The organism is Sphingobacteriales bacterium, from assembly GCA_016700115.1.
Classification (GTDB): Bacteria; Bacteroidota; Bacteroidia; order Chitinophagales; family UBA2359; genus UBA2359.
Genome location: CP064999.1, coordinates 346,029 through 403,699, shown reverse-complemented (window position 1 = coordinate 403,699; position 57,671 = coordinate 346,029). Strand labels below are relative to the sequence as shown.

At 42.6% G+C, this 57,671-nt stretch carries 43 protein-coding genes (1 of these 43 only partly in view); 16 read left to right on the top strand and 27 right to left on the bottom strand.

The window, feature by feature from the left end:
- Both ubiG and IPM47_01500 read right to left on the bottom strand, forming a co-directional pair.
- Nucleotides 1-743, bottom strand: the 5' portion of a protein-coding gene (gene ubiG / locus IPM47_01505; protein QQS29656.1) for a 3-demethylubiquinone-9 3-O-methyltransferase. Its footprint begins 64 nt before the window's first position; only the first 743 of its 807 coding nucleotides appear in the window; its start codon is at nucleotides 741-743; its stop codon lies off the left edge, out of view.
- 62 nt (nucleotides 744-805) lie between these two features.
- Nucleotides 806-1,390, bottom strand: a complete 585-nt coding sequence (locus IPM47_01500; GenBank protein QQS29655.1) for a Crp/Fnr family transcriptional regulator — start codon at nucleotides 1,388-1,390, stop codon at nucleotides 806-808.
- Between the two features lie 518 nt (nucleotides 1,391-1,908).
- Between IPM47_01500 and IPM47_01495 the strand changes: the two genes are divergently transcribed.
- The 8 genes from IPM47_01495 to IPM47_01460 all read left to right on the top strand — a co-directional run bounded on the left by IPM47_01495 (nucleotide 1,909) and on the right by IPM47_01460 (nucleotide 9,835).
- Entirely contained in the window at nucleotides 1,909-2,922 is a 1,014-nt protein-coding gene (locus IPM47_01495; protein ID QQS29654.1) for a hypothetical protein, read from the top strand.
- Between the two features lie 246 nt (nucleotides 2,923-3,168).
- A complete protein-coding gene (locus IPM47_01490; protein QQS29653.1) occupies nucleotides 3,169-4,842 on the top strand; it encodes a sodium-dependent transporter in 1,674 nt (557 codons plus the stop codon).
- Nucleotides 4,839-4,982, top strand: coding sequence for a hypothetical protein (locus IPM47_01485; GenBank protein ID QQS29652.1), 144 nt, complete (start codon nucleotides 4,839-4,841; stop codon nucleotides 4,980-4,982). Before IPM47_01490 ends, IPM47_01485 begins: the two co-directional genes overlap by 4 nt.
- Before the next feature lie 281 nt (nucleotides 4,983-5,263).
- On the top strand, nucleotides 5,264-6,976 hold the full coding sequence (locus IPM47_01480; GenBank protein ID QQS29651.1) for a PAS domain-containing protein: 1,713 nt from the start codon (nucleotides 5,264-5,266) through the stop codon (nucleotides 6,974-6,976).
- Nucleotides 6,977-7,137: 161 nt separating this feature from the next.
- Entirely contained in the window at nucleotides 7,138-7,503 is a 366-nt protein-coding gene (locus IPM47_01475) for a hypothetical protein (protein ID QQS29650.1), read from the top strand.
- A gap of 12 nt (nucleotides 7,504-7,515) precedes the next feature.
- Nucleotides 7,516-7,788: a hypothetical protein gene (locus IPM47_01470; GenBank protein ID QQS29649.1), complete on the top strand. Its 273-nt coding sequence runs from the start codon at nucleotides 7,516-7,518 to the stop codon at nucleotides 7,786-7,788.
- A gap of 59 nt (nucleotides 7,789-7,847) precedes the next feature.
- Entirely contained in the window at nucleotides 7,848-8,720 is an 873-nt protein-coding gene (locus IPM47_01465) for an IS1634 family transposase (GenBank protein QQS31360.1), read from the top strand.
- A 182-nt stretch (nucleotides 8,721-8,902) separates the two neighbouring features.
- A complete protein-coding gene (locus IPM47_01460; GenBank protein ID QQS29648.1) occupies nucleotides 8,903-9,835 on the top strand; it encodes a PAS domain-containing protein in 933 nt (310 codons plus the stop codon).
- A gap of 8 nt (nucleotides 9,836-9,843) precedes the next feature.
- Here IPM47_01460 and IPM47_01455 read toward each other — a convergent pair whose 3' ends face one another.
- The 3 genes from IPM47_01455 to IPM47_01445 all read right to left on the bottom strand — a co-directional run bounded on the left by IPM47_01455 (nucleotide 9,844) and on the right by IPM47_01445 (nucleotide 15,326).
- On the bottom strand, nucleotides 9,844-11,256 hold the full coding sequence (locus IPM47_01455) for a T9SS type A sorting domain-containing protein (protein QQS29647.1): 1,413 nt from the start codon (nucleotides 11,254-11,256) through the stop codon (nucleotides 9,844-9,846).
- Between the two features lie 54 nt (nucleotides 11,257-11,310).
- Nucleotides 11,311-14,055 (bottom strand): PKD domain-containing protein, encoded by a 2,745-nt coding sequence (locus tag IPM47_01450; GenBank protein ID QQS29646.1) that lies wholly within the window; start codon nucleotides 14,053-14,055, stop codon nucleotides 11,311-11,313.
- A gap of 245 nt (nucleotides 14,056-14,300) precedes the next feature.
- Nucleotides 14,301-15,326 (bottom strand): DUF1028 domain-containing protein, encoded by a 1,026-nt coding sequence (locus tag IPM47_01445; protein ID QQS29645.1) that lies wholly within the window; start codon nucleotides 15,324-15,326, stop codon nucleotides 14,301-14,303.
- Between the two features lie 360 nt (nucleotides 15,327-15,686).
- Here IPM47_01445 and IPM47_01440 point away from each other — a divergent pair, with 360 nt between their 5' ends.
- Complete coding sequence (locus IPM47_01440) at nucleotides 15,687-16,508, top strand: hypothetical protein (protein QQS29644.1); 822 nt, start codon at nucleotides 15,687-15,689, stop codon at nucleotides 16,506-16,508.
- Nucleotides 16,509-17,301: 793 nt separating this feature from the next.
- Here the strand turns inward: IPM47_01440 and IPM47_01435 are convergent.
- The 3 genes from IPM47_01435 to IPM47_01425 are packed head-to-tail and all read right to left on the bottom strand — an operon-like array spanning nucleotide 17,302 to nucleotide 18,801.
- On the bottom strand, nucleotides 17,302-17,757 hold the full coding sequence (locus IPM47_01435) for a DinB family protein (protein QQS29643.1): 456 nt from the start codon (nucleotides 17,755-17,757) through the stop codon (nucleotides 17,302-17,304).
- Nucleotides 17,757-18,266, bottom strand: coding sequence for an SRPBCC domain-containing protein (locus IPM47_01430; GenBank protein ID QQS29642.1), 510 nt, complete (start codon nucleotides 18,264-18,266; stop codon nucleotides 17,757-17,759). Before IPM47_01430 ends, IPM47_01435 begins: the two co-directional genes overlap by 1 nt.
- A gap of 10 nt (nucleotides 18,267-18,276) precedes the next feature.
- Nucleotides 18,277-18,801: a DinB family protein gene (locus IPM47_01425; protein ID QQS29641.1), complete on the bottom strand. Its 525-nt coding sequence runs from the start codon at nucleotides 18,799-18,801 to the stop codon at nucleotides 18,277-18,279.
- Between the two features lie 185 nt (nucleotides 18,802-18,986).
- Between IPM47_01425 and IPM47_01420 the strand changes: the two genes are divergently transcribed.
- The 5 genes from IPM47_01420 to IPM47_01400 all read left to right on the top strand — a co-directional run bounded on the left by IPM47_01420 (nucleotide 18,987) and on the right by IPM47_01400 (nucleotide 25,644).
- A complete protein-coding gene (locus IPM47_01420) occupies nucleotides 18,987-19,379 on the top strand; it encodes a hypothetical protein (protein QQS29640.1) in 393 nt (130 codons plus the stop codon).
- Nucleotides 19,380-19,663: 284 nt separating this feature from the next.
- Nucleotides 19,664-20,461: a hypothetical protein gene (locus IPM47_01415; GenBank protein QQS29639.1), complete on the top strand. Its 798-nt coding sequence runs from the start codon at nucleotides 19,664-19,666 to the stop codon at nucleotides 20,459-20,461.
- Between the two features lie 375 nt (nucleotides 20,462-20,836).
- Entirely contained in the window at nucleotides 20,837-21,886 is a 1,050-nt protein-coding gene (locus tag IPM47_01410; GenBank protein ID QQS29638.1) for a cytochrome-c peroxidase, read from the top strand.
- Between the two features lie 305 nt (nucleotides 21,887-22,191).
- Entirely contained in the window at nucleotides 22,192-23,256 is a 1,065-nt protein-coding gene (locus tag IPM47_01405) for a 2-oxoacid:ferredoxin oxidoreductase subunit beta (protein QQS29637.1), read from the top strand.
- 228 nt (nucleotides 23,257-23,484) lie between these two features.
- Nucleotides 23,485-25,644, top strand: coding sequence for an HDIG domain-containing protein (locus IPM47_01400; protein QQS29636.1), 2,160 nt, complete (start codon nucleotides 23,485-23,487; stop codon nucleotides 25,642-25,644).
- A gap of 66 nt (nucleotides 25,645-25,710) precedes the next feature.
- On the opposite strand, the gene IPM47_01395 is transcribed toward IPM47_01400, so the two are convergent.
- The 9 genes from IPM47_01395 to bshB1 all read right to left on the bottom strand — a co-directional run bounded on the left by IPM47_01395 (nucleotide 25,711) and on the right by bshB1 (nucleotide 43,201).
- The gene (locus IPM47_01395; GenBank protein QQS29635.1) at nucleotides 25,711-27,588 is read right to left on the bottom strand and encodes a glycoside hydrolase family 13 protein; all 1,878 of its coding nucleotides are present in this window, start codon (nucleotides 27,586-27,588) and stop codon (nucleotides 25,711-25,713) included.
- A gap of 57 nt (nucleotides 27,589-27,645) precedes the next feature.
- Entirely contained in the window at nucleotides 27,646-28,509 is an 864-nt protein-coding gene (locus tag IPM47_01390) for an alpha/beta fold hydrolase (GenBank protein ID QQS29634.1), read from the bottom strand.
- 108 nt (nucleotides 28,510-28,617) lie between these two features.
- Nucleotides 28,618-29,661: a SusE domain-containing protein gene (locus IPM47_01385; GenBank protein QQS29633.1), complete on the bottom strand. Its 1,044-nt coding sequence runs from the start codon at nucleotides 29,659-29,661 to the stop codon at nucleotides 28,618-28,620.
- 25 nt (nucleotides 29,662-29,686) lie between these two features.
- Nucleotides 29,687-31,288 carry a RagB/SusD family nutrient uptake outer membrane protein gene (locus IPM47_01380; protein QQS29632.1) on the bottom strand — a complete coding sequence of 534 codons (1,602 nt, stop codon included), beginning with the start codon at nucleotides 31,286-31,288 and terminating at the stop codon, nucleotides 29,687-29,689.
- Nucleotides 31,289-31,311: 23 nt separating this feature from the next.
- Nucleotides 31,312-34,275 carry a TonB-dependent receptor gene (locus tag IPM47_01375; protein QQS29631.1) on the bottom strand — a complete coding sequence of 988 codons (2,964 nt, stop codon included), beginning with the start codon at nucleotides 34,273-34,275 and terminating at the stop codon, nucleotides 31,312-31,314.
- A gap of 576 nt (nucleotides 34,276-34,851) precedes the next feature.
- Nucleotides 34,852-37,080 (bottom strand): PQQ-binding-like beta-propeller repeat protein, encoded by a 2,229-nt coding sequence (locus IPM47_01370; protein ID QQS29630.1) that lies wholly within the window; start codon nucleotides 37,078-37,080, stop codon nucleotides 34,852-34,854.
- A gap of 867 nt (nucleotides 37,081-37,947) precedes the next feature.
- Nucleotides 37,948-38,598 (bottom strand): uracil phosphoribosyltransferase, encoded by a 651-nt coding sequence (gene upp, locus IPM47_01365; protein ID QQS29629.1) that lies wholly within the window; start codon nucleotides 38,596-38,598, stop codon nucleotides 37,948-37,950.
- Nucleotides 38,599-38,797: 199 nt separating this feature from the next.
- Nucleotides 38,798-42,298: a T9SS type A sorting domain-containing protein gene (locus tag IPM47_01360; protein ID QQS29628.1), complete on the bottom strand. Its 3,501-nt coding sequence runs from the start codon at nucleotides 42,296-42,298 to the stop codon at nucleotides 38,798-38,800.
- Between the two features lie 168 nt (nucleotides 42,299-42,466).
- The gene (gene bshB1, locus IPM47_01355) at nucleotides 42,467-43,201 is read right to left on the bottom strand and encodes a bacillithiol biosynthesis deacetylase BshB1 (GenBank protein QQS29627.1); all 735 of its coding nucleotides are present in this window, start codon (nucleotides 43,199-43,201) and stop codon (nucleotides 42,467-42,469) included.
- Nucleotides 43,202-43,455: 254 nt separating this feature from the next.
- On the opposite strand from bshB1, the gene gldA reads away from it, so the two are divergent.
- Nucleotides 43,456-44,391: a gliding motility-associated ABC transporter ATP-binding subunit GldA gene (gene gldA / locus IPM47_01350; GenBank protein QQS29626.1), complete on the top strand. Its 936-nt coding sequence runs from the start codon at nucleotides 43,456-43,458 to the stop codon at nucleotides 44,389-44,391.
- 29 nt (nucleotides 44,392-44,420) lie between these two features.
- On the opposite strand, the gene IPM47_01345 is transcribed toward gldA, so the two are convergent.
- The 5 genes from IPM47_01345 to IPM47_01325 form a co-directional block, all read right to left on the bottom strand.
- Nucleotides 44,421-45,086: a hypothetical protein gene (locus IPM47_01345; protein QQS29625.1), complete on the bottom strand. Its 666-nt coding sequence runs from the start codon at nucleotides 45,084-45,086 to the stop codon at nucleotides 44,421-44,423.
- Between the two features lie 107 nt (nucleotides 45,087-45,193).
- Nucleotides 45,194-45,985 carry an undecaprenyl-diphosphate phosphatase gene (locus tag IPM47_01340; GenBank protein QQS31359.1) on the bottom strand — a complete coding sequence of 264 codons (792 nt, stop codon included), beginning with the start codon at nucleotides 45,983-45,985 and terminating at the stop codon, nucleotides 45,194-45,196.
- 23 nt (nucleotides 45,986-46,008) lie between these two features.
- A complete protein-coding gene (locus IPM47_01335) occupies nucleotides 46,009-46,299 on the bottom strand; it encodes a DUF3098 domain-containing protein (GenBank protein ID QQS29624.1) in 291 nt (96 codons plus the stop codon).
- 76 nt (nucleotides 46,300-46,375) lie between these two features.
- Entirely contained in the window at nucleotides 46,376-47,257 is an 882-nt protein-coding gene (locus tag IPM47_01330) for a cell division protein FtsX (protein ID QQS29623.1), read from the bottom strand.
- 177 nt (nucleotides 47,258-47,434) lie between these two features.
- Nucleotides 47,435-49,285: a LysM peptidoglycan-binding domain-containing protein gene (locus tag IPM47_01325; protein ID QQS29622.1), complete on the bottom strand. Its 1,851-nt coding sequence runs from the start codon at nucleotides 49,283-49,285 to the stop codon at nucleotides 47,435-47,437.
- Between the two features lie 234 nt (nucleotides 49,286-49,519).
- Here IPM47_01325 and IPM47_01320 point away from each other — a divergent pair, with 234 nt between their 5' ends.
- Nucleotides 49,520-51,898 carry a T9SS type A sorting domain-containing protein gene (locus IPM47_01320; GenBank protein QQS29621.1) on the top strand — a complete coding sequence of 793 codons (2,379 nt, stop codon included), beginning with the start codon at nucleotides 49,520-49,522 and terminating at the stop codon, nucleotides 51,896-51,898.
- Between the two features lie 214 nt (nucleotides 51,899-52,112).
- Here IPM47_01320 and rpmH read toward each other — a convergent pair whose 3' ends face one another.
- The 5 genes from rpmH to IPM47_01295 all read right to left on the bottom strand — a co-directional run bounded on the left by rpmH (nucleotide 52,113) and on the right by IPM47_01295 (nucleotide 57,658).
- Nucleotides 52,113-52,268: a 50S ribosomal protein L34 gene (rpmH, locus tag IPM47_01315; protein ID QQS29620.1), complete on the bottom strand. Its 156-nt coding sequence runs from the start codon at nucleotides 52,266-52,268 to the stop codon at nucleotides 52,113-52,115.
- Nucleotides 52,269-52,368: 100 nt separating this feature from the next.
- Nucleotides 52,369-54,150: a transcription termination factor Rho gene (gene rho / locus IPM47_01310; GenBank protein QQS29619.1), complete on the bottom strand. Its 1,782-nt coding sequence runs from the start codon at nucleotides 54,148-54,150 to the stop codon at nucleotides 52,369-52,371.
- A 223-nt stretch (nucleotides 54,151-54,373) separates the two neighbouring features.
- Nucleotides 54,374-54,631: a hypothetical protein gene (locus tag IPM47_01305; protein ID QQS29618.1), complete on the bottom strand. Its 258-nt coding sequence runs from the start codon at nucleotides 54,629-54,631 to the stop codon at nucleotides 54,374-54,376.
- Between the two features lie 829 nt (nucleotides 54,632-55,460).
- Nucleotides 55,461-56,054: a hypothetical protein gene (locus tag IPM47_01300; protein QQS29617.1), complete on the bottom strand. Its 594-nt coding sequence runs from the start codon at nucleotides 56,052-56,054 to the stop codon at nucleotides 55,461-55,463.
- Between the two features lie 140 nt (nucleotides 56,055-56,194).
- Nucleotides 56,195-57,658: an SUMF1/EgtB/PvdO family nonheme iron enzyme gene (locus tag IPM47_01295; GenBank protein QQS29616.1), complete on the bottom strand. Its 1,464-nt coding sequence runs from the start codon at nucleotides 57,656-57,658 to the stop codon at nucleotides 56,195-56,197.
- Nucleotides 57,659-57,671: the final 13 nt, after the last annotated feature.

Genomic DNA, 57,671 nt, shown 5'->3' with positions numbered 1-57,671 from the left:
TTACTGCCCAGTTCGGCATAAGTCAGTTTTCCCTTTGCTCTTTGGCGCAGTAGCGAAATCATTTTAAAAGGGCTGACATTGGGTGCCATCCCTTTCATATTGATTTGCCCCAACCCGTTTTGCTCCATCATTTGCTTCAGCTCAGAGGGTTTGATCAACATTTCATACACATGAAGGTTGGGAGGCATAAAAGCAGTGGCCGGCCATTCCTGCCACAATTTAATGACGATCAGCTTACTGAGGAAATTCCGGTTAAAGGTATCATAAAAAAACACACCGCCGGGCTTGAGTACTCTCGAAATTTCGGCAATACATTTGGGCAAATCTCTCACATGTTCGAGCACATCACAACAATATACCACATCGAAAAGATTGTCTTCAAATTCGAGGTGTTCACCAACTCCGGTTCGGTAGTCAATATTTAGCCCCGAGTAATTCGCATGTTGACGGGCTGTATGAAGGGAGTTTTCAGAAGGGTCAATACCGGTAACTGCAAATCCTGCTGCGGCAAACTCTTCGGCAAGAATACCACCGCCGCAACCAACATCCAGGGCAGTCTTACCTTTGGGGTCAAGCCCTAACACGTTTTTGTACATATTCAGGTAATAAGGAAACCTGCATGGGTTAACAGAGGTTTTCAACAAGTAGAGTACACTGTTTTCTTTCCACCAAATATCACCCGGTTCATTGTAAAGGTCGTTGTCAATCTGACGGTACACGTTGTCTGAAATGAAGTTTTCCATAAGATTTGATTTAATTATGGAACAAAATTAGAGGCCGTGTCAGTCAAAAATATTGACCTATGTTAAGATTTTTTCCGGGCAAACTTTTTTTTGAGCCTGCTCAGCGATTCTGGTTTAATCCCCAAATAAGAAGCAATGTGAATAGCGGCCACTCGGTTGGTTATTCCCGGAAACCGCTGCATCATTCTTTCATATTTTTCTTCGGCAGTCGCGTATTTTTCGATGGTCAATTGCTCTACCGATTTGCTGTGGTTGCGGTTTTCTTTGGCATATCGCTCTCTTCTGAACTCGGGTATTTCTGAGGATATTTTTTCCCAATTGGAATATGGAGTTATCTGAACTAATGAGTCTTCGAGTGCCTGAAAGCTATAAAGTGTTGGAACTTTGTTGATTAGGCTGTTCAAATCACCAATCCAATAATCTTCAACCGCAAAATCCACCACAATATCATCGCCTCGGTCGTTGACAAAATACTTTCTGAAACACCCCCGTTCGCAATATACCGCAAGTTTGCAAATTTCACCCGCAACAAAAACATGCTCTTTCTTGTGTATAATTTTCGGGCTGAAATGAGAAGTGATATAGTCGTACTCTGATTCGGTGAGTTTTGCTATTTTTTCAAATGCTGTTCTTAGCGCAAGTGACATAACATAACAGTTTCAAAGTTTCGGGCATCCGCCTTTTGGGTTATTTCCCCATCATGGAAATGATTTGCATGTGACAAAACTATTTCCAACAGATGATTTTACAAAATATTTACTCAGTTTTTTTAACCGGAGAGGCGGAAGGATGTTTTTTAAAACAAAATCACTCAGGCAAAATAAATAAGAGCGATAAAGCACAAATAAAGCCTTTAAATTAAAGAGTTATTTTTTTATTCAGAAGATTGAGGAACTGAACTACGCCATAAAGCAGCGTATAATTAAACCTCTATCAATTTTTGAAGTATATTATATACAACAATTTAAGACAAAGTTTGCCGTTAAAGACGAGTATTTATCAAAAGGTGAAGTCAATTTTTTTGATAATGCAGGTTGTTTCTGCACGCCTTTACCCCAAAAATACCGGCAGATATTCGCAATCATTTAAACCTTGTTTTTTAAAAGACGGTTAAAACAAATGAAACACCATTCACAAATCAATACATACAAAATTCCTTTTTTTTATGAATAGAATCCTTTTTGCCTTATTCCTTTTAATTTCACTGAGCAGCGCAGAAGCGCAGAATTCGGTGAAAAATGCGGTAGTTCCGCTGTATGATCAGGAAATCATGCGTCAACATGAAGACTCTCTGATTGCCATGTTCGACAAAGTAAGGACATTGCCCAATGAGATAGATCGGTTTAACGCTTGTTATGCCTTTGTACCTGCCTTAGTAAAAGCGCTCAAAGAGCCGGGTTCCTATGCTTATCCTTTTGACTCGCTCAGAAAATGGGTTTCGATTATCAAACCGCCCGATGATTCGTTTCGCATTTTTACATGGATGGTAGTCAAGGGTAATGCTGACGACTACAGAACCATCGCCTACAAATATTTCGGAGCCATTCAAAAAAACAATTCTGAAAAATTGGAGTTAATTCCGCTTGATGATAAATCTGCCACACTGAGCTCCATCGAAGACAAGGTTTTGAGCAATGATCAGTGGTTGGGTGCCATGTACTATAATATTCACCCCTATCAGTACAACGGTAATCAATATTATATGCTCTTTGGATGGGATGGCAACAATAGTAAAAGCGACAAAAAGCTGGCCGATTTGCTCTACTTTCAGGAGGATAAAGCGGTATTTGGTGCACCGGTATTTGAGGTGCTGAACAATTCGACCAATACCAAATCAATCAAACACCGGATGATATTGGAATACAAAGAAGGATCTTCAGTTTCGTTGAGTTATAATAACGACGAGAAAAAGGTGGTGTATGATTTTCTGGCACCTGAAGACGATAAAGCTAAACAAATTGAAGGAACTGGATTTTCGTTTATTCCGGACGGCACGTATCAGGGATTGGAATTTAATCCTAAAACCGGCATTTGGGAAGCGCGTGAAATGGTTTTAAAGGGGGTCAGTATGGATGCACCGCCGCGTCCTAACCCCGTTTTTGATAAAGACAAAAAAGCGACCAAAAACAAAAGCATCACCCCACCTGCCAAAAACAAAAAAAAATCAAAAAGCAATTAGCCATAAGGATTGAGTAGTTCGCTTTAACAGGAAAGCCGTTGCCCGAAGCAGCGGCTTTTTTAATTTCTGAAGCTTAGCTAAACAGCTTAGTATAATTTTACAACCTGAAGAAACACAGACAGAAGAGGTAAATCAATATTTAAGCCCCTTTTTAGCCAAAACTGTTTGCAGTTGAAAAAAAAGTTTTACTTTGCCACCCGAAATGCAAATACTCTATATCTCCTTCACTAATATCTACATTTACTTATGACATACGAGAATAAAGATGCCTGGGGCTCGCGGATAGGATTAATTCTTGCTATGGCGGGCAACGCGGTAGGGTTGGGTAATTTCCTTCGTTTTCCGGTACAGGCCATACAAAATGGCGGCGGGGCTTTTTTAATCCCTTATTTTGTGTGTTTTTTGTTAATGGGTATCCCACTTTTGCTCATTGAATGGTCAACAGGCCGATTTGGTGGTAAATCGGGTAATCACAGTACGCCTTATATTTTGGATACTATGGCCAAAGGCAGGTATTGGAAGTATATAGGGGTATTCGGAATTTGGACTAATATTGCCGTGGCATCTTATTATTGCTATATTGAGTCCTGGACAATTTCTTATGTCTTTCACTCCATTTTTGGCACTTTTACTGGTATGTCGCAGGGAGAAGTTGCTTCGTTTTTTACCGATTATACCAATATTGCTTATTCCACTACAGGTATTCCCTACGAAGCGGTATTGTTCTATGTCCTCTGCCTTGGTTTGAATACGTATATTCTTTCAAGGGGTTTGGAAGGGGTTGAAAAAGTTGCCAAAGTGGGGATGCCATTACTTATATTGTTTGGTCTCATTTTGGCACTTAGAGGGTTAACACTTGGCACATCCGGTGCTTCAGAAGCCATTCCGACTGCAAGTGCCTGGGACGGCATAAACTTCTTATGGACTCCACAATTCACCTCGCTTTCAGATCCTAAAGTCTGGCTCGCAGCAGCGGGGCAAATTTTCTTTACACTGTCTGTCGGTATGGGAACCATACATTGTTATGCAGCTTATCTCAAATCAAAAGACGATATAGCCCTGAATGCCTTTTCGGCAGGGTTTATGAATGAGTTTGTCGAAGTGGTTTTGGGCAGTATGATTGTAATACCGATTGCCGCCGGTTATCTCGGATTGGATTGGGTAAAAGCAAACGCCGGTTTTGGAATGGCATTCCAAACCATGCCCTACCTGTTCCAGCAATGGGGCGCTGTTCTTGCTGCAATCGCCGGTGTGCTTTGGTTTGGGCTGCTGTTTTTTGCAGGTATCACTTCATCGCTGGCTATGGGTACCCCCTGGATGGGATTTATGTCCGATGAATTTGGCTGGAGTCGTAAAAACGGGGCGTATTCTTTTGGCTTACTGGTGCTTTTATTGGGCTTACCTACTGTTTTCCTTTACAATTACGGTGTATTTGACGAGTACGATTATTGGGCGGGCACAGTTGCTTTGGTGGTATTTGCCTTGCTGGAAACTTTCGTTTTCGTTTGGATATTTGGCATAAACCGTGGCTGGAATGAAATTGTCTCAGGTGCCGATATGAAAGTGCCCATTTTCTTTAAGTATGTCATCAAATACGTAACTCCATTCTTATTGCTGTTTGTCTTTTTAGGTTCGTTAATCACTCCCGAAGGGAAAGACTGGACTAAAGCCGTGAGCAATCTCACATCCGGCAACGGATGGGCCCTGGACAATTCTTCAATCATTAAGCAAATCACACTTGCCGACCTGAAACATCAACTGGCAGCAGCAACCGATCCTACCGTTATTTCCGGACTGGAAGACAAAATATTTTATGTTACAGGGGCAAGGTTATTGCTACTGCTGCTGTTTATCGGCATTTCTACCTTAGTCTATATTGCATATCGTAAACGCGTCAAAGAAAACAGAGACACACCATGAACCTATCAGCACTCATCACAATGATTTTGGCAATGGGTATAGTAACTACCTGTACGGCGTACTTCTTCTGGAAAGTTCTAATAACTCCCCCTAAAGCCGAACCAGACTCCTATACTGACAACGACGACGAAGTCCGTTAACAGCCTATTGCTTTAGTCGTTGCACTATCGGAATTTTCAAATCGGGTTAAAACTATAATTGCCCGATGATACTGCTACTTACCCTTGTTTTTGCGTATATGCAAGAATCTGTAATCAGTTTTCTGATTGGAGCATTACTTATACTTAATTTTAAAGGCTAAAGCCATCGGGTATGAAGTTAAACAGTATCGTTGGAATTATGCCGGCTGCAAAGGATTTGAAAACCCTGGGCCAGTTTTTTAACCGCTTTTGAAAAAAAAATACCTGAAGGTTGTGCCGTCATGATTTTGCCGGATGCCAAAGAACTTTCAGATTTTGATAGTATGTTGGCCTGGCTTTATCATTCAACCATCCTTCCGGTCATGGTTGCTCACCCCAATATGCAGATTTTGCAAAGACAGGTATATGTCATACCTAATACAGCGAGTCTAATTCTGGATAACCCGACCTTGCAGCTTGCCCCGTCAACAGCAGACAACCTTTCAGTGCCCGATACGTTTTGGAAGGCTTTGTCGTCAAGTGGTATCAGCGGTTTGGCCGCCGTTGTCTTAGCAGCCGAACCCGGTAAAATGATGCACCTCAATGCCATCAACGAGGCAGGGGGTATTACCCTGTTTTGCTTACCGGACGAGTTAGGTTTGACAGCAAATCCTCATCTGCCTGACGATAAAACGTTCAACTATATACAACCCCCTGCAGACCTGGCGCTGACCACCGCCAATTTTCTCAATTTGTTTAATTTGCCGGACTCTAAAAACAGGGAACTTGATGAGGGTTTACTTGAGGCCGGCAGTTTAACCCCTACAATTTATGAAAATCAACCTGAAACTTCCGTTTCCAAATCGGAGGATGAGTATTCCACTCTCATCTATGCCGAAGTTCCGGACATTCCACCTCTTGCACTTCCTCCTGTTCAGGAAGATCTGGCAAACTTGTTGTTAAATACCCAAACAGCCATTCTTTTTTTTGACCACGAACTTCGCTTGCAACATTACAATAATTTAGCCTTACAATATGCAACTTTAACGAACAGGGATCTGGAAGCTATTCATTTTCTTATTCCTCTTCCCAATATTTTGAACGAAGCAAGAGAGGTGTTAAGAACCGGAACATCCCTTGAATACTACCTGCCGGATGGGTCAGGAAGACCGACAACAGTTAAAGTATTTCTGCGAACAGGGGTTAATCCTTCTGGGATAGGCATATCCTTTACTCCCATTAGCCGGTTTGAGCATTTACAACAAAGGTTTCAGCTTTTGGCCAATGAATTGGAAACACAGGGGCTTGAACATATCCGAACTATCATCAAGCTCAGACAAGAGGTCGCTACCAACGAAACCCAGCGGCAATTGCTCGAATCAGTGTTGGGCAATATGGGTGAAGGGGTTTTAGCTACCAACGAACAAGGCATGGTTATCTTACTGAATGAGGTTGTCAAACAAATTACCGGTCTCCATCAGGTAAATACCAATCTGATTGAATGGGTGGAACAAAACTACCGGTTTTACCTGCCTTCCGGGGCTATAAAAATATCGGGACTTCAGCAACCTTTTGTCCGGGCACTAAAAGGACACCCTGTTGTAGGTGAAGAATGGAGCGTGGTTCATCTACAGTCTTCTGAAGAACGGTTTTGGCAAATTCATTCCCGTCCGTATAAAAGCAATAATAAAGGGGAAGAATCTGGAGTGGTGATAGTTATCAGCGACATCACCGACCGCAAAAAGGCAGAATTAGCTCTAAAAAATAGCGAACAAACCCAAAAAGCCCTGCTCGATGCCGTTCCTGATTTGATGTTTAGAGTAAACAGAGAGGGTATTTATCTCGATTATATTCCGGAGAAAACCGACAATCCTATTCCTTCTGCCGCCTTTGTCGGAAATAAAATGACTGACTTGCTTCCCAGGGAAGTAGCCGAAGAAGTGATGGATTTACTAAGGCTTTCGCTCGATACTATGGAAGTGAAAACCTACCCTTTTCCTGACTTTGACAGTTAAATGAGATAACCCGTTAATAATCAATGATAATAAGAAATAAAAAACCGCAATTGTAGTGGCAACTTCTTTTCTTAGGCTATTGTTTTTAAGACAATATGCTTACATTTGCGGTATGTTTGTAAAAGCCACTAAATCTAAAAAACCATACGTATATTCAGTTAGTGGAATCTTTTCGTGAAGGAAAGACTACCAAGCACAAGGTAATTGCCAACTTTGGTCGCCTTGACCAGTTGCGTGATTCAGGATTCCTACTATCAGTTGGGCAGAAATTGCTGTCATTGAATAACACGCCTTGCATTGGGGCAGAGAATTTGCAGGAAACTGCACGCTTCTGTTATGGTCATTTGGTCTATAAAAAAGTATGGGAGCAACTTGGCATCGGAGAAATTATCAAAAAATGTGCTAAGGGAACAAGGATAAAGTTCGATATAGAAGAGGTGATTTTCTATTGTGTGCTTCATCGTCTGTTGAAAAGCAAATCAAAACATCAAGCATTTAAAGATCAGAAATTGTTTTATGGGCTGTGAAACATAATTGGGTTGCAAGAAATTTACCGAAGTTTAGATTTTTTGTGTGATAAAAAGCAGGCAATTGAGACACAACTGTTTTACCATAAAAAAGGCGTTTATGCTAAGCCCATCGAAGTTGCTTTTTATGATGTAACGAATTATCACTTTGAGACAAACAGAGCAGATGCTTTACGCGAATTTGGGTTTAGCAAAGCTGGAAAGTTTAATGAAGTACAAGTGGTGATGGGCTTATTTATAGATAGCACAGGCAGACCGATAGGCTACGATCTTTTTCCGGGGTAATACTTTTGATGGTCAGACGATGGTAGATGCGCTGAAAATGTTAGAAAAAGCAGTTTAATATAAGAAAAGTCATTGTAGTAGCCGACAAAGGTCTCAACTCGAAAGAAAATTTTCATTTAATACGTCAAGCGGGTTATGACTACATTGTTAGTGCCCGCTTAAAATCGATGCCCCAAAAGTTGGTACAAAAGATTTTGGCAACCAATGATATGGAGACAAAGACTGTGTGCGAGGATACGGGTGAAGTAACATTTAGCTGGAAAGTGTTGGATTACGAAACAACCTACAGCGATGCCAATAAAAAGAAACAAAAATTGCAAGATAAACTCCTAATTACTTGGAGTGCCAAAAGGGCAGCCAAAGACGCAAGAGACAGGGAAAGACAAATACAAAAAGCAAAAGTCAAATTAGACAACGGAGCGGACTTGCAAAACAAAAAGGGGGCTAACCGATTCCTGAAAATGGCGGAGAGTACCAATACAAAAGCTGCTGAAATAGACCAAGAACGAATAGATGAAGATGCAAAATGGGATGGTTACTACGGCATACAGTATAGTAAAATGGATATGACGAACGAAGAAGTCTTGGCAAACTACCATCAATTATGGAAAATAGAAGAAAGTTTCCGGGTATTGAAGACCACCCTATCCACTCGACCAATTTTTCATTGGACACCCAAAAGGATAAAAGGACATTTCATGACCTGTTTTTTAGCATTCATGCTCGAACGGACGGTGGAACTAACCCTAAAGTTTGCAAACATCAACTTAAGTCCATGCAGTATTAAAGAAGAACTCAATCAAATGCAATTGTCTGAACTAACAATTGATGATAAAAAGTACTTGCTGAAAGGTGCTGACACAGCATTAACCAACAAAATCCTTTCGGCATTTCGTATCCCTCCGTTCAAAGACTTAGCTCCAGCGAACTAAATAACCCGTTTTGTAGTGGCAACTATGCCATTTTTAGGAAACTTAACTCGCTGATTATCAATGGTTTGTGAAATTTAACTGTCAAAGTCAGGAACAGAGAGGGTATTTATCTCGATTATATTCCGGAGAAAACCGACAATCCTATTCCTTCTGCCGCCTTTGTCGGAAATAAAATGACTGACTTGCTTCCCAGGGAAGTAGCCGAAGAAGTGATGGATTTACTAAGGCTTTCGCTCGATACTATGGAAGTGAAAACCTACCCTTTTGATTATGTTGGCAATGTCATTAAATTTTACGAAGTCAGGTTTTCTCCCATCAGTCATCAGGAAGCACTCGGCATTGTCAGGGATGTTACCGATATGATTGTGGGCAAAGATGCTTTACAACGCGGAACCAAACACTACCGGAAGTTGATTAATGTCAGCTCGTTTCCTGTTTTGGTCTGCAACCGGAAAGGGGAAATTATCAGCGCTAATCCCGCTTCAGCACGTTTATTAAATGCCGCAGAAGAATCCGAACTGACCGGTAAATTTATCGAGGATTTTGTAATTAAAAAACATCGCCTGCTCCTCAGAGAGGCAATTAAAAACGGATTTGTTGAGGCTGAAAGTCTTAAAACCAAACCATTGACTTTTATCACTTTCAATAATAATGAGGTGGAAGCAGTGGTAACCGGCTCTATTATTACCTATGATAATAAGCTGTCTGCTCAAATAGTATTGCAAGATATTACCCCACTGATGAACTGGGAGAAAGCATATCAACTATTCGCCGAAAGCATCACTGAAGCAGCAATTTGGCTGGATGGGTCTAAACTGGAAATTGTCAATTGCAATCAGGCATTTTTAAACCTGCTTCGGATTCGTCAAAAAAAAGAGGCAGTCAAAAAGAAATTGTTACAATATTCTGCTTCCCATCAGTCTGATGGGAGCAGTTCTGCTACCGGCCTTTCGCAAATAATGAAACAAATTGCCAACTCAAAAGAGGATAACAGCCTTTTTGCATGGCGGTTTAAATCAACAGAAGGTGCGGAAATAAACACCCAAATCACACTAAAGCCTTTTACAGCTTCGGGAAACGGGATTTGGCTGGTTATTATCCAACCGGTCTATTAAGCATGATCTTAGTCAAAAACAGCAAGTTTGCGGGTATAGAGGACGTTTTGATCGAGAACTATCTGAAACAAATAGATGCCGGATGTAAGGGCTGAAATATCAATGGTATCGCTTTGAGTGATGGTGTGATTGACTAAAAGTTGGCCTTTCAGGCTGAACATCTGCACTCTTGCTTCCCGGACAGGCTCTTCCAAACGGACATGAATAACATCCTTAGCCGGATTGGGAAAAACCTGCATATCGCTTTGAGCAGGGATAGAATTTGATGAGACACTGCTTCCGGAATCAAACAACCATTCATAGGCCTGCCGGAATTCGCGCTTCCAAAACCACTCGCTATGTGTGCCATCCGGTGGGACGAGGTAAAACAACTCTTCTGAATTAAAACCGTTGTTTAACAAGGTGTTGTACATCATCAGCATGTCGGGAACTACGGTAAAACCTTCTGAGCCTCCGGCTACCAAATATATTCGCATATCTTCCTGTTTGCCGGTACTTTCAACATGTGCGTAACAATTGTCCGAAAACCAGAACGAAGGTGAAAATACTCCTGCTTTGCTGAAAACATTTTGAAACTCGATAGATGTGTAGAAAGAAATGAGACCCCCCATAGAGCTGCCCATGATTCCGGTATGTTCCCGTTCGGGTAAGGTACGGTAATTGTCATCAATATATGGTTTTAGTGTGTTGACGATAAAATTTGCATATTCATCGCCCTCACCGCCTCCATAGCCCGGATTTATCCAAGGGGAATATTCATTGATACGGTTAGATCCGCCATTGTCTATTCCCACCACAATCACCCCATAATCACCATCTTCAAACAAATCGTTTAAAGTTTCATCCACTTCCCATTCTCCGGCAAAGCTGTAATAGGCATCAAAAAGGTTTTGCCCGTCCTGCATATACAGGACAGGGTAGTGTTTGGATGAAGTGTTGTAATCAGGAGGCAGGTATATCCATAAGCGACGATACCGGTCAAGCTCAGGAATATAAAAATCATCACTGATGATTTGAACGTTTTCGGCGGCGGTGTGTGGAGAACCTCCGCCAAGGTCTTCCCAGGAGAGGATTTGTACTTCAGTACTAACCGGACCGCCGGTATAGTTAAAAGTATGGTTTTCCTGAAACCCACCGGAGGCGTTTCCTTCAACGGAAGCCCAACTGCCACGGGTAAATTTATACTCAATTGCACCGGCAGGCGGAGTAATTGTGATAAAGTAGGTTCCGTTTCCATTGGGAGTTAGGGTATAAGTAGCAAGTCCGGGATTCCAACCGTTGAAATTGCCCGCAATATAAATCAAAGCACCATCGGGCGTGTTGGAGGGTATAGACGTTACGTTTATTGTGAGCTGTGCCTGTGCACTTAGAGCTATAACAAGCCATGAAGCCATTAAAACGAAAAAGCGAATTGTATTCATATCATAATTCGGTTTAGCATATTTTTTATCAGTTGGAATCAATCAAAAGAGGAACTATTCCAAAACAACCCACCGCGTAGTGTTGAGCAATTGCCCGTCAGTGGTTTGAAGACCGGCAAAATAAAATCCTCCGGGAAGGTTTTGTATGTTGAGAGGAATAGTAGTTATTCCTTCTGAAAGCGCTAATTTGTAAAGGCTATTGTCCAAACAACGTCCTATCAGGTCAAAAAACAGCAGATTATAATTACCTGTTTGGGGAATCTCCAGCCTGATTTGAGCCGAATGAGAAACGGGGTTGGGGTAAATACTAACCTGATATTGAAGCGGGATGGCTTCGGGTTCGGTATTGACGACAACCGGTACGGTAAAGCAATCAGTCAGACTGCAATTGATTCCTGCGGTAACGGTTACACAATATTGCCCCGGGCTTAACCCGCTGATTTCAGGTGTAGTTGCATTGTTCGACCAAATATAAGTGTAGGGCTGTACCCCTCCACTCAGACTGATGCTGATAGCCCCATCGGTGGAATTGGGGGAAAAGGCCGGGGTGATGATGCTGCCGGTAAGTTCAAGTTCCGGGAAAATGGTAATATAATCGGGATAGGTCAGGGTATCGGTGTCCACGCCATTGCTGACGATAAGTGTTACTGCATAGCTGCCCGGCTCTTCGTACAAAACAATCGGATTAGCCTCTTCAGAGGAAGAAGGATTTCCGCCTTCAAACTGCCAGCTAAAAGTAGTGGCTGTTGATGGCCCTCCCACAAATTGAACAACCGCCGGCAGTGGGCAGGATTGCATGGGCAAATTCGCTATGCTTGCCTGAAATGCCGGACTTTCCATGCAAAAATCATAAGATTCGGAACAGCCAAAATTGCCCCCTCCTTCGGCTATGATGCTTCCGTCCGGTAATATTACCTGATAACTTGCGCCCGGATCCATACCATCGCAATAAGAATCCAAAATGGTAAAGGTATAGCAGTCGGCAGGCAAACAAAAGTTTTGGTTAAAGTTTTGAAAAGAACTGAAACCCGATTGGTTGTAAAGCACTTCACCCTGTTGATTGGTAATCGTAAATGAGGTTTCGTCTGCCCAGTAATCACAGACCAAACTGACGGAAACATTGCTCCCGCTTGTTGTGGTAAAGTTGAAAAAAACAGAATCATTCAGGATGTTTTCATCAGTAGCCGAGCCATTTGGCTGAACTACGGAAACCCAGAGCGAGTGTTCACCGTCCGGAACTAAGATCGTGGGCAGGGAAATATAAGCAGGGGCTAAAAACTCAAGCGAGCCGGTCCATTCAAAAGTTTGAACCAAGCCTCCGTCTAATTGCCATACAACAGTAAAGGAAGTTAAGGTTGTGCTGCCATAATTGCGCACCAGGATTTGTGGTACAATCTCAGAAACATTGCATAAAAATGGGGGAGGGGCTGTTAATTGAGTGATACCGGCATCCAGAGAATAGAGCGGTTCGCTGCAATTCCGGCCATCAATAGCTAATATGCCGGTATTTACCGGGTCTAACCAATCTCGAAGTCTTGTGGTTGCAGTTGTTCCGGTTGACCAGGAATAGGCAACTTTTCCGTAGGCATCATAAGTTAAACTGTTGCAGGAGGCAGTACCTCCGTGTAATTGTCCGACAATGCGTTTGTTTTGGTCAAACAACGGTGAGCCGGACGAACCACCTTCGGTTGTGCCATCTTCCCATTCGGTAACTTCCCAATGTGAGTCGGTAACTCCCGACAACCCTTCGGAACTCACTAATACATCCTCATTAAAGGTGATTTTTTTAATATCGCCTGCCGGGTGGTGAATGCCCACAGACGAAGTGCCCGGAGTGCTCTCGGCACTCCAACCGGAATAATAGATATTATAATCAATCGGAGGGACTTCACTTAGTAACACTAAAGCAAAATCGGAAGCTGATGCACTGGCCATCAAAGTACAGCCCGAAGCGGTTTGATTAAGGGGACCGTCTATATTGGTACAGTCGGGGCTTTCATAATTAAACATAAATACCCAGGTACTGACCGAGGAGTCCAAGCAGTGGTTGGCAGTCAGAAAGTAAGGGGTGCAGTCGTTATTTACATTGTTGACCATTGCTCCGGTACAAGCTCTGAATCCACCGGAAATGATAAGCGCTACAGACCGTTTCTGATCTTGCCAGTCGGCTGCTTCCGGGCAATTGACGTTATTGTTGCAGGAACCGGAATCTCCGAATCCCTTTTCAGGCGAAAAGAACCCACGGTATCCATGTACTGCCTTTGAAATGCTCAACCTGCCCTGCCCGGATACCTGAGCGGGTTCATAATATTCGAATGTGGTTAGGTCTCCTCGTATCAGTCCGGTAGAAAACAAACCATGAGATTTGTTGTTGGAGGAGGTAAAAGCACCGATTATTTCTGACTTGCTTCCATTGTACAGGTGTAATTTTGCGCCGGGCGGCATGTAAAAACTGCTGAAAACAAAGTTGAGGGTTTTGGCTTTTTTAGAATAAACACTAACTCTCCAAAGCCTGTCGCCATTTGGCAGGGTTTCCCATATTCCGCTATTGTCAAGGCCAATCATGGTTTTGATTTCTGCCCCAAAACGGAAGGGTTGGTTTTTGGCATCATTGACCATATCTTCGAGAATCAACGCCTCGATATCTACGGCAGGCAGTGTAATGACAGGGATAGCTGCACCGACAATTTCAGGATGAGCAATGCTGTAAGGAGTGCCGCCTGCGCTTACCTGAGCTTTGGCAGGCAGGCAAACAAATATTAAAAATAGTAAAACAAAAATGGTTGATTGCTTGTACATGGTGTCTGTTGATTATAGGTGTATCAGAAAAGCCGATAGCCTGAAAAATAAATATTGGCAAAAGGTATAGGTTTAACGCAAAGATGTGTGGTTTCTGTTTTTAAACAAACAAGGACTATTTGAAGTCCTTGCAATTTTTATGCGAAATTGGTAAAAAAACGCCTAACTGTTCAAAATCCATTTAAAAATAAATGACTTTCGCAGGCCTTGTCCGCAACTTTACCCTTACTATGCAAAACTTTCAATTAACGGAACAGGATCAATTTACCACTGCCTGCCATTGTTTGATTATGGCTTAAGCGATAAAAATAAATACCCGTCAGATTGCTTAAAGCTTCGGCATGGATAAATACTTTCTTATCATTAACCGGAAACGAATTGACCAATTCCCCTAAAACATTATACACCATTAGTTGTGTTGAAAAATTCTGAACATCCAATCCGGATACCTCTAAAACGGTGAAATCCGAAAATGGGTTGGGTTGAGCGTGAATTACGATGGTTTGAGGAGAAGTGAGAGTGCCGGCAGCTACGGTTGTCTGCCATACATTGAATTGATTTTGGAGCATAGTGATGGGGTCGGTCAGAAATGGGGTGTTGGGGATGGTTAAATCGAGGTAATAGCTTCCCGCCAAATCGGATGGATTTGCTACCCGGATATAAGCGGACAAAGAAGAGATACCTTGATCAAGACACCGCGTATCTGCCCCCGGGAGTTTTGCTCCCTGAAGTGCAGCCATGAGTTTGACGGCCAACTCCCCCTCTGTATTCAAAAAACGTGCTTCTATCGAATCGAGCACCTCCTGCCCCAACAAAATATTCCCCTGAATGGAATAGTTTGGTCCTGTAATATGGTTTTTGTAATCAAAACAGTTTGCACCGGTAAAGGCAGCCGTTCGTGGTAAGCCCGAAGGGTCAAAATCTGCAATTCCATATTGCCTAATCCCGGGATTGCTTTGTGCATCATTTGTTTCCAGCCAACTGATAATCTCGGCAGGAGAATTTCCGTTGTTGATTAACACCCCTGCATTGTTTTGGTTGACACTGTTCCAGTACGATTGAGTATTGATTACCCCTCTTCCCGGATAAAGGCGACCGATGATTGAAACGCCACCGGAAATGGCAGAATCATCAATACAGGATGCCCCCGCACTGCCCACCTGCCCGGTTAACTCGTCAACGGCCACAATCGAGAAGGTATCCTGGGCAATAAGCTGAATTGAATTGAAAAGTAAAACAAGGCAAAGGTGGAGGAAACAGGTTGTTTTCATAGTTAATACGCGATAGGATGGTTAAATGAGATTGAAACCCGAAGCAAGTTAAGGGCAATATCATCAAACAGGTAACACCTGCCGGAAATTTCAAATCGTACCAAGTTTTGCCTTCAGGGAAAATTGATTTCCAAATTTGTAAACGCGGTTTAGTGAAAATATTGGTTTCCTAAGACAAATATAACAAGAAGTAAATAAAATAAGTAACCCAGATTGGGGATGATGATTGATAAAAAAGGTAAAATTCCGGCCTTAATCTGTTAATTTTGCCAACATAGTTCAATAAGCCATTATTTTAGTTTTAATTTTACCCCAGAATAAAAGTATCATCATCAGTTACCTTTCAACGCTTTCGTTATTATGAAAAAGTTAACTTTCCAAAGTTTTGCAAGTTTACCATTCCTTATATTGTTGTTTGTAAGCTATGCCTTTCCTTTGATGGCCCAACCTAATCAAACCGGAAATACGGTCAAAACAGCCACTACAAGACAGGTTCCAACGACACCCCCGGTTGCCGATACACCCCCACCTGCCGATACAACATTATTGCTGCCAATGCCGGAGTTGCCCAAAATTGAAGTTACCGAAGCTTTCGAAACGGTTTCCGGCCGTCAAGGTCCTGCAATGAAAGTGAATATACCATCTGCTGACCCGATTTCGGTTGAAAAATCGTGGGTAAAGTATCTGAAAAATTTTGGCGGGAAAACGAAAGGCGGTAAGGCAGAGTATGTGTCTGAAAACGCATACATTCGCGGAGTAAGCGAAGACCCTGTTAAAATTTATTCAAAAACAGAAGGGTATGCCAATGGCACTATGGTCAAGATGATGGTGGACATGGGGGGAAATAATTTTGTTAACCCAAAAACTGACGTAGATAAGTTTGCCCTGATCAGCAAAATGCTGACGAGTTTTGCCATTAGTGAATCTGTGAAAGGTATCAGCACAAAGCTGAACGAGGAAGAAAGAAATCTCCTGAATTTGGACGGAGAACGGGACGCTCAAAAAAACACAGAAAAAGAAATTTTAGACGAAATTATTCAGTTGAGGGCTGCCCTTGAAAGAGCCGAAGCTAAATTGAGCGACAACAAGGACGAACAAAACAAATTGAATTTGGACATTAAAAAACAAATTAACACCATCGAGTTTCTGAGGAATAGCCTTAAAAGCATTTCACAACAATAAGATTAACTCAACAAGAATCAGTGCCTGCATTTCCCGCAGCTATCCTTCCGGGCATTATACAAAGTTGAAAAATAAATTGTCCCAAAAAATACGGAATGGATTCGGGGGAAAACACCCTTGAAAAAGGTTAATTGCTCCTTTGCAATAGCCTGATACACCCCTGCAAAGCTTTAAATCGCCTCCGCAAAGACCTGTTGCGCCTTTGCAATGCTTTAAATCACCTCTGCAATAGGTTATTGCACCCCTGAATTACTTCAAATCCCCTCTGCAATGGCTTAATGCACCCCTGCATTGTTTCAAATCACCTCTGCAATAGGTTATTGCACCCCTGCATTACCTCAAATCACCTCTGCAATGGCTTAATGCACCCCTGCATTGTTTCAAATCACCTCTGCAATGACTCATTGCACCCCTGCAATGCTTTAATGTCCCCCCTTTTTAAAGCACTAAATTTTGTTTTTTTGCAATATTTTAGAGTGTGGCTTGTATTGCTTTTCAATGCGAGGCAACTGTTTTTTAATTACACCTTCGAATACAGGCTTGAGGTGTTTTTGGGGAGGGGGGGTGTAAAAAAGCTATTTTCCCCTGTTTCGGGAGAGTCCGCCATGAATTTCATTCCGGTTTTTTTAGCGATCAATCCCGAATTGTGCAAACCGTCTTTTCGGAAAATTTGGGGTTTCAGGTAATTTTGGCTAAAGATTTAATGTTTCGTTGTTTTTCAAACCCTGTACAGCAATTTGGGATAGCTAAGCATATTTCATAAATACAGTCGGGACTGTTTTATGGTCTTAAATTAGTATAACTGTTTCAAATGATGCGCTAAATGATCCACATAATCTTTTACCAAAAAACCAAGGCTGACCGGTTCGTAGTTGCCTATTTTACAGACAAGATTTAACTTTTCCGGATTGATATGGTTCATAATATGGGCAATATGATGATTATATGCAGACCATAGCAGCAGTAAGTTTTCCACCTTGCTTTGTTGGTATTGTTGGCAGGAAACATAAAAATCCTGTTCATAATTAAAGGAGATAAACTCAGATTCAGCCAATTGAGCGCGGACAAAGCGCAGGTGATTGTTGGCAGCACTGTCAATCAAATGTCCGAGAATTTCTTTTTTACTCCATTTTCCCGGTTTTTCCCGAAACTCCCACTCCTCGCTTGAAAAGCGGGTGATTTGCTGCATTGCCTTGTTAATCATCTCGGTCAATCGCTGCGATTCCCGTTTTGTCAAATCTAATTCCATCAGGAGTTCACCACATTTTTAATATTCAGGTTTCTGTTGCGAAGGTCTATGCCGCCTTCTAAAATGGATTTAAGATTGGAAAGGTAAAATGTCCATCCGGTTGAACAACCGAGATGGTATCTTACTTTGTACTCCTCGTCAGTCAGAATTTTTTCCTGAATCAGCTCTACTATATTTATTCCTTCTTCCTGAAAAATATGGACAGAGACAATGCCTTCATCGCCGAATTCAAAGCTAAAAGAATCTTTGCCGTTGGCACCGAGCACTTTTCCCCGTTCTAACACAGTGTCATCCCAACCGTGCCAATACCAAACGTAAGAGTCGTTTGTAGTTGCGGCTTCATTATCAGCTAAAACCCTTCCTTCAGGTGATTTAAACTCTGCAATTCTCAAAAACCAGTTTTCAAGCCCTTTTCTTGTTGCCCAGGCATCGTATATATCCTGAGTAGGGGCATTAATTGTAACCCGTTTAACAAACCGGCTCCAGTCATAAGTCAGTAAATTTTCCATAATAATACTTTTATCTTGTTAAGATGGGTAAATATTCTGTCCATGGTCCTACTTCACTTTTATATTGCTTTGCCATTACTCTTGAAATTTGAGCAATATGACTCAGGTCGTGAACCGTCCATGTAGCAAGTAAATTTTTTAAAGTAACTGTTCCAAGTGCCGGATGATTTCCGGTTTTGGTGAAATCATTTGCCGTGAGGTTTTTTGATCTCAAAATTTTGAGATTCCGTTGTCTCAACTGTTTAAATTCAGACAACAACTCTTCCATGCTTTTACCGATGCTATCTTTGAACTGTGCAAACCTGTCGTAAGGCATAAAAGTTTTTTCCGGTTTGTCTGAAAGAATAATTTCCAATCTGTCAATCCAATCTGTTTTTTCCCCATGAATTAAATGTCCGACTACATCAAACGGGCTGAAGGTGTCTTTTCCTTCATTGCTCAATATCCATTCATTAGGCAAACCATGCAACATCTGTTCGAGTATCAAAGGTGTTCGTTCCAAAATTAACAACGATTGCGCTATGTTGTATTCCATACTTCAAGGATTGAGTATTTTAAACGTTTAACAAAACTAAGCTATTTGAAGGACTAAAACAAAAGTCTTTTCACTGAATCGAATTCTTTTTTTTCAATCAATACTTTTAGGGCGAAGGGTAGAGAGATGTTGAACTTTCTTAAAAAAAATAAATTATCTCATGACTAAACTGTAACTTTGCATTTGTGAAAAAGGCATTTCAGCAACTAACCCTTTATCTTCTTTTCATATTCATGCTGTTTTACAACAACGGCATAGGGATGGTTCATATAAAGTTTTTACTCAACAGGCAATATATTGCCAATAATTTGTGTGAAAACCGCAGCAAGCCCCAAATGAATTGCAAGGGTAAATGCTACTTAAAAAAACAAATGCAGCAAGAAAGCCGCGATCCCGGACAGGATGCGGCGATGCTAAAAAACTTTAACATTGAACTATTCTTTCCCGAGCAATATCAAACTGTTCAGGAGCCGGTTAATACTGCTTTGTTTACCGCTTTTTTTCCTTTAAACCAAACCCTGCATTTATCAGGGTATGTTGGGATGATATTTCATCCCCCTCCGGTAAATGTTGCCTGACCAATAGCCTTTATTGGCCTGTATAACCAATTCTTCGCTTTATTACAAACCGCAGGTATTGGTTGTTTTTGGGCATTGCACATTCAAACAAGATGTTTTTCAACCCTTGTTAGTTACCTACTTAAATCTGAATGAAATAGTTTGAATGACCATTAAAGTCATTCGATATTGTTCCATTTGGTATTAAGTGTAACTATTGGTTCGGATATGATACATGAAATTGAGATGGACATATCCGCAAACCAAGTCTTTTAAATTTTTTAACAAAAACTTTCAAACTTAAAATGAACCACATAAAATTTATTTTTGCTTTTTTATTTGCTTTTGTAACCGTATTTTCGATTTCCTCTTGTGAAGAAGATGAAGAAGCAACACCCGGACCGATCACCCTTCATTTTGAAAACCGCGCCGGTAACAGTAAATTAAACTTTGGTCAGGCTTATACAAATGCTGCCGGAGAGAGCCTGACTTTTAGCACGTTTAACTATTTTATTTCAAATATCAAACTTAAAAAATCTGACGGAACATATTATACCGTACCACAGGCAGAATCGTATTTCTTGTTGGACGGTGCTGATGAAGAAAGTCGCGAAATCACACTTAACAATGTTCCGGGAGGCGATTATGTGGGTTTTGAGTTTGTGCTGGGAGTTGATAGTGTGAAAAGTGCTTCCGATATCAGCGAGCGAACCGGTGATTTGGATCCGGCCGGAGCAGCACAAGGAATGTACTGGATGTGGAACAGCGGGTATATTTTTGTAAAGGTAGAAGGCACATCTCCTCAAGTTACGGAGGCGGATGGTGCATTTTTTTACCACATTGGCGGATATGGCGGATATAGCAGTCCTACCATCAATAACCTTAAAAACATTGCACTGACAGCACATAACGATGAAAAAGCCGGTGTTTCAAAAGACAGCCATCCCGAAGTACATATCTATGCTGATGTTTTAGAAGTGTTTACATCACCCAATAATTTAAGTGTTGCAGAATCGCCAATGATTATGTTTTCTCCTGAATCAACATCAGTTGCAGACAACTATGCCGATATGTTTTCAGTTAACCACATACACAACGATTAATTTTTTGGATTTTGGTTAATTGTCAGACATTAGTTTGTTTTAATAGCTGTAGGAGACCTTGCATTAACGACAACATGCAAAAGAAGAGGGAGTTTGGATCTTAAAATCTTAACCCCAATTCAGGTTGTTTTCTCTTTGTTTTTTTATACAAAGGACAAGAATGTCTATCAATCAGAAGGTATGAGTTGCAGGCGATTTAACTAAAATCATCATTTCGTTTTATATGGCTAAGAGAAACCGGTTTCATTAAAATTTAGTAATCCGGAACAGAATAGTAAAAAGCCGTCGGTCTTGCAAACAAACTCGGCTGACGGCTTTTTTTAAAACATCCATTGTTTTTCATTGCGTTTTATTGCTTCCAAATTTATACCCTTTATGTTCCCGCGTCAAAACAATTCGTTCTCCTTATTATTGTTTGTTCTTGCAATGCAGTTACTCACTGCTTGCAAAGAAGAAGATACCCAACCTGATATTTCTTTGTTTTTACCCTCTAATTTTCCTGCTCCGGTTTATGATGTTGCATCAAACCCTGTAACTTCTGAAGGGTTTGCATTGGGCAAGAAATTGTTCTACGACCCTATACTTTCCCGAGACAGCACCATAGCCTGTGGCTCTTGTCATATACCTTATTCCAGTTTTTCACATGTTGCTCATTCGGTTAGTCATGGAATTGACGACAAACTTGGCATCCGCAATGCTCCTCCGGTGATGAATATGCTTTGGCATACTACTTTTTTTTGGGATGGGGGAGTACATACCCTTGATTTGGTGCCTTTCAATGCTATTCAAAATCCTGTGGAAATGGACGAAAACATCGCCAATGTATATGAAAAGTTGAGCCGCCAACCGATATATCGCCAAATGTTTAAGGATGCTTTTGGTTCTGAAGATATTAACACTCAAACTTTTGCCAAAGCACTGTCTCAGTTCAGTATCATGCTTGTGTCTGCCAATTCAAAGTATGACAAATACATGCGCAACGAAACCGGTGGACAAATGACCGTTGAAGAACTGGAAGGGTTAGAGTTGTTTAAACAAAAAAAATGCAATTCCTGCCATTCGACGGACTTGTTTACCGATTTTTCATTCAGGAACAATGGAATAGCTGAAGATTTAAGTATTGACAAAGGGCGATATTTAGTAACCCTAAACCCCGGGGACATGGGCAGGTTTAAAGTGCCTTCATTGCGAAACCTGTCGCATACTTATCCATATATGCACGACGGCAGCCTCAATACTTTGGAAGCGGTGTTGAATCACTATGCAGAAGGGGTACATTATACTGAAACGCTGGATACGCTTTTAATTCAATCAGATAATACTTATGGCATCCCAATGACAGTTTCGGAGCGACAAAAAATTATAGTTTTTCTGAAAACACTGAACGATCCCGGGTTTAACAACGACCCGAGATTTGCCGAATAGTAAGGTGTTGTTTCAAGGCAATCTTCATTCATTTTTTTGTACAAAATTGTTCAACCGTACAAAATCAGATACTTATTACCCCTCTCTGTTACAGGCTGAAAACGATTGGCAGTAGTCATGTTCAGAAAATTTTTGCTGAACACCAAGCCGCTATATACACCGGAAAATAAAACAGTGTACATTTGTTTGATTATCTGTTTCAGGCGCATACTTTCGGAATTCCGGATGGCGTTTGAATATCCTGAAAGAAAATACAGGGGTTATCTTTTTTTATTGTTTAAATATATCCATCAATTTGCCTGACGATGATAACAGAAACTACCGTTACAACAAACAACAGCGCTGAATTGCTGAAAGCCAAAGATTTTGCAACCGACCAGGAAGTGAGATGGTGTCCGGGATGCGGGGATTATTCAATTTTAAAACAGGTACAGACAGTAATCGCAGAGCTTGGGCTGAAAAGGGAAGAGGTTGCCATTGTTTCCGGTATCGGCTGTTCGTCCCGTTTTCCGTATTATATGGAAACTTATGGAATGCACTCTATTCACGGTCGAGCAACCGCGGTAGCTTCCGGATTGAGGATTGCAAACCCCAACCTTAGCGTTTGGGTGGTAACAGGAGACGGAGATGGTTTGTCAATAGGCGGCAATCATCTGTTGCATATTCTTCGCCGCAATTTTGACCTCAATATTTTGTTGTTTAACAATCAAATTTATGGGCTGACTAAAGGGCAATACTCACCTACATCAGAACAACATAAGGTAACCAAATCCACACCGTTGGGATCCATTGATTTTCCGGTTAACCCCATTGCTTTTGCTATGGGGGCAAATGCCACGTTTATTGCGCGTGCCATGGACAGGGATCCCAAACATCTTCAGGAAATGGTGAAACGATGCTATCATCATAAAGGAGCTTCGTTTTTGGAAATTTACCAGAATTGTAATATTTTTAACGACGGGGCTTTTGAGGTGTTTACAGACAGCGCTACCAAAAAAGAGGCGACCCTTTTTATGAAACAGGACGAACCACTTGTATTTGGCCAAAACAACGACAAAGGCATCGTGCTGGATGGCTATACACCGCGAGTGGTAAACCTTTTAAATGGAGATATTAGCGCTAACGATTTATGGATTCACAACGAAGCAGACTTAGTCAAAGCTCAAATTTTGTCTCGATTTTTCGACCTGCCACAAGAACTGAATGAGAAGGACTTTTTACCGCGTCCTTTCGGAGTTTTTTATGTCGAGAGCAGCCGCCCAACCTACGAAGAATTGTTGCATTTGCAGATAAACCAAGCCATACAATTTAAGGGGGAAGGTGATCTTGACGAACTGATAGCCGGCAAAGTAACCTGGTTACATGAGTAGCTATTGCTCAATTTAGATCAATGATTTGTAGTTTGATCTTTCCGAAGTAAAAAACGAACAACCCAGGCCAGGTGGCGATGATACTAAAATAGCATCATCACAGGTTGCGATAACTATAGTATTTACACAAATCGGATAAAATCGGTTATATTAGCACCTGCTTTGACCTGTTTCAAGCAGGATTTGTAATTTCTGTATGCACTCAAGGGTTATCTATCCAATTACCTTATGGCTTCTAATCGTCCTTTTAGCTTAAAAAACATCAGCTCTCTCATAGTCAATAAGCATTTGGTCATAGTGCGTTATTTATTGGTGCTGATTTGTATTGGGGTGATTTCTACTTTGTTGCCAAAAGAAAATTTCAACTACGATTTTGAGTTGAACATGCCCTGGAAATACGACAACCTGTATGCACCATTTACGTTTACCATCAAAAAGCTGCCCGATGAATTGCTGATGGAACAGCAACGGATGATTGACAGTCTTGCGCCATACTACAAAATTGAGGCAAAGGTAAAAGAAAAGGTAATGGAACAGTTTGTCTCAGAATTTGCTGAATTATATGCAGATGAAGATAAATCCGAAGCCTCCGGAATTTCCCGGAAAGATTCATTGATGGCAGTCAGAACAGCAGACCGGTTATTGGATTCTTTATATACCAAAGGCATTGCCACCTTAGACGAAGAGCATAAAAAGAGTGGTAAACCTGCCCTAAGTTCCATTAACCTGCTGATAAATAATACATTGACGATACTCAACACGAATCAGTTGTTTACCAATATTACGGATGCCTGCCAATACGTGGACAATGCCGTAAAGGCTGAATTGCCCGAAAACTTATGGGATATTATAGAGCCGCTATGCAACAGCCTTCAGCCCAACATCACCTTTGACCGGAAAACTACGCGCGAAATCACAGAGGAAGAACTGAAGAAAATTGCCAAAACAAAAGGCGTTGTTCAGCAAAATGAACTCATCATAGCACAGGGGGCGCTGGTGAAAAACGAACAATACAGCAAACTTCAATCTTTGAAAAATGCCTACGAAACCCAGGGTTCTTCGGTAGTCAGCCCTATGTTTTTCAACCAATACGCAGTCAATATCGGCCATTTTATTCTCGTATTTGTTACTATTTTGCTGTTCACCGTATTTCTTCAGATTTTTGAACCGGCAACCTATTACAATTCTCGCAAGCTCACCTTTATCCTGATTTTTATTGCCGCTTTTATTTACCTGATTCGCTTAGTGGTGGACATTCGCCAAATCGGGCAGACCAATTTTAGTTTGTACATGCTGCCCTATTGTATTGTGCCGATTGTAATGCGCAATTTTTTCGGCAACCGCACGGCAATGTATGTTCATATCATCATTGTTTTATTATCCGGCTTTATTGTACCGATGGGCTTCGAGTTTTTGTTTCTTCATTTTATAGCCGGTTTAGCAGCCATTTTGGCCAATGAAAGGGCCTATTACTGGTCTGACTTTTTCAAATCAACGGCCTATATATTTACCACCTACTTGGCCGGTTTTATTGGACTTTCCTTAATACAGGAAGGTTCGTGGGCAACAATTCCATGGGTTAATTTGGGTTGGTTGGTGGTCAACACTTTCTTCTGTTTGTTGGCCTACCCACTCATTCCGGTTTTTGAGAAGCTATTTGGTTTTGTGTCCAACATAACCCTTGCGGAACTGAGTGATTTGAACAAACCCCTGCTGCGCCGTCTTTCGCGAAAAGCCCCCGGAACTTTTGCCCATTCTTTGCAGGTAGCCAATTTGGCAGAAGCCGCTTCTTTGGAAATTGGTGCCCGCCCCTTATTGGCTAAAGTGGGAGCCTTGTATCACGATATTGGTAAAATGCTCCGTCCCATTTACTTTACCGAAAACCAAACCACCGAAATTAACCCTCATGATGATATTCCTTATGTAGAAAGTGTTCGCATCATTAAAGAGCATGTAACCCATGGGGTTGAACTTGCCAAAAAAGAAAGACTACCCAACATCATAACTGATTTTATAAGGACCCATCACGGCACCACCCGTGTCGAGTATTTCTATCAAAACTTTCGCAAAGAAAACCCCAACGAAGAAATTGACGAACCTTTTTTCAGATATAAAGGACCTTTGCCCTACTCAAAAGAAACCGCAATTGTAATGATGGCCGATTCGGTGGAAGCTGCCTCCCGCAGTATGCATACCCCTACTGATGAACAAATTAACAATCTTGTCGAGCATATTATAGACACCAAAATCCGGGACAACCAGTTTGTGAATTGCGACCTCAGTTTTAAAGACATTTCGGTCATTAAAAAGGTGTTTAAAAAACAACTGCGCAGCATCTACCACATACGCATCAGCTATCCCGATGTTTTGGAAAGGCAGGAAGTGTAAAATTTTCTAAGCCAAGAACATGGTTGGGTAGAATACTTAATGTCTAATATCCCGGACATTATCGAGTTATCTTTTCAGTTCCAATACCAGCATATTGTAACTGTCAACAGAAAGCGGTTCGGTCAGATGGTAGGCTTGCGGAATATTGCCGATGCCGATAGCATGGCTAAAACCTTGGGTTCTTTCGGCATAATCGGCAAAGTTTACAACTTTGGCTTTGTCGGAGGTATTCATGATACACATCACGGTTTGGTGTTCATCATACCTGAAATATACGTATAAACCATCCTGCGGCACATAGTGCATGAATTTTCCGGTTTTGATAGCAGATGATTTTTTCCGGTAATTGGCAAGTGTCGTAACATAGTCCAGTGTTTCGGATTGTTTTTTGCTTAAACCCTGACGAGTAAATGCGTTGACCTTGTCGCCCTGCCAACCGCCCGGAAAGTCGAGCCTTACAAAGCCATCAAAAGGGTGGGTAGAGCCGCTCATCAACACTTCAGTGCCGTAATACATTTGAGGAATTCCCCGGCAGGTGAGCAACCATGCCAAACCCATTCTATGTTTATTCAGATTTTCTCCTACTTCGGTAAAAAAACGGGTTTTATCGTGGTTGTCTAAAAAGATGACATTACGCATCGGGTCTTTGTACACATAATCACTGCAAAGGGTAGTGTATAGGCGGTTCACTCCTTCAGTCCATCCAAAGGGTTCGTTAACTGCTTTAGTAATGCCATAGAGGTTGGTTTGAAAATCGGTTACTCCCTGAAGATTACTTTTAAAAGGAATATCGAGGTTGTTTTCGACAAAATAAGCCTGATTGAGCATGCCATGCACCCAGGTTTCACCAAACATAGTGATATTGGGGTATTCGTCAACGAGTGCTTGGTTACAACGGTTCATAAACAGGAGGTCGTTGTAGGTATAGGTATCAATTCTAAAACCATCTACGCCAAACTCCTCCACGCTCCAAAGAGCATGCTGGATCAAAAAATTGGCGGCATAAGGATTGTTTTGGTTAATGTCGGGCATTGTAGGTACAAACCACCCGTCTGTCATTTTTTTCCGGTCTATTTCTGAAGCATAAGGGTCAAACAAAGTTTGGTCTTTATAGGTGGTGTTGGTGTATTGCGGCCATTGATGCACCCAGTCTTTCATGGGTGGTTCTAAGATGGTAAAATGGTAGCTTCCTACATGGTTGTAAACAGCATCTTGTATTAATTTCATACCGCGACTGTGAAGGGCATCGCTTAGTTGTTTGTAGGCTTCATTTCCTCCGTGGCGGGGGTCTATTCTATAGTGGTTGGTACAGGCATAGCCATGTTCGGTGCGGTTGGGCATGTCGTTTTCAATGGGCGGGGTCATCCACACAGTCGTTACGCCAAGTTCTTCGAGATAATCGAGGTGATTGATTACTCCCTGCAAGTCGCCCCCATGCCGGTGAAAAATAGAATCGCGGTTTAAGGTTTGATCGCGCATTCCGGCAATACGATCGTTGTCAGGGTTGCCATTGCTAAAGCGGTCGGGCATCAGGAGGTAAATAAAATCAGATGAAGTAACCCCTTTGGCAAAATCGGTACCGTTTCCGGGTCGGCGCGCCTGAAGTGTCCAAACTACGTTTTGAGGTCTTCCTTTACCTCCCGAAAACTGAACATTCACCTGCCCCGTTTGGGCATCCGGGGCAATGTTCAGGTCAATGGCCATATACTTACCGTTTTCGAGACGGTGTACTTTTTCGATGCTGATGCCCCTATGATTGATAGAAACCTCCTGTTGATTGAAGCTGCCGTTGTCGGAGCGGGCAAGCAGTTGTACCTTGTTCCATTTCATTCCCACCCACCAATTTGGGGGGTAAAGTTCTACTTTTTGTTGAGCGAATAAAGTCGGGGATAAAGAAAACCAACTAACTAAAATGAACTGAAAAATTGAATAGAAATATTTCATAGGGATAGATTTTTTGAGTTTCAATGAACAGGTAAACCGGTTGCTTTTTCCGGTGGGTTATTCGGGCGATAATAAGAACAGGAGGGGGATATGAAATCTTTTTTGCCAGTCCTGTTCGTTGTGTGCCGCACCTTCGAATTTTTTACTCAGACAATAATCGGGGAAATAACCTTTTTCTTTAAAAAAAGCATCAACGGCCAATTGATGGTCTTCATACCAGGCATCGAGGGTTTCGGTGCCAAAGTCAAAATAGATGGTATGATGTTTAGGTTTAGGAAGCTGTTTTTTCAGATACTTCAGATAGGCTTTGGTAAAATTAGGGTTGTTTTCTTTAAGGCTTGCCGGCCAGTGTGTAGAAATACAAGCAGCTCCTCCAAACACTTTGGGATATTGGCAAAGGGCGTAAAGTGAAATTAATCCTCCCATACTGGAACCGGCGACAAAAGTGTTGCTACGGTTTGGTAGTGTTCGGTAATTTCTGTCTATATAAGGTTTTAATTCTTTGACCAAAAACTTTAGATAATTGTCAGAAAGTACCTTATCGTTTGGCAAGCGTTCTTGTTTGAGTTTGTTTTTATAATCAGGGTCTAAGAGGTTGTATGGGGCTTTAGGCAGGTATTCTGCAAATCGTTTAGGAGAGTTCCAGATACCGACAATGATGCAGGGGTTAATCTTTTTTTCGCGAATGAGATTGGCAGTCGTTTCATCAACTTGCCATTCTATTCCCCCATAAGCTGTTTCGGGAGAAAACAAATTCTGCCCGTCATGCATGTAAATAACTTCAAATTTTTGATGCAGGTTTTGGAAATAATCAGGTGGCAACCAAACATCTACATGTCTTGGTTCAACATATTTGGATTTAAAAAAAGAAATTCTTTCAATGCTGCCTTCAACCTGAATTTTGGGTTGCGCCTTTAACATCAAAGGGACGATTGTTGGGTGCAACAATGTGAAATACAGGAAATAAAAAAAACTTTCCGCAAGGTAGTGCCTCACGGAAAGTTTTGTTTTATGAAAATAACCGTCCATTTAGTTTTTGGTAATGGTGTAGGTATAGTTGCCGAAAGTTTGTTTGAGGTCAAAAGCTATGGTATAGTTTCCGGCTTCGGCAATGGCAATGTTGTCACCGCCTTCTTCTAATTTTCCGTCAGCGCCGGTATCTCCATAGTTTAATCCCCAATCATCGTTGGCTCTGAATTTGATTTCGCCGGCTACCAGGTCGAGGGTAATGACCATGCTTCTGGTAGCAGCATCGTAAGTCAAATCCTGATCCGAATCCCAACCTCCGGGCGTTGCGCTTCCAATCAGTCCCCAATCGGTTTTGAGTTGGGTAAAGGTTAATGCCGGCAAATTGACGTTTAGCTTGTGCAACCCGGCCAAGGGAGCTATTATATTTGCTCCGTTGGGGTCTAAGGTACCGTTTGCGCCATCATCTCCCCAGTTTACATCCCAGTTAAGGCCTTGGGTAAATTTAAACTCGGTATTATCGTTAGGGAAGAAGATATAGCCTTCATATTTGCCGTCACTTTTGACCGAAGGAATGGCGGTTTCGAGATTGGAAGGTGCCCAACCCTGATAGGAGCCGGGAACCTGAAGCATGGGGAAAACGGGGATAGACAAATAAGGGGTAACGGTCATGGCGACAACATTGGAATAAGCATTTTCAACAAAATCGCTGACAGAACCCACTATGCGCAATTCTAAGGCTGCTTCTTCAAACGGGGTTAATCCCATTGCAATCAAAGAAGAATTGAAACTTCCAACCGTCAAACTAAACTCAGTTCCAGATAATGAGCCAAGTGATTGCGGGGTGGCAAACGAAGTTCCGGCAGTTGCCACTTCTACTCTGTAAGTAATAGCGGCCTGATAATTAAAGTTTGCTTCTGTCCATTTAATAACGGGCAGGGTGTCGCCGGCGGTCTCCTCCGTAAATACATAAGTTACACCGCTAACCGGAGCAGTTATATTTGGGTTATTCAGCAATTTGACAGTTATAGTATCGCCTTCTTTTTCGCAGGCAACAAAGCCCGAAATGGCAAAAAGTATGAACAGGAATAAGATTATTTGTTTCATTTTTAAAAGGTTTTAGAAAGTGATTCTAATAGCCGGGATTGGGATCTAAATTTGGATTTGCAATAATGTCGGCGGCAGGAATTGGGAACAGGTTCAGGTGAGGAGAAGTTGCGGTGCCACCTTTTACTCCACCTTTCCAGCCCCAATGATAGGTGCCGTTGGTAAACAAACCATAACGAATCAGGTCTGTACGACGGTGTCCTTCCCAGTAAAGTTCTCGGGCACGCTCATCGAGAATCAGGTTGAGGTCATAGGCAGACAGGTTGCCGCTTTCATCTCCATAAGCCCGTTGGCGAAGTGCGTTGAGATACCCCAAAGCGGTGGCTTCATCACCTCCGCCTCCGCCTCTTTTGACGGCTTCGGCATACATCAAATAGACATCTGCAAGGCGGAACATAGGGAAATCGTTGTCCACCCAGTTTCCGGAGGCATCAGACCCTGCAACTCCGTTTCTGTCCACATTTTTGTATTTAGTGATGGCATACCCATTGTTGAAGTTAAACACATCGTCAATTTCCAAAGATTGGCCATCTGTGTAGAACATTGCCCGTGAGTCGGTATTACCGGTGATATCCGTAAACTTGCCTACGAACTCAGGGGTTGTTCTTAACCCTGCCCAACCGCCGTTGATTCCGAATTGTCCGGCACTCATGCTTCCTCCCACCGGTGCGTGAACCAAAAAGGTCATGCCACCCCAGGTTCTTCCGGTATTTCCATCAAACCTGACGGCAAAAATCATTTCTTCGTTGTTGTCGTTATCCCGTAAAAACAGGTGCGAATATTCTGGTGTCAGTGCATAGCCGGCATCAATCACTTTTTTGCAGTAAGTAATGCAATCGGTATTGCGGTCTGAGCCGGTATAGGTATTTGCATTGAGGTATAGCTTTGCCAAAAGCGTCCAGGCAGCACCCTGATCAGCGCGTCCGTATTCGTTGGCTCTTGGGGCAACAAGTTGGTTTTCGATGGCTTTCAACTCGCTTTCTATATAGGCAAACAAGTCGTTGCCATTGGTTTGAACCGGCAGGAACGAACCTACATTATCCTCTTCGGTTACAAAAGGAACATTTTCAAACAAATCGAGTGCGTGCCAATAACTCAAGGCTCGCAGGAAACGTGCTTCGGCTCTGAAGTTGGCGATTTCAGCTTTTAATTGTTCTGATACACCTCTGTCATTTAATTTTTCATCGGTGGTTTCCCGGAGATATTCGTTGCACAGTGTAATCTGATAATAGATTCTGTAATACATAGCGGCAACAAATTCGTTGCTTGCTGTCCACCGGTGGAAATGGTAATCGGGCAGGTTGCCGTCATTCCATCCGATAATGGCTTCGTCCGTAGTCAGTTCCTGAGCTTTCCAGTATTGGCGAAGGTAGGTAGAAAAGCCTTCGTCAATCCCGCTGATATCGGGTTTGCCGGCGGGGCCTTCCTGTCCGCTAAGGGCTAACCCTGCATAGAGTTTTGCCAATACTTGTTTGTAGGCATCGGGGTTATTATAGACTGATGCTGCCGTTATTTCTTCCGGATCAAGGGGTATTGTATCGAGGTCTTTTAGGCAGGCCGTAAAACTGACCAACCAAGCGAGTAAGACCAGGGCTAAGGATGTATGGAGAAAAGATTTATTTTTCATAACAATGCGTATGGTTTGATGAGTTACTTAAAGTTGAGATTAAGTCCTAAAAGGAATGTCCTTGGACGTGGGTAGATATTGTTGTCAATACCGTTTTGAACTTCAGGATCCAAGCCGGTATAGTTGGTGATTACCCCTACATTTTGAACAGTAGCATATAACCTGCCGTTGAAACGGTTGGTAAACAATTTGTCGAAGGCGTAGCCGAGGGTGATGTTGTCTATGCGCATAAATGAAGCATTTTCGACATAGTGATCAGAGAAATACTCGCGGCTGGTAAATCCGTCTTCAAGTGCAGTACTGAGGGTGTTGGTAATATAATCCGGTGTCGCACCTGTAATGAATTTAATCCCTCTGTCAGAATTGACGTTGTTGTAAACATAGTTGTTGAAGTTGCCCCGGATAACTGTGCTTAAATCAAAGTTTTTGTATCTGAGCATGGTGTTAAAACCTAAAAACACATCGGGAGCAGGTTTGTTGTACCGGTATTTGTCTAATTCGGTAATTTGACCGTCTTTGTTCAGGTCTTCATACAAACCTTCGACCGGTTTGCCGTTGGCATCATAGACCTGTTTGAACACAAAGAAAGAACTTGGCGCATAGCCCACGCTGTGAATTTGGATTTTGTTTCCAACACCACCTGAAATGTCACCGGTCGGATTTCCGATAAAGGTCGGGTCATCGTTCAGGGTCAGGTTGGTAATTTCGGTATGTTGTCCGGTAATATTAAAGCCCAGATCCCATGACCAGTAGTTTTTGTTAACGGCGTTGGCGTTGATAGAAAATTCAACCCCTCTGTTATCCATATTCCCGATATTAGTTACCAACTGATTGGTCAGGTTGGTACCGGCAGGTATAGAGATTTGGTTAAGCAGGTCTTTCGTTTTGCGTTGATAGAAGTCGAGCGAACCATAGATACGGCTTTCAAGGAAACCGAAATCGAGACCTGCGTTCCAGGTTGTGGTTTCTTCCCATTTAATATCGGCATCGTAGCCTTCAGGTCGAAGTGTTGTAATAAACTGATCGCCAAACTGATATTGTGCACTGCTTAAACCGGAGGTATAACGGGGCAGATAGGGATAAAAGCCGATGATATCTTGTTGACCGGTAACACCATATCCGGCGCGTAATTTGAAATCGGTCAATACTCTTGAGTTGGCCAAGAAGTTTTCGCGGGCAACGTTCCATGCAACTGCAACGGAAGGGAATAGACCCCAGCGATTTTCTTCACTAAATCTGGAAGAACCATCGTTTCTCAACGTAACCGTTAAAAGGTACTTGTCGTTAAGTGTATAGTTAAACCTTCCGAAAAAGGAAATAAGCACGTATTCGCCTTCATAATCGGTGGTATCGCTTCGGCTACCGGAAACATCTCGGGTTAAAAATTCATTTTCTACGTGAAATCCCTGGTAAGAATAACCTGCCGTAACGTCAAATTTGCTTTTAATGCTGTTGACGGTTTTACCATAGTTCAGGTAAAAATCGAGCAGACGGTTGGTTTTTTCTTCAAAGTAAGAATTGTCCATCCCCCCTTCGCCATTGTTGATTTCAGAGGCAGCTTCAACAGGTACTTGTACTGTTCCATCACTTCTGGCTTTATCCATCCCAAAATTTAGGTTGGCACGAAGTTCGGGAAGGAAGTGAAATTTGTAATCAAACTGCGCATTACCGATAAAACGGTTAACAGTACTCAGGTCTTCGCGCTGTTCTAATCTGGCTAATGGGTTTCTTGGCGCATTAACCGCAACATTGCCGTCAACATCCACCCATTCAAAATAGCCGCCAAATGCATCGCTGTTTGTGAAAACGGGTTGTGTTGGGTCAAACACAATGGCACTTCCTATTGTACCCACATCTGCAAAGCGATTTTTAACTATAGAGCCTTTGGCGTTCAGGTTGATAGACAGGTGGTCATCGAGCAGCTTGGGGCTTAACGACAAAGCACCTGAATATCTGTCCATGTTGGAGGTTTTGAGAATTCCTTGTTGATTGGTAAAGCCCAACGAAACCCTATAGGGCAACACATCACTAATGCTTCCGGCTGCACTTAAATTATGGTCTGTACCGGTTGCGGTCTGATAGATTTCATCCTGCCAATCTGTGTTGGCATTGCCAAGCAAGGCAATTTGTGACGCATTCCCTATTTCATTGACCAATACTCTGAATTCATCGGAGGTCAATGGTTCTAACCGTTTGGCAGTCTGACCGATATTGAAATCTCCGCTGTAAGACAATTGCACAGGCCCGGATTTTCCTTTTTTAGTGGTAATAATGATCACCCCGTTTGATGCTCTCGATCCGTAGATAGCAGTAGCAGAAGCATCTTTCAGAATGGTAAACGACTCGATATCGTTGGGGTTAATGGTGTTTAAAGGGTTTTGAGAACCTGAAATGCCGGCATCAACCGGAATTCCGTCAATAACAACTAAAGGATCGTTATTAGCGGTCAGAGAAGACCCTCCCCTGATTCGGATGGTATTGCCGCCTCCCGGTGCACCGCCTGCCGAAGTAACCTGAACCCCTGCTACCCGGCCAACAATGAGTTGTTCGGGTGTGTTGACAGGTCCTTCGTTGAAGGACTTGGTTGACACCTGTGTTACAGAGCCGGTCAGGTCTTCTTTTTTGGCCACACCATAGCCGATTACAACCACTTCATCAAGCAATTCACCTGCAGCCAGCCTGATGTCTATAACCGACGAAGCACCGAGGGTGATTTCCTGCGTATCGTAACCTACATAAGAATAAACAATCACCGTAGAACCGGCAGGAACACTAAGGCTGTATTTGCCGTCAATATCTGTTACCGTTCCGGTAATGGTACCTTTTACCAAAATGTTCGCTCCTACAATTGGCTCTCCGCTTTGGTCATCAACAACCGTGCCGCTGATATTGCGGCCTTGCCCCAATAACAATTGTGTGCTGAACAGCAACATAAGCATTGCCGTCATCCAAAACCGTTTAAATGTCTTGCGTAATGTTGGATTCATAAAAATTTATGGTTGATTAGTAAAAAAGTTGTAAAAATGTAAAGTGAAAAAAAATGCAACAGAAATCAGATTTGTCCAATAATTGCATAATTATTTTTGCATTAATTATTGCAAACTTAGCATGAATGTTAAAAAACAACTCACAAAAAACAAAATTTTTTGAAAACTATGTGTTTATACTCCGGCATAGAACAACGTTTGGATATGAATGAAAGAAACAGAAACCACAAAAATATTATTTGTACTATTTTTTTTGTTTTCTAAAATATCCTTAAATCTAAATATGTGAAGGGTTGCGCTAAAGGATTTGTGTGATTCGCAAAGTTGAGTTAATTTACTTCATTCTCAACATAAATTGTACTGTTTTTTAAGGCAGGAGTGCATTTTTTTTAAAACAACACTAACCGGTTTCTGTTTACGAGGAACTCCGGTTTTATTTTTGAACCGGTTACAGTAATTTTTTTGCCGGCAAATGTTGTTCAACTTATATATGAGTGTATTAGTCTGTATAGATGAAAATTGCGATAAAAAGCAAATTTTCATCGTTTTGCGAGTTTATTATTGAACCGGCTTTTTCTATCTATACAGAATTACCTGTTCTTGCAGGCTGGTGTTTTTTCCGGTTACTTGTATCCGGTAAACTCCCGCGGGGTAGGCACTGACATCAAGCTGAAGAGTAGTGCCTGACAATAATGATTGTGAGTGCATAAGTTGACCAATATTATTAAATAAGTATAAAGTCAAACCGTCTTCATTTATTAAGTTCGGATTTGTTTGTATAGACAACATCTTATTGGCCGGATTTGGATAGACCAACAGGCAGTTATATTCTGAACCGGCAGCAAGGGGCATTCCGGTAACGAACAAATCAACGGTTTGTTCGAGTGTGCAATTTGTACTGTCGGTAACGGTAAGTGAATAAACACCGGCTGCCAGATTAGTGGCTGTAGTTCCGGTTTGAGGAGGGGTGGTGTTCCATTCGTAGGTATATGGCGGTGTGCCGCCGCTAACAAGCACCTCAATTTCACCGTCTGAGTTTCCTGCAGTAGGAGTTGATGAAGAAAATTCGGCGACCAACTCATCGGGTTGGGTAAGAGTAACCTCATAGGAAGCAAGACAGCCCACCCCGTCCAGCATCTGAAGTGTATAATTTCCGGCTTCAAGATTTTGAATGCTGATGGCATAGGTTGGTGAAAAATTAGGCCCGGAGGTAACCCCATTCCATATATAACGGTAAGGCGGGGTGCCAACCTGCACCGCTCCGGTAATGATGCCGTTGTTCCCTCCAAAACAAGTAACATTAACAGCACTGAAATTTACAACATAGTTAAAACAAGACTGCATGGGGTTGTCATACAGGCAGTCATATTCCGTTCCCATATAGGCTCCCCACGCGATATTGCCGGGTGTTTCAGCAGTTAAATCATAGCGTTTTAGCACAAACCCATCGTTCACATTGATCACCATCGGATTGTTGTTGTGCAGATAAACCAATTCCAGGGTTCCATTGTCATCAATATCACCCACCCAGGGAGTGGAACCCAAATTGGTGCCGGGTGTTATATCAATAAGGGTTGATGTTTGATCGTTGGCAAAATCGTACAAAAGGATTTGGTGAGCATAAGGGCCGGGCGGCATAAAGGGCTGATTGGTGGAAACTAATGCTTCGTCAAAACCATCACCATTGTAATCAAAAGCCAACGGAGAAATCAACGACCAACCCGGTAAGGTGTCCTGTACCAATGTTTGCCCGGTAGCGCCGTCTATCATTAACGTTACATAGTTGAAGAAAGTAGGAGCAAGTCCGGTTGCGTAAATGAAGAACACATCCGGTATATGGTCATCAGTAAATCGTCCGATTGCCGGGGTACAGATGGTTTCTGTGCCGGGTAAGTTTTTTTGCCAAAGCATATCTCCGTTGTTGCCGTCTATGGCAGTGAGTTTGTTTCCGTAGCAGGGTGCAATAATATCCGGGGTTCCGTCTCCGGTCAGGTCGGCAAGACTCGGAGGCGCAATATATCCTTTCGGCCCACCGTCTATCAGTTTGACCGATGCGTTGATATCGCCGGCAAGAATATCGGGCACCGTTGTTCTCCATAGGGACCCGTGCGTGGTTTCTCCGCCGGTTCCGTAAATAACATCCAATATGCCGTCATTACCAAAATCATACACCAAAGGCGACATATAGGTTTCTTTTCCATCCGGCACTTCTGCCAAACCGAGAATATCGCCCGTTGCGCTGCTCAGAATGAGCAGGTTTCCGGGAGGGCGGTTTATGGTGTCAATGGGCAAAGCAGCGGGATTGCCTCCGTTTGAAACCAGCAAATCCTGCAGGTCGTCGCCGTCCTGATCGGGTATCAATTGGGGAGAGTAAAAGTTATACCATCCAAAATCTTCGGCCGGTACGGTATCGCCTTCCGGAAAAAACTCCCAGATAATTTCGCCGCTAATTCCATTGATGGCCATAAACTCAGCACTGCCTCCTCCGATAAACACATCGTTGTTGCCATCACCGCTAATATCTAAAAAAACAGCACTGCCATAAATGCGGTTTCGGGCGGCAACATGCCATAGTATGTCGCCTGTTGCGCCATTGTAAGCAGTAATGCTTTTTGTGCGGTAAAACCCTTCTTCACCACCGCCGGTAACAAAGTCCAGAATGCCGTCGTTGTTCAGGTCGCCGGCTCGGGGAGAGGAGAAACAGGTTCCGGTATCAACCAAAGTGCTCCAAACCAGAGTTTGGGCTGAAACATACTGGCCTATCAAATAAAAGAACAACGCAAGCAAAAAATGGAACTTTTTCATTAGAAAATGGTTGAAAATAGATGGAACAAAAAACTAAACAGGGAAAGCCTGACTTTAGGTCAAAGGCAAAGATACAGTTATTCATAAACTTATTCTACTGTAAAAAACTCATCTGTATCAGGATTAACTATTTAACACAAATTCCTGATTGACAGCCGGATTTGTACGGTTACCCCCCCTGAGCAATTAAAATGATATACCAAAAAAAGATATTGCTTATTCTAAATTCACCCTTCAATCTTAAATCCTAAGCATCATTTTAACAGGAGTTTTAGCTACATTGAAGGGGAACAACACAACATTTATTTTCTTAAATACGAACTATATTCGGGAAAAATCACGCTTTTCGAGAGCTTTTTAATCCTCCGTTAAGCCCCAAAGCCACCCTGCAAAGGGTGAATGCATCTTTGCAATGAGTTAAAGTGCCTCTGCAAAGGGTGAATGCACCCCTGCAATGACTCAATGCACCCCTGCAAAAGGTCAATGCACCTCTGCAATAACTTAAAGTACCCCTGCAACGGGTCAATGCACCCCTGCAATGAGTTCATGTACCTATGCAATAAGTGAATGTACCCCTGCAATAGGTTAGAGTCACCCTGAATTGAGGCATTGTGCCCCTGCAATAACTTAAAGCACCTCTGCAATGATTGAATGTGCCCCTGCACCGGCGTAATGTCAACTGTGTTTTTAGCGCTATCAGTGAAGACACTGATAATGGTAATTTTGAAAACAGAGGCGGCGAGGTTGTGTTTGCGAGTGGGAGATATTGCGGTACAAAAAGAGGGAGAACCTTGTTGGCATTGTGAACGCTGACAGGGATAAAAACACATTGATTAGAATATGTTTCAGGGCAATAACTGATGCACCTCAGTCCTGAGTTTTTTCACCAAACGACAGGTCGCCGGCATCGCCTAAACCGGGAACAATATAACCTTTTGCTGTCAGTTCTTCGTCTATTGCAGCGGTCCAGATACTGATATTCGGGAAATGTCGCCTTAATTCTGCGATGCCTTCGGTACAGGCAATTGCCGTAACAATGTGCATTTCTTTAGGTGCGCCTTGTTCGTATAGTTGTTCGAGTGTGAGCACCATGGAAGCACCTGTGGCGAGCATAGGGTCGGCCAGAATGACAATACGGTCATCTAATTCGGGAGAAGACAGGTATTCTAACTTAATGGTAAATTGCCCGTTTTTATGATGTTTGCGGTAGGCTGAAATAAAGGCATTGTCGGCACGGTCAAAAACATTAAGCAGCCCCTGATGGAGAGGTAGTCCGGCTCTTAAAATGGTTGCTAAAACAGGTTGTTCGCTCAAGACAGTACAAAGTGCTGTGCCAAGGGGAGTGGTGATTTCCTTTTCTTCCGCCGGTAATCTCTTGCCGATTTCATAAGCAAACATCTCTCCCAAACGCTCTAAGTTTCTTCTAAACCGCATCCGGTCGGATTGCAGGCTCACGTCCCGCAACTCAGACATAATTTGTCCTACTAAAGGGTTGTTTTGACTGATATCGTGAATCATAGTGGTTGGTTGTGCTTTAAGTTTTGCTCAAAAACGGACATTTAACTGCAAAAACAAACCTTGCTACATGCCCCGCTTTAGATAAAACTTAGTTGGAATAATTGTTATTGGATGATAAGAGTCAAAAGTAATCATTTTTTTACCTTAATTCAGGGAAAGCAGATTGCCGGGTCAATTTAAATTACATCAACAAACAGCACTACCATTTTACCACCTTTTCCACCTGTTGTTTGCCGGTATAGTCGGTTATTTTCAGCAGATAGGTGCCGGGAGGAAAATTTTGGAGGTCGAACTCAAAAGGAATGTCGTTGTTGCCTGACCACACTACAGGTTTGCTGCAAATTCTGCCATAAACATCAGTCCATTGCAAAATTAAAGGATTGCTTCCGATATGGGGGGGGGATTGCAGAAAAACGGTGTTTTGTGCGGGGTTTGGATAGATTCTAAACCGTTCAGACAGAACTTCGGGGCTGATACCGGTAAAAACAACGACTTCGATTTGAACAGTCGTGGTGCATCCGTCTGCCGTTACAGCCACCCAATAAGAGCCTGGCCCAACCGAAACAGCAGGTGTAGTTTGTCCTGTACTCCAAAGGTAGGTGGCATCGGGATAGGTTGCATCAATCAAAGCCTGTTCACCGGGTAACACAAAAAGGGTATCGGGCAGGGAAACCTGTGGCCCGTTGTTTTGACCTACTTCGGCAGTCAGCAACTGAGAACAGCCGGCCGCATCGGTAACAGACAAATCGTAAAAGCCCGAAGCCAGATTGGAATAGGTGAATTCGGTTTCTTCGGTGGTGAAACTCGCATTGTTTTCTATCCATAAATAGGTAAATGGCGGAGTTCCACTCAAAACGTTGGCGGTAACTATGCCGTCATTGCCAAGGCAATCGGAAGGAATTGAAGAAACGGAAGCCGTCAGGGGCGGAGTTTGTGGAACATTTAACTCCAGTGAAGCAGTACAACCATTGGCATCTGTAACAGATGCGGTATAGGTTCCAGAAGGAAGGTTGTTGGCAAATCCGAACCCGTTCAGCGGTGAGCTAAAAGAATAAGGAGCCTGTCCGCCGGAAGCATCCACCCAAATTGAACCATTGCTGTTCCCACAAGAGGCGGGTACTATTTCCACAATTGCAATGGAAGGCATAGCCGGTAAACTGACGGTGGCCTGTGCGGATGCGATACATCCGTTTGAATCTGTAACAGTTACGGTGTAAAGTCCGGCACTTATTCCGGTTAAGGATGGCGAGGTCATCCCGTTGTTCCAGATATAGTTAAAGGGCGATGTTCCGTTTTCGACAGTAACCTGAGCAGTACCGGTGTTTTGGTTACAGGCTGTGTTGGTGGCGGTTGCTGTCAGAATGGGGGCAGGAATAGCAGAAATTGTAAACTGGTTAACTACATCACATCCGTTGGCATCCGTTACTGTCAGAGAGTATTCGCCGGGCGGTAAATTGGTATTTGGGTTTGAAAATCCTACACTCCATGAAAAGGACAGGGGAAGTGCTCCGCCCACCGGAGTAGCGGTAGCTATACCGTTGTTTAATCCACAGGTTGCGTTTTGAGTGGAAATATTGACTTCAGAAAGGCTCGACACATTGTTGATGTTTATGCTTAACTGCGCTATACATCCTGCTGCATCGGTTGCTGTTACAATATAGGTGCCGGCAGTCAGATTGTCAGCGGTTGGTCCAGATTGTCCGTTACTCCAGTTGAAGGTGTAAGGTGCAAGACTGCCGCTTGCCGAAACCGATGCGGCTCCAAATCCGTTGTTACACAGGTCGTTGGTAATGGAGGCAATGTCAATCACCGGAGCGTTGGTATTGGGGATAATTTCGGTATGGGTGTCAAAACATCCATTCGGCCCATAGACAGTTACTGTATAAATGCCCGCACTCAGCCCTGCTGCCATAGGAGAATTGAGAAGATTGTCGTGTGACCATGAATAGGTAAAGGGTCCGGCACCCATCACTGAAATGACGTTGATGCTGCCGTTTGAAGTTCCGCAACTTGTCGGAAGAATGTTTACAATATTGATGGACGGCGTAGCAGTTGACACACCTACACTTTGAGTGGCAACAGCCGTACAACCCAAAGCATCGGTAACGGTAACCCAGTAATTGCCGGAGGCTAACCAATTTGCAGTTGCCGAATTGAGAGCAGGACTATGCGACCAGGTGTAAGTGAGAGGCGCAACAGCATTGGGGCTTGCAGCAACAGTAATACTGCCGTTTGTCAAACCGCATCCTTCCGGCTGAACGCTTTGAACCATCAGGGTGATATTGCTTTGAGATGAAACATTGACAGTTTCCACATCTGAACATCCGTTTGTATCAGTAACCGTACAACTATAAGAACCGGCAGGCAGGTTAAATGCAAGATTTGAGTTCATCAAAATGTTATGCGACCAGCTAAATGTGAGTGGTGCTGTCCCACCGGTTACCTGCAACTCGATAAAGCCATTCGGTTGCGCACAGGTAGCAGCGGTAATATTGCTGACTGAAAGCGAAGGCCCCGATATATTGCCGACGGTTACCGAAATTTGTGAATAGCAATTGTTTGCATCGGTAACGGTTACAAAATAAGTGCCTCCGTTAAGCCCGGTAGCAGTGGGACCGGTTAGTAAGGTAGTATGCGACCATGTATAGAAATAGGGCATTGTACCGCCGGATGCAGAAACTGAGATAGTACCGTTATTTTGGTTGCAGGAATTAAAGGTAACTGAGTTTACCGTTATTGAGGGAGCACCTGCATTTAAAACAGTAACTTGCTGACTAAGGCTGCAACCGCTCGCATCGGTTACGGTAAAATTGTACAGACCTGCTGTCAGATTGGGATAGGTAAAGGTTGTCTGCCCGCTGTTCCACAAAATGGAATAGGGCATCTGCCCACCGGATGGGGTAATACTAATACTCCCGTTGCTCTGTCCGCATGATGCCGGAATATTTAAAACCGATACACTTAATCCGCTGCAATCAGAGGCCACTATATTCACTAAATAATCTTCTGTTTCACCAAATCCAAACCCTTCACATGATAAAGGCGGCGAATCGCCCTCGTTTAGCCATTTCATCGAAATCCGCATACGGGTTGTGCCAAGCGGGGCTGAAGCAGGAACCGTGAGACTACCGGTTACGGCAGTGCTAAAAACTCCACCCGAATCGAAAACAAGTTCATTGGGGTCATTAAAATCATTATCTTTATTGTAATCAATCCATACGCGCCAGTATTCTCCATAAGCAGAATCGTAATAGCCGGGTTGCAAAACGAGCGGGTAGATATTTCCTTGCTGCAATTCGGTTGAAATGGAGGTTAAATTGACATAGCCATAATTGATTCCCGATGTATGGTTGATTTGATTCAGGCTGACCGATTCTATCCATTCAAAATTGGTATTCCCACCGTAAGAAAAACAATAAGGATCTGAGCAACCCTGAGTTGTTAAAACTACAGAAGGAGTAAATGCACTCGACTCTCCTTCGCAAACTGTTTGCACCTGCGCTTCATATTGAACACAGGGCTGAAGGTAAACAACTGCGCTGTTCGCAACTAAAAGTGCTTCTATCCAGTTTGTCGAACCCAAAGGTCTGAACCGCAACAAATAAGTATTGGCAGTAGGAGAAACCTCCCAGCTCAGTGTGGCATGTGTGTAATTGATATTGGTTGCCGAAAATAATCCGGGCGGATTACATAGGCTCATTCCGGCTGCGCTTAAGCTAAAATTCAATACAAAGAAAAGCAAACAAAACAAAAAGCAGCGCATAAAAAACTAATTAAAGTATGAACCTGCAAAGTTAAGCTATTTAAACTTATTCAGAGGGTACCTTCCGGAATCGGCCTCCTTCGCTGAACATGTCTGTGATGAAAGTTATTCAAGATCGAACAGACTTTTTACTCCGATGGAGCGGGTGGTTTCAAATCCTTCGGCATAGGTAAAGGGGGTTTGCCGTGCCATTTCTAATGCGCGGGCGTTGAGCCGGTCTAAAAATGATTTGTCCGAAATATAAGTGTGCGTTTCACCGGTTTGTTCCTGATATTGTGGGTTGTAAAACTGCGAGCCGTAAGCCTGAATTGCCGCCCATTTTTGTTCCATAAACGGACTGATGTCCACCACAAAATCGGGTTTGCGAAAACTATCCTGAATATAATGATACAAAACCTTAGGTCGCCATGGCAATTGAATGGCTCCGGTGGTTGGGTCGTTGGTATTAATTTTTAACAAACCCGACAAAAAGCAGGCATCGGCTACAAGTTTGGCGGCTCTGCCATGGTCAGGGTGCCGGTCAGACAACGCCGGTGCTAAAACAATTTCGGGCTGACAGGCACGCAAAATTCCTATGATTGCTAACTGATGTTTGAGGTCGTTGGTAAAAAATCCATCTTCAAACTCTAAGTTGAACCTGACCGAAGTGCCTAATATTCTGGCTGCTTCTTCTGCTTCTTTCTTTCTCAGTTCCACACTTCCCCGGGTTCCTAATTGTCCGAGAGTAAGGTCTAACAAACCGACTGTATTACCGGCTGAAATTTGGGATAAAATTGTTCCGCCACAAGACAATTCTATATCATCCGGATGTACGCCAATGGCTAAAATGTCTAACTTCATGCGATGGAATGGTTAATGTTTTCTGTTGTATTTTGTACTTAATATCGGTCCAAAAGGATAAGTTCGGATTTAAACTGACGGGAAAAAGCAGGTTGCCCGGTAAAGCAACTTTGCAAATATGCGGTCATCTTTTTACGTTGTTGCGAAATAATGTATTTTTGCCTTTTTAGTCTTGTTTAAACTCACATCAAAACATCATACAGGAGTTTTATGTTTAAACAGGGTATATTTTACTCAACGGGTTAACTTATGGCATGTCAGTACAAGTAAGCGGATTGACCAAACTTTATGGTACGCAAAAAGCGGTGAACGGCATCAGTTTTGAAGCAAATCAAGGAGAGATTCTGGGATTTTTAGGACCTAACGGGGCAGGTAAAACAACCACCATGAAGATGCTAACTTGCTTTATTCCTCCAACAGAGGGGACTGCAAAGGTTTGCGGGTTCGACATCTTGGAATCTCCCATGGAGGTTAGGCAGCAAATAGGATACCTCCCCGAACACAACCCGTTGTATGCTGATATGTACGTCCGCGAATCGCTCGAATTTATTGCCCGTCTGCATCAATTGGGTAATGCAGCACGAAGCCGTATTGATGAAATGATTGGACTGACCGGGTTAGAACGCGAGCAAAAAAAGCATATCAGTCAACTTTCTAAAGGCTATCGTCAGCGGGTTGGGCTGGCACAGGCCATGATACACAATCCTCCGGTACTCATTTTAGACGAACCTACTTCAGGTTTAGACCCCAACCAGTTGATAGAAATCAGACAGGTAATAAAAATGCTGGGGCAGGAGAAAACCGTGATTTTAAGTACGCATATTATGCAGGAAGTACAAGCCCTTTGCGACCGGGTTATTATCCTGGACAGGGGTGTAGTCGTTGCCAACGATATGACCGAAAACCTGCAACATCGTGCTCAAAGCCAAACTACGGTGATTGCCGAGTTTTCTCCCATGCCCGATGCCCATCTGCTCGAAACCATTGAGGGTGTTCTAAGGGTTGAAGAGATTGGGGCCAACAAATGGCGCATTTATTCTGAAGGAAATCAGGACCTTCGCCCCGCGTTATTTAATTTTGCAGTTAAAAACAACTTCATATTGCTTACCCTTGTACAGGAGCAAAGCAGCCTTGAAGATGTATTCAGACAACTGACTTCAGGGGCACCAAACATTATGGCACAATCCTGATGTCTTCAAATTGATTGGTCCTGCTTTTACTATTTGGGGTCGGGCTTAAATAAAACTCTTCGCAGACTGTCTAATTGTGCTTCTGACATGCCCGGTGAATCAAAATTAATCCCTCCATCCGTACTGTTTTCGTCAAAGTCAATTAATATTGAACTGCCCTCATAAGCATCCGGCGTTACCAAACGATCCAAGGTTTCTTTACTTACTTTTTGGTCTCCGCAATCGGTACAGTCTGACGGAACATCGCTGTTTGTAGTTTTAGCACCGGCGTTAGATTTGTCAGGTTGTTTTTTTGGGGTTTCTGGCAAAGTGGCTTTAGTGGTGGAGGTTGCAGGAACAGGCAGGTCATCTGATTTGGCCTTTACCGCACTTCTGAACTGAATTTTATATCCCATTTCACTCACCTGATTATGAAGTACCGGGTTGAGCAGTATTTTAACCGGATCATAGCCGCGGCGGGTAACTATTTTCAAAGTATTTTTATCCAAATCCGACTCACATTGTTGTATGCCTTCTTGCGACATAAAAAACCGCACTACCTTGACGGCATCTTTAATAGTAAACGGGAGTTCTGTTCCTTGTGAGTTGATTTTAGTCAGAATGATGCCTCCGGGGTCATCGCTGCTAAAGGATGTTTGAGCCGGCAAAACGACCATGTTGAATAGGAGCGGTAAAAACAAAACAAGATGCCTCATGAATTTCAGATTTTGTATCAGTTTGGTCAGTATCAGTTTATACGAAGTTGGTTAAAAGTTGTTCGGGAGAAGGGTTGTATAGTCGAAAAAAGTAGAGGACAAGCAATTTAAGCGATATACCCTGCAATAATAGCTACAGCACCAATTATAAAGCAATAAACAGAAAAATAGGCAATTTTACCTCCCTGAACAATGTTCAGCATCCAACGGCAAGCGATCCATCCGGAAATGAATGCTGCCAGAAACCCGGCCAAATAAGGTATCCATTCTGCCGAGGATACGGCTTGTTGTTCCAGATCTTTTACCTTCAGCAGTGTAGCGCCCATTATTGGGGCCAATACCATCAGAAACGAAAAACGGGTGGCTTCAGGTTTAGCTACTCCCAAAGCCAGTGCAGTTGCAATAGTTGTTCCCGATCTCGAAATTCCGGGAAGGATGGCTACTGCCTGTGCTAACCCAACAATTAACGCGTGTTTGTAGCCCACTTGTTTGTTCTGTCCTCTGTCTAATCGGCTTAACAGCAAAATACATCCCGTGCCCATAAGTAAAAAGCCTACCATTACAACCCTGCCGGTAAACAACTCTTCGATTGCATCTTCAAAAAAAACACCCACCAACCCCACCGGTATCATTGATAAAGCAAGTTTGGTCAGATATTGCGTTTCTTCGTTCCATTTGAACCTGAAGATTGCCGACAATAGTTTCCATATTTCGCTTCTCAAAACAATCATGGTACTTAACACCGTTGCACCATGTACCAAAATTGTAAATGTCAGATTATTCGCGCCGGTGATTTCAAAGAAAGCCTTTCCAAGTTCAATATGCCCGCTGCTGCTAACCGGTAAAAACTCAGTAAATCCCTGAAGAATTCCTAAAATAATCGCCTCAATAATGCTCATAAGCAAATTACAATACCCCTTGTTTAGCGTTTATTGATATTTGTTTTTGAAGTTGATTTGGTTGTAATTGCTGAATCAGTTTCCGTTTCTTCGACCGGTGTAAAAATTGCAACAATTTGGGCAATAAATCCCAACAGGATTATCACCGGTGCCAAGACGGTACGTCTGAATCCGTAAATGACTTCTTCGGGATAAACATTAGGGTCAGTGCTCGCTCCTCCTGACATCAGCGCAAAACCAAGCAGAATCAAACCAATTCCAACTAAAACGATATAGAAATTCTTTTTTCCGAAAAGGCGGCGATTGTTGTACATGATATAACGATTAATTAGTGTTGAGAAAAATAGGTTGTTTTAAACCGGTAAAGTCAAATTCAAGCAAAAAGCAGGGTTAATACAATTCGTCTAATTGCAGTTGAAGGTATTTTATGACCGAAGTTTTGGTGCTCCACCAAGACATGAAAACACCGAAAAGGGTAATGATGATACAAATCAGTACAAAACTAAGCAACTCGTGTAAAATACTAAGTTCGGGCATGTTTTTTTGTGCCATCAACAACACCAAAGCCAGTAAAACTGAAGCGAGCATCCCGCTGACCATTCCATTGTAAATGCTTTGAGTGATAAACGGCTGTGCAATAAACCATCGGGTAGCGCCAACTAATTGCATACTTTTTATCAGAAAGCGATTGGAGTACATGGCCAGTTTGATGGTATTGTCAATTAAAACAAATGCAATGGCAAAAAACAACAAACTTAAAGCTACAATAAAAAAACCGACTTTTTTGATATTGCTGTTTACCATTGTTATTATTGCTTCTTGATAATACACTTCTTTGATAGCTTTGTTTTTTACCAATAGATTTTTGATTTTTGTCAAGCTGTCTGTATTGGCATAAGGGGCATTCAAATACAAACTGAAGGAGGCAAACAGGGGGTTAAAGCCAAGTATGGAGTCAAAGTTTTCTTGGGTTTGTTGAATAAACTGACGTGCCGCCTCATCTTTTGAAATATATTGGACGGACTTGGTGTAGGGTTTTGAAGCCATTTCAGTTTTGAGTAGCTTAATGGAATCGGCCGTTAAATCATCGTCCAAAATAACGATGATTTCAAGATTTTCCTTAAAATGTCTGGACAACTGCCTTGCCTGCATAAGTAGCACACATAATACTCCGATTAAGAACAGCACCAATGCTATACTTACAATAGAATAAGCATAAGAAGGCTTACTGAAACGGGTACTGTTTCCTTTCTTAGGCGGCAAACCGGACATGCAAATAGGTTATGTGTCGTTTAACCTGCAAATGTAGGCAATTACCCCTTAATACGCTAATATCAAAAGACCCGGCAGTATAAAACAGTTGCTCGAGTGGCATCAGAAGGCATATTATCTACCGAATTTAATGGAAGAGATATGAGTTTTTGCAAAAAAGAAGGATTCTAAGAAGCACTATTTGCTTTTTGGTGCAGGTATTTGTAAGGTGGTGCCGGGCTTTACATCATCCGAAACGAGTTTGTTCTGTCGCATCAGAGCATCTTTGGTGATGTTGAAAGCGGCAGCAATTTTTGACAGACTATCGCCTTGCTGGAAAATATATTGCGCAACGATTGGAGTTTCTGAGGCGGCTTCATTCATTTCAGGCAAAGCGGAAGCCGGGATAATATTATCTTCTATTTTACGGGCCTCAATATTGCGGTAAACTTTTTCGTAAACTTTTGGGACTTTGATGATTAAAGTTTTCCCAACTGATATTTTGTTGTTGCTGAGTTTATTCCACTTTTTCAGTTCGGCAATCGTACAGTCAAAGGTTTCTGCAATTTCTCCCAGCGAGTCGCCAACTTTGACGCGGTATTCAATAGTTGACTGCTTACTTTCATCAATTTTAACCGGTGTGTATTCTAATCCAAATTCATCCATTTTATAGTTCCACACATTACCTGCCGGCAGTTGCATGCGGTCTTTTACTTTGGCTGTATTGAGTACTATTTCACCGGGCTGAGGAGTTCGTTCGGCAACAAAACTCATAAAATCTGAAAGTTTGTTAACCGGCAGGGTAACCGGAAATCCATTCACCATTCTCGGAATTACTGCCCGTTTGATAGCGGGATTTAAAAACTGCAACTCTTCGAGCGGCATTCCTAAATAACTGGAAACTTCTTTCAAATCCAGGGGCACAAAGACTCTCACGGTGTCAGTAGCATAAAAATTGTAAGCGGCATCGTGCTTGATAATGTTATGTTCGGGATAGTAATTCATTGCATAGACCGCTGCTGTAAACAGAGGGATATAGCTTTGTGCTTCTTCGGATAAGAAAGGAGCAACTGATTTGTAGTCTTTTCTTCCGCCTGATCTTTTAATAGCTTTGTTGACTACTCCTTCACCAACGTTAAATGCAACAATGGCCAATTGCCAGTCGCGGTATCTTCCATACAAAGATCGGAGATGCTGAACGGCGACTTCAGTGGATAGCAGGGGGTCGAACCGCTCATCAATAAATGAATTAGCCTCTAAACCGTAGAGGCGGGCGGTGCCGTAGGATAGTTGCCATAACCCCGCCCCGTTGTTAGATTTGGCATGAGGGATAAGTGCAGATTGTATGACCGGTAAATACTTCAGTTCAATCGGCAGTCCGTACCTGTCTAAGGCATCTTCAAATATCCGGTAGTAATGGTCTGTTCTTGGCAACATTCGGGCTATCTGATCGCGGCGGTGTAAGAGGTAGATGGAGATAAACCTGCTCACTAATTCATCGAACTCCATAGGGATTAGAGTGGGGAGGGCTTTTAAGCGTTCTTCATAAATTTCATCTGTAAATTCAGGAATTTTATCTGCTGCCAACGGATAACTTGCTGTAATTGGTCCTCGCAGGAGTTTATTTTGTTTAATGACATCCCGCTGTGATTCGACATAAACCTTTTGCTCCTCCACAACAGGTTTGGGAGCAGTTGCTTTTTCTACAGGTGCAGCTTCTTCCTGCTTTTCTTTTTCAGCATCAACCCAAGGCTCTTCTTCGTCCGCATCGGGAATTTGCAAATCTACACCTCCCTGATAATCAAAGCCGCTCTCTTGTGTCGGTTTAGCAGTATTGGGTTTAGCCGGTGCTATAGTGGCCGACGACTTGGTGTTTTGAGGGCTTTCATCGGCAGGTTTTTTACCGGTACTGTCGGCAGGGGTAGTTTTGGGGAATTCTCTTTTGGTAACATTAGTTACTTGTGCGAACAATACATTTAACTGAAACATCAATAAAGAGATGAATAAAAGAGTGCTTATTCGTGAAAAATTACAAACAGATATTCGCATGTAAGTCAAGTTTAAAGGGGAGTAATTGCGGGGTTAAACAGCCGCTTTGGACAATTGGTGTAAAATTAAGCAAAAAGACAGATTGGCCGTCTTTCGGATGCTACAATTAACCTCATCTGCTTGTGTTTTAGTAACATGAGTTAAGCAATGATGATGAAATTGATATACACTCTCATTTTTTTTCTATTTTGCACACCCAAACAATATCTATTCATTTACCAAATGCGTATGCTCATGAAAACAACTTTTACCTTTTTGTTTTTCTTTCTTACGTTGGGTTTACTTCCGCTACAGGCACAATATCAGCTTAACGGCAGTGCTATTCAAACAGACGAAAACTGTTTTGAACTGACTCCCGCCATCAACAATCAGGCAGGTTCCATGTGGTATCTGGAACAGGTCAGCCTGTTTGAAAGTTTTACCCTTGACTTTGACATTTTTCTGGGATGTGTGGATGCCAACGGGGCCGATGGAATCTACTTCGTTCTTCAACCAATCAGCACATCGCTTGGCAGCGCAGGAGGCGGAATAGGATTTCAGGGCATTGTGCCCTCGTTAGGTGTTGAGTTCGATACCTGGCAAAACAACAGCGGCGCTGAAGCATACGCCGATCCGACTTTTGACCATGTTGCCATTCAGCAAAACGGCGACCTGAACCACAGCGGAGTCAATAACCTTGCCGGACCTGTTGCCATTAGCGCAAGCAGCGACAATGTGGAAGATTGCGCCTATCACAATATGCGTATTGTATGGCAGACAGAAACCCAAACATTGTCTGTCTATTTTGACTGTAATTTGCGTCTGACCTATACCGGCAATATTGTGGACGATATTTTTGGAGGAGACCCTGATGTTTTCTGGGGTTTTACCTCAGCAACCGGAGGTGCCAACAATGTCCATGCAATTTGTCTGGACTATGTTTCTTTCACCGACCAGTTGCAGGACACCGCAATATGTCCCGGTCAAAGTGTGCCTCTGAGTGTGCCCGAAGGGTTTGAATTGTATATTTGGGAGCCAACTACCGGACTTGACAACCCCAATATCCCCAATCCTGTTGCTACGCCCACCGAAACTACGACCTATACGGTAACGGTTATTGACGAATGTGGAACCGATTTTAATGATGTCGTTACTATTAGTATTGTGCCGGAGTTGGTTTTAGAATTGGGTCCGGATTTGTTTATTTGTGAAAATGAAACGGTTGCCGTTGATGCCACAACTGCCGGAGCAACTGCCTATTTATGGGAAAACGGCACTACTAATCCTGTTTTTGAAGTGACAGCTCATGGAACTTATTGGGTTGAAGTGAGCAATGACTGTTACAGTGTTACCGATACCATCACTTTCCTTCCCTTAGTAGTGGATTATAACCTTGACTTAGGGCCGGATGTTACCGTTTGTGAAGGTCAGGCTGCTGCGCTTAGTTCTAACATTTTGGACGACAATCTGAACTTTCAATGGTCAAACGGACAAACTACTCCGGCGATTTCGGTTTTAGAAGGAGGGGTATATTCGCTCACAATCAGCAATGATTGTGGGGTTAGTTCTGACACTATTATGGTTTTTTTAACACCGGCACCTTCTGTCGAACTGGGAGAAACCTTACAAGACCTGTGTGTCGAAAATGTCAACCTGCTTGACGCAACCGGCAATGAAATTACCGATTATATCTGGCAGGATGGCAGTGCTAACGCCACTTACCTTGTTGAAGAAACCGGAATTTATTCGGTAACGGTCAGCAATGCCTGCGGTACTGCAACGGACGAAGTTTGCATTACCCTTCAAAGTTGCGACGTTCAATGCGAAGCGATGGAAATTATTCATGTTTTTACTTGTGAGCCGGTAACTCAAAATTATTCCGTTTTTGCCTCAGTCAGTGGCGGGACAGCGCCCTATTCTGTTTCGGGCAGCTACAATGGCGTAATCAACGAAGACAATACGGTCATCAGTTTTGGCCCTTTAACTCCGGGAACAAACTATCAGCTCACGTTTACGGATGCAATGGGTTGTGTTCGAAGTGTGCTGACCAAGCCTTTCTGCAATACGCTGCCTGTTGAGCTCCTCAGTTTTACCGGAAAAACTACGGACCTTGGCAACGAGTTGCAATGGAAGGTGGCTTCCGAAACAAATTGTGCACATTACACCCTCTATTTTTCCTCCGAAGGAGCCGGCAATTTCCGCCCTTTAGGACAAATACAAGCTGCGGGAACTACCTCATTGAACCAACAGTATGATTTTTTACACGCGGAAGCACCATCCGGAAAGTCGTATTACCAACTCTCTCAAACCGACTTTGACGGAACCGAGCATTTTTTGGGAACTGTTTTGTTGCAGCGCAACTTGCCTGCCGGTGTAGAAAACTTGTTTGCTTTCACCATTTTACCCGTTCCCGTAAAACAGGAGGCATGGTTGAACTTCAGCTCGCCTGTTTCAGAAACCGTTAAAGTCAGTTTATACAATACTGCCGGACAGTTGGTGATGGACGCGTTAATATTGGCTTCGGAAGGCAACAACCAATATGTTCTTCAAGTAAACGATTTGCCTTCGGGTTTATATGTAGCAATGCTTTCCAACAGCAGCAGCCGGTCTGTTCAGAAATTGTTCAAAGAGTAAATCCGGACTAAGCTACATACAAAAACGGTTATCAGAATCTGCAAACAGGCAGGGACTGATAACCGTTTTTGATTAGTAACCTCACCGGTACAATAGCAGGATTCCGACAAGAGGAGGGATGGGTTTTAACAAACAATAATTACCTCCGCTATAACCGGCTTAAACCAATTCTATAGTACAAGACAAAGCAAGGATATATAATGGCTTTTCTTGCTTATTTAACATGCATGGTATCGGAAACCGAAAGTCTTTTACGGCCCTTTGCTCTTCTTCTGGCCAATACAGCGCGTCCTCCTTTGGTTTTCATGCGCAATCTGAAGCCATGTTTGTTTTTACGCCTTCTGACAGAAGGTTGAAATGTTCTTTTCATGAGGATATGATTTTACAATTTGGGCTGCAAAAGTAATACTTTTTTAAAGTTATTGTATATCGGAGGATACATTTTTTAACCATAAGGGTTAAAAATTAGGTTATCCGTTCATTGAAATCAAAAATTCTTCGTTAGATTTTGTGCCCCGCATGTGTTGAAGCAGGAAATTCATGGCTTCTTCGGTATTCATATCTGCCAAATGGTTTCTAAGAATATACATGCGTTTGAGCACATCCCGGTCTAACAACAGGTCGTCACGGCGGGTGCTCGAGGCAATTACGTCAATTGAGGGATAAATCCGTTTGTTGGACAGGCGGCGGTCAAGTTGGAGTTCCATATTTCCCGTGCCTTTAAATTCTTCAAAAATCACCTCATCCATTCTCGAACCGGTATCAATCAGGGCAGTGGCAATGATGGTCAAAGACCCTCCTTTTTCTATGTTCCTTGCCGCGCCGAAAAACTTTTTAGGCTGATGTAATGCGTTGGCTTCGACCCCTCCCGACAACACTTTGCCCGAAGTAGGAGCAACGGTATTGTGTGCCCTTGCTAATCTCGTAATTGAATCTAACAAGATGACCACATCATGTCCACATTCTACCAAACGTTTAGCTTTTTGGAGTGCAATTTGAGATACTTTTACATGGCGGTCTGCCGGCTCGTCAAAAGTAGAGGCGATGACCTCTGCATTTACACTGCGCTCCATGTCGGTTACCTCTTCGGGGCGTTCATCAATCAGCAGGATGATAAGATAGACTTCGGGGTGATTTCTGGCTATGGCATTAGCAATATCTTTGAGCAAATAGGTTTTACCGGTTTTGGGCTGGGCAACAATAAGTCCGCGCTGCCCTTTTCCGATAGGGGTAAACAAATCTACGATTCGCATGGATAAAGTGCTGTTATCTCCGGACAGGTTTATTTTTTGGTCGGGAAACACCGGAGTCAGATAATCGAAAGGCACCCTGTCGCGCACATCCTCAGGACCCTTTCCATTGATTGACTCTACCTTTAATAGTGCGAAATATTTTTCCCCTTCTTTGGGAGGTCTGACAGCACCGGTTACGGTATCGCCGGTTTTTAAGCCAAACAATTTTATCTGAGAAGGTGAAACATAGACATCGTCCGGTGAACTGAGGTAGTTGTAATCTGCGGAGCGCAAGAAACCATACCCGTCTGCCATCATTTCCAACACACCTTCGCCTATGATCATGCCGTCCATGTCAATATTAAACTCAGGTTCTTTGTCTTTGCGGTTGTGACGGTTGTCTTGATTTTGTTGCTTTTCCGGTCGCTTTTCTTTTTTTCTGTTCTCATCGTTGTTCAATATCACCTGAGTTTTTTGAACAACAACGGGGGACAACTCAGTTTCAATGGTTTTAGGCTCTTCGGTTTTGTTTCGGTCAATAGCGGTGTCTTTTTCGCGCTCTTTCAGTTCGGTAATCGGAGTTCTTTTACGCAATTTTTTAACCCTTGACAATCCGTTTAAGCCATTGTTGCCATTTTCATTTTCTGTTTCGGCCTCTTCTTCCTCTTTATTTTCGGCAGCACGTCTTTTTAAGGTAATTTGGGTTACATTTTTTTCCTCTACTTTGTCAGTTGTTTCGGTATTTTCTGTACTGACTTCTTCCACGACATCATCCATTGATATGATGATTTCGGGGGTTTCTTCGGATGGTTGGGTTTCCTGAATGTCAGAATATGCGGAAGGGCGATCGTCTTTTACTTCGTCCGGTTCTTCCATACTGGAAAGAATAGCCTGCTTGTCTAAGATTTTAAGAATAAGGTCGTTTTTCTTTAGCTTGCTAAAGCCATCAACTTCTAATTGATGGGCAATTTCCTTTAAATCGGGCATTACCATTTCGCTGAGCTGCAAGATATCGTACATAAGTAGGAGAAGATTAAATTTGGAATTTTTAAAAGCTAAAATGTCTAATTGAAAGATTGAATTTATTGCTAAGAAAATCTTTACAAACCGGGGGTATTTAAATTTTTATCCACAGCAAATTTTCAGTTGATACGTGTTCACACATTCATACAGAATTGATGAAGGGCTTAAGGTCAAAAGGTTTGCAGGGAAGTTCCGGTTTAACATTCAGAGAGGGATAGGCTTAGTTTATGGCGTTTGTAACAACACAAGCGGCAGAACATAAAAAGATGATATGGTCAAGGCAGAAAGGAACATATTTTCGGATGAGTTTGTCCGTACTTTTTACATAGTAAAACTGAGGGCAAGCCTTTACAGTGTTCAGGCTTTTGGAATCAAAAGCTAAATCATACAATAATGTTCTATTATCTGTCATAAAAAATCCTGACCCCCGAAGTGCTGAATTAAATACATTACTCTGAACAGAAAAAAAAGTGAGCAATCGAATGTTCAGGTTTTATCACCCGTTGAGGTAATAAGAAGAATCTGAAACTATAGTTTTGAGTAAGGGAAAAGCCTGATTAAGGTTTTTTAAGAAACAAAGCAATAATGGCTGAAGATTTAGCCCTAATGCACAAATTTTTCAGAATTAAATTCTCCGCAAATTTAAGGCAGTTTTTGTTTCATGCAACTTTTTTGGTCAAAATGTGCATAACTATTTATCACTTACAGATGATTTAACCTTTCTGTATTAAATCTGCATCGTAGAGACAAGGCATGATTTGTCGCTAAGCCCATCCACCAAAACAAACACACCCATCCAATACATCATCGCTAAAAAATGGAAGGGGTTTAGGTAAAATCAACCTAAAAATAAGGTTTTTGCACCCCTGCCATGCTTCAGATCACCTCCGCAAAGAAATATTGTACCCCTGCATTACTTCAATGTATCTCTGCAATGACTTCATGTGCCTCTGCAAAGCTTTAAATCACCTCCGCAAAGACTCATTGCACCCCTGCTTTACATCAATTCACCTCTGCAAAGACTTATTGCACCCCTGTTTTACATCAAATCACCCCTGCATAGACTCATTGCACCCCTGCATTACATCAAATCACCCCTGCAATGACTCATTGCACCCCTGCATTACTTCAAATCACCCCTGCAAAAAGCTATTGTCAACCCTGTTTTTTGTCCATAATTTAGTAATTTTGAACTACAAATTTTGAGTTGGCGGTTAGCTTTTTTAAGTTTTGTGGCCGGTTTTTTAAACCTTGGTCGTTGTTTTTTGATGTGGGGTTGTCTTTTTTTTAAGAATGGAGGACATGAATTACAATTCCTCCCAGGTCAGGATTTGGTGTGGCACAACGAAATGTTGGGTAATTTGTTCATCGTTAAATTGCTTGATTTCATTTCGTATTTGCCGGATTAGTTTAAATAGCTGATAGGTGCCTTCAATGATAGCCATTACTGTTGCAAGGGTAAATACGCCGTCAATATCTTGTCCTTCTTCTGCGTTGGCGGTTTGCAACAAAGTCAGGAATGTTTTTTCGTAGTTTGAAGAGGCTTCGTTGAGGCGGTATTTATAACTGTCGCTATAAACCTGCGGGTCTATGGTCATGGCTTTTACCTTATTGGGGTCGAGCAGGTCTGCCTTCATGTTTAGCAAAACATTGTTAAACCGCTGAACTGAAGTGTTGTAAGCGGCTTGTAATTCATTCAGCACCTCCGGGTCGTAAACATCACTGTTGTTTTTAGCCATCCTGCCTGTGCCTTCGACAACATTTGCCAGAGAGTCGAAAGTAACCATAAATTCGGAAGTTGTCAGTTGTTGAAGGGCGGCCATGGTTTTTTTGCTTTGCGCTTCGGCCATGTGCAAACTGAAATACATCAAACAGGTCAGGAAAAATGCGATGATTTTCATAGTATGGTTATAGTTAATGGTTTTGTCTTAATTGGATAATAGCTAAAAAAAATAATGGCAGGAATCCGGGAATCTAACTACGACGAAGAGGAAAGAAGTTTGCTGTTTTTTCTCAAGAAAATAAAAGCCGGGTTGGTCCTCTATTGCGTAATCACCACTCTAAAACCGGTTTCATCGTCGCGGATAGATGGAAAGGTACGGTTTCGGTTGGCAGCTCTGCCGTAGGAGGGAGATGCATTCCAGGAACACCCTCGCAAAACCCGATAGTCTGTTTGGGTGGTATTTACCGGATTGTTTTGCGTGCTTTTACCATAAAAATCGTAATCGTACCAATCAGCGCACCATTCCCACACATTTCCTGTAAAATCAAACAGTCCCAAAGCGTTGCCGGTAAAACTTCCTACGGGCATGGTTTTGCCTTTGAAATCCCCCTGAACAGATTGCTTCATAAATTCTGAATCGCCCTTAAAATTGGCCTCTATTGGATTTAGAATATCTTTCCCATTGGCAAACCGCACTTTTTCCCCTCTGCTGCGGGAGGCATATTCCCATTGAGCTTCTGTGGGCAGGCTATATTTTTTACCACTGACCTTGCTCGCCCACTCACAGTAGTCCATGGCATCTTCCCAGTTAACATTGATGACCGGACGTTTGCCCCGCCCCCAACCTTCATCAAAGGGTTTGGAGCGATTGGTTTCTTCACAAAACAGGTCGTATTCCTCAAAGGTAACTTCGTATTTGCCGATATAAAAATCGCTCAGTGTTACCTGATGAGTGGGTAGTTCATCGCCTTCACCCTCTGCAAATGTATCTCCCATGGTAAAAGTGCCCCCCTTGACAAATACCATTTCCGGAAGGTTGGGGAGGTCTAATACCGGAGGTTCCGGCTCAGGAACAGGAACAATTACCGTAGTATTTCGGGGATTTAGTCGTTGTGCCTGATCGAATCCTTTTTTTACTGCCATCAGTCGTTGAAATCGGGGTGGATGTGTACCACCTCCGGATTCGCTGATAACATTGCTGTAATACACTTTTTGGGCATCGGTCAGATTTCCTCCCATTTTGTAAATCATTCCTCCGGCAAACTCGTCTGCTTCTAATTCTATTTCGGGGCGGCTTCCGCCGGGTTGGAGAATATGAAAATTGAGCAAATGCCCGATTTCGTGCGCCAGCACTGCCAATGCCGGCCAGTCCGTTTTTGGATTGTTGTTCAGGGATACGGTGGTAAAGGAATAGGTATTCAAGCGGCTCAGAAAGTTGTTGTCGTATATCAGGGCGGGTACCGTCATTCCTCCCACATTGAGCGTTGTGGCAGCACAGTTGTTGATATTGTTGCACTGAAAGACCTGAAAGTTTCGCTTAACTCCAATCAAATCCAACATTTGGTCAATATAGGTTTCGGCTTCGTGTGCATCTCTAAATCCCAACATGTCGCATACTTCTGCAACATTGATTTCGCTTCCATCAAAAGAGCAACCTGCGAACTTTGTGTTTTGTGCGGACAGGGTAAAGTAACAACAACACAAAACGGGTATCAGAAAGTATTGGTAAATTAAGGGTTTCATGGGTTCTTGTTTGGCAATTAAAAAAATGTTTGAAAACATAAAGGTATCAACT

Coding starts and splice junctions, on each gene's coding strand:
- IPM47_01375 (QQS29631.1), bottom strand. CDS start 34,275: ATGAATCCAACATTACGCAAGACATTTAAACGGTTTTGGATGACGGCA.
- IPM47_01300 (QQS29617.1), bottom strand. CDS start 56,054: ATGAAAATCATCGCATTTTTCCTGACCTGTTTGATGTATTTCAGTTTG.
- IPM47_01295 (QQS29616.1), bottom strand. CDS start 57,658: ATGTTTTCAAACATTTTTTTAATTGCCAAACAAGAACCCATGAAACCC.
- IPM47_01500 (QQS29655.1), bottom strand. CDS start 1,390: ATGTCACTTGCGCTAAGAACAGCATTTGAAAAAATAGCAAAACTCACC.
- IPM47_01380 (QQS29632.1), bottom strand. CDS start 31,288: ATGAAAAATAAATCTTTTCTCCATACATCCTTAGCCCTGGTCTTACTC.
- IPM47_01495 (QQS29654.1), top strand. CDS start 1,909: ATGAATAGAATCCTTTTTGCCTTATTCCTTTTAATTTCACTGAGCAGC.
- IPM47_01390 (QQS29634.1), bottom strand. CDS start 28,509: ATGTTAAAGGCGCAACCCAAAATTCAGGTTGAAGGCAGCATTGAAAGA.
- IPM47_01480 (QQS29651.1), top strand. CDS start 5,264: ATGATTTTGCCGGATGCCAAAGAACTTTCAGATTTTGATAGTATGTTG.
- IPM47_01320 (QQS29621.1), top strand. CDS start 49,520: ATGAAAACAACTTTTACCTTTTTGTTTTTCTTTCTTACGTTGGGTTTA.
- IPM47_01400 (QQS29636.1), top strand. CDS start 23,485: ATGGCTTCTAATCGTCCTTTTAGCTTAAAAAACATCAGCTCTCTCATA.
- bshB1 (QQS29627.1), bottom strand. CDS start 43,201: ATGAAGTTAGACATTTTAGCCATTGGCGTACATCCGGATGATATAGAA.
- gldA (QQS29626.1), top strand. CDS start 43,456: ATGTCAGTACAAGTAAGCGGATTGACCAAACTTTATGGTACGCAAAAA.
- upp (QQS29629.1), bottom strand. CDS start 38,598: ATGATTCACGATATCAGTCAAAACAACCCTTTAGTAGGACAAATTATG.
- IPM47_01395 (QQS29635.1), bottom strand. CDS start 27,588: ATGAAATATTTCTATTCAATTTTTCAGTTCATTTTAGTTAGTTGGTTT.
- IPM47_01410 (QQS29638.1), top strand. CDS start 20,837: ATGTTCCCGCGTCAAAACAATTCGTTCTCCTTATTATTGTTTGTTCTT.
- IPM47_01430 (QQS29642.1), bottom strand. CDS start 18,266: ATGGAAAATTTACTGACTTATGACTGGAGCCGGTTTGTTAAACGGGTT.
- IPM47_01360 (QQS29628.1), bottom strand. CDS start 42,298: ATGAGCCTATGTAATCCGCCCGGATTATTTTCGGCAACCAATATCAAT.
- IPM47_01490 (QQS29653.1), top strand. CDS start 3,169: ATGACATACGAGAATAAAGATGCCTGGGGCTCGCGGATAGGATTAATT.
- IPM47_01440 (QQS29644.1), top strand. CDS start 15,687: ATGAAAAAGTTAACTTTCCAAAGTTTTGCAAGTTTACCATTCCTTATA.
- IPM47_01345 (QQS29625.1), bottom strand. CDS start 45,086: ATGAGGCATCTTGTTTTGTTTTTACCGCTCCTATTCAACATGGTCGTT.
- IPM47_01325 (QQS29622.1), bottom strand. CDS start 49,285: ATGCGAATATCTGTTTGTAATTTTTCACGAATAAGCACTCTTTTATTC.
- IPM47_01385 (QQS29633.1), bottom strand. CDS start 29,661: ATGAAACAAATAATCTTATTCCTGTTCATACTTTTTGCCATTTCGGGC.
- rho (QQS29619.1), bottom strand. CDS start 54,150: ATGTACGATATCTTGCAGCTCAGCGAAATGGTAATGCCCGATTTAAAG.
- IPM47_01450 (QQS29646.1), bottom strand. CDS start 14,055: ATGTACAAGCAATCAACCATTTTTGTTTTACTATTTTTAATATTTGTT.
- IPM47_01435 (QQS29643.1), bottom strand. CDS start 17,757: ATGGAATTAGATTTGACAAAACGGGAATCGCAGCGATTGACCGAGATG.
- IPM47_01370 (QQS29630.1), bottom strand. CDS start 37,080: ATGAAAAAGTTCCATTTTTTGCTTGCGTTGTTCTTTTATTTGATAGGC.
- IPM47_01425 (QQS29641.1), bottom strand. CDS start 18,801: ATGGAATACAACATAGCGCAATCGTTGTTAATTTTGGAACGAACACCT.
- IPM47_01455 (QQS29647.1), bottom strand. CDS start 11,256: ATGAATACAATTCGCTTTTTCGTTTTAATGGCTTCATGGCTTGTTATA.
- IPM47_01340 (QQS31359.1), bottom strand. CDS start 45,985: ATGAGCATTATTGAGGCGATTATTTTAGGAATTCTTCAGGGATTTACT.
- IPM47_01485 (QQS29652.1), top strand. CDS start 4,839: ATGAACCTATCAGCACTCATCACAATGATTTTGGCAATGGGTATAGTA.
- rpmH (QQS29620.1), bottom strand. CDS start 52,268: ATGAAAAGAACATTTCAACCTTCTGTCAGAAGGCGTAAAAACAAACAT.
- IPM47_01405 (QQS29637.1), top strand. CDS start 22,192: ATGATAACAGAAACTACCGTTACAACAAACAACAGCGCTGAATTGCTG.
- IPM47_01335 (QQS29624.1), bottom strand. CDS start 46,299: ATGTACAACAATCGCCGCCTTTTCGGAAAAAAGAATTTCTATATCGTT.
- IPM47_01445 (QQS29645.1), bottom strand. CDS start 15,326: ATGAAAACAACCTGTTTCCTCCACCTTTGCCTTGTTTTACTTTTCAAT.
- IPM47_01415 (QQS29639.1), top strand. CDS start 19,664: ATGAACCACATAAAATTTATTTTTGCTTTTTTATTTGCTTTTGTAACC.
- IPM47_01330 (QQS29623.1), bottom strand. CDS start 47,257: ATGTCCGGTTTGCCGCCTAAGAAAGGAAACAGTACCCGTTTCAGTAAG.